The 57,671-nt window shown below is 74.3% G+C and carries 46 protein-coding genes and 1 pseudogene (1 of these 47 running past the window's edge); 23 read left to right on the forward strand and 24 right to left on the reverse strand.

Annotation, left to right across the window (positions count from 1 at the left end):
• Positions 1-9,269 (reverse strand): SDR family NAD(P)-dependent oxidoreductase (locus tag ABT093_RS20205; RefSeq protein WP_350566087.1); only part of this gene is annotated, 9,269 nt, incomplete at its 3' end.
• A gap of 334 nt (positions 9,270-9,603) precedes the next feature.
• The gene (locus ABT093_RS20210) at positions 9,604-12,372 is read right to left on the reverse strand and encodes an AAA family ATPase (protein ID WP_350566281.1); all 2,769 of its coding nucleotides are present in this window, start codon (positions 12,370-12,372) and stop codon (positions 9,604-9,606) included.
• A gap of 350 nt (positions 12,373-12,722) precedes the next feature.
• On the opposite strand from ABT093_RS20210, the pseudogene ABT093_RS20215 reads away from it, so the two are divergent.
• From ABT093_RS20215 to ABT093_RS20240, 6 genes and pseudogenes are all read left to right on the forward strand, one after another.
• Positions 12,723-12,830, forward strand: a pseudogene (locus ABT093_RS20215) (metallophosphoesterase); the annotation flags it as partial.
• A gap of 138 nt (positions 12,831-12,968) precedes the next feature.
• Entirely contained in the window at positions 12,969-14,327 is a 1,359-nt protein-coding gene (ccrA, locus tag ABT093_RS20220) for a crotonyl-CoA carboxylase/reductase (RefSeq protein ID WP_350566283.1), read from the forward strand.
• A gap of 110 nt (positions 14,328-14,437) precedes the next feature.
• Positions 14,438-15,139 carry a class I SAM-dependent methyltransferase gene (locus tag ABT093_RS20225; protein WP_350566089.1) on the forward strand — a complete coding sequence of 234 codons (702 nt, stop codon included), beginning with the start codon at positions 14,438-14,440 and terminating at the stop codon, positions 15,137-15,139.
• Between the two features lie 43 nt (positions 15,140-15,182).
• The gene (locus ABT093_RS20230) at positions 15,183-15,620 is read left to right on the forward strand and encodes a GNAT family N-acetyltransferase (RefSeq protein ID WP_350566090.1); all 438 of its coding nucleotides are present in this window, start codon (positions 15,183-15,185) and stop codon (positions 15,618-15,620) included.
• A gap of 102 nt (positions 15,621-15,722) precedes the next feature.
• Positions 15,723-16,268, forward strand: a complete 546-nt coding sequence (locus ABT093_RS20235; RefSeq protein WP_350566092.1) for a hypothetical protein — start codon at positions 15,723-15,725, stop codon at positions 16,266-16,268.
• Positions 16,269-16,384: 116 nt separating this feature from the next.
• Positions 16,385-17,809, forward strand: coding sequence for a pyridoxal phosphate-dependent aminotransferase (locus ABT093_RS20240; protein WP_350566094.1), 1,425 nt, complete (start codon positions 16,385-16,387; stop codon positions 17,807-17,809).
• Between the two features lie 73 nt (positions 17,810-17,882).
• Here the strand turns inward: ABT093_RS20240 and ABT093_RS20245 are convergent, their stop codons facing one another.
• From ABT093_RS20245 to ABT093_RS20255, 3 genes are read right to left on the reverse strand one after another with little or no spacing between them, the layout of a single operon-like run.
• Positions 17,883-18,530, reverse strand: a complete 648-nt coding sequence (locus ABT093_RS20245) for an HAD-IA family hydrolase (protein ID WP_350566096.1) — start codon at positions 18,528-18,530, stop codon at positions 17,883-17,885.
• A gap of 21 nt (positions 18,531-18,551) precedes the next feature.
• The gene (locus ABT093_RS20250) at positions 18,552-19,535 is read right to left on the reverse strand and encodes a YdcF family protein (RefSeq protein WP_350566098.1); all 984 of its coding nucleotides are present in this window, start codon (positions 19,533-19,535) and stop codon (positions 18,552-18,554) included.
• Positions 19,536-19,549: 14 nt separating this feature from the next.
• Entirely contained in the window at positions 19,550-20,374 is an 825-nt protein-coding gene (locus ABT093_RS20255; RefSeq protein WP_350566100.1) for an NAD-dependent epimerase/dehydratase family protein, read from the reverse strand.
• Between the two features lie 220 nt (positions 20,375-20,594).
• Here ABT093_RS20255 and ABT093_RS20260 point away from each other — a divergent pair, with 220 nt between their 5' ends.
• The gene (locus ABT093_RS20260) at positions 20,595-21,830 is read left to right on the forward strand and encodes an MFS transporter (protein ID WP_350566101.1); all 1,236 of its coding nucleotides are present in this window, start codon (positions 20,595-20,597) and stop codon (positions 21,828-21,830) included.
• A 132-nt stretch (positions 21,831-21,962) separates the two neighbouring features.
• Here the strand turns inward: ABT093_RS20260 and lepB are convergent, their stop codons facing one another.
• From lepB to ABT093_RS20275, 3 genes are all read right to left on the reverse strand, one after another.
• Positions 21,963-22,439, reverse strand: a complete 477-nt coding sequence (gene lepB, locus ABT093_RS20265) for a signal peptidase I (protein WP_350566103.1) — start codon at positions 22,437-22,439, stop codon at positions 21,963-21,965.
• Positions 22,440-22,507: 68 nt separating this feature from the next.
• A complete protein-coding gene (locus tag ABT093_RS20270) occupies positions 22,508-23,365 on the reverse strand; it encodes a hypothetical protein (RefSeq protein WP_350566105.1) in 858 nt (285 codons plus the stop codon).
• A gap of 120 nt (positions 23,366-23,485) precedes the next feature.
• Positions 23,486-23,902: a winged helix-turn-helix transcriptional regulator gene (locus ABT093_RS20275; protein WP_350566107.1), complete on the reverse strand. Its 417-nt coding sequence runs from the start codon at positions 23,900-23,902 to the stop codon at positions 23,486-23,488.
• A 73-nt stretch (positions 23,903-23,975) separates the two neighbouring features.
• Between ABT093_RS20275 and ABT093_RS20280 the strand changes: the two genes are divergently transcribed.
• The gene (locus ABT093_RS20280; RefSeq protein ID WP_350566109.1) at positions 23,976-24,626 is read left to right on the forward strand and encodes an NADPH-dependent F420 reductase; all 651 of its coding nucleotides are present in this window, start codon (positions 23,976-23,978) and stop codon (positions 24,624-24,626) included.
• On the opposite strand, the gene ABT093_RS20285 is transcribed toward ABT093_RS20280, so the two are convergent.
• Together ABT093_RS20285 and ABT093_RS20290 are read right to left on the reverse strand one after the other, a co-directional pair.
• Complete coding sequence (locus ABT093_RS20285) at positions 24,602-25,162, reverse strand: hypothetical protein (protein WP_350566111.1); 561 nt, start codon at positions 25,160-25,162, stop codon at positions 24,602-24,604. The genes ABT093_RS20280 and ABT093_RS20285 overlap by 25 nt on opposite strands.
• The gene (locus ABT093_RS20290; protein WP_350566113.1) at positions 25,159-25,962 is read right to left on the reverse strand and encodes a thioesterase family protein; all 804 of its coding nucleotides are present in this window, start codon (positions 25,960-25,962) and stop codon (positions 25,159-25,161) included. Before ABT093_RS20290 ends, ABT093_RS20285 begins: the two co-directional genes overlap by 4 nt.
• A gap of 191 nt (positions 25,963-26,153) precedes the next feature.
• Here ABT093_RS20290 and ABT093_RS20295 point away from each other — a divergent pair, with 191 nt between their 5' ends.
• The 4 genes from ABT093_RS20295 (at position 26,154) to ABT093_RS20310 (ending at position 29,820) form a co-directional block, all read left to right on the forward strand.
• The gene (locus ABT093_RS20295; protein ID WP_350566115.1) at positions 26,154-27,176 is read left to right on the forward strand and encodes a hypothetical protein; all 1,023 of its coding nucleotides are present in this window, start codon (positions 26,154-26,156) and stop codon (positions 27,174-27,176) included.
• A 5-nt stretch (positions 27,177-27,181) separates the two neighbouring features.
• On the forward strand, positions 27,182-27,532 hold the full coding sequence (locus tag ABT093_RS20300; RefSeq protein ID WP_350566117.1) for a paraquat-inducible protein A: 351 nt from the start codon (positions 27,182-27,184) through the stop codon (positions 27,530-27,532).
• A gap of 199 nt (positions 27,533-27,731) precedes the next feature.
• Positions 27,732-28,628, forward strand: coding sequence for an AraC family transcriptional regulator (locus ABT093_RS20305; protein WP_350566119.1), 897 nt, complete (start codon positions 27,732-27,734; stop codon positions 28,626-28,628).
• 253 nt (positions 28,629-28,881) lie between these two features.
• The gene (locus tag ABT093_RS20310) at positions 28,882-29,820 is read left to right on the forward strand and encodes an aldo/keto reductase (RefSeq protein ID WP_350566121.1); all 939 of its coding nucleotides are present in this window, start codon (positions 28,882-28,884) and stop codon (positions 29,818-29,820) included.
• A gap of 182 nt (positions 29,821-30,002) precedes the next feature.
• Here ABT093_RS20310 and ABT093_RS20315 read toward each other — a convergent pair whose 3' ends face one another.
• The 3 genes from ABT093_RS20315 to ABT093_RS20325 all read right to left on the reverse strand — a co-directional run bounded on the left by ABT093_RS20315 (position 30,003) and on the right by ABT093_RS20325 (position 32,835).
• Positions 30,003-31,214, reverse strand: a complete 1,212-nt coding sequence (locus ABT093_RS20315; RefSeq protein WP_350566285.1) for a WD40 repeat domain-containing protein — start codon at positions 31,212-31,214, stop codon at positions 30,003-30,005.
• Positions 31,215-31,280: 66 nt separating this feature from the next.
• Positions 31,281-31,709, reverse strand: coding sequence for a hypothetical protein (locus ABT093_RS20320; protein ID WP_350566123.1), 429 nt, complete (start codon positions 31,707-31,709; stop codon positions 31,281-31,283).
• Positions 31,710-31,752: 43 nt separating this feature from the next.
• A complete protein-coding gene (locus tag ABT093_RS20325) occupies positions 31,753-32,835 on the reverse strand; it encodes an endonuclease/exonuclease/phosphatase family protein (protein ID WP_350566125.1) in 1,083 nt (360 codons plus the stop codon).
• 130 nt (positions 32,836-32,965) lie between these two features.
• On the opposite strand from ABT093_RS20325, the gene ABT093_RS20330 reads away from it, so the two are divergent.
• The 7 genes from ABT093_RS20330 to ABT093_RS20360 are packed head-to-tail and all read left to right on the forward strand — an operon-like array spanning position 32,966 to position 41,629.
• Positions 32,966-33,994, forward strand: a complete 1,029-nt coding sequence (locus ABT093_RS20330) for a glycosyltransferase family 2 protein (protein WP_350566127.1) — start codon at positions 32,966-32,968, stop codon at positions 33,992-33,994.
• Positions 33,994-35,016: a lysylphosphatidylglycerol synthase domain-containing protein gene (locus tag ABT093_RS20335; RefSeq protein WP_350566129.1), complete on the forward strand. Its 1,023-nt coding sequence runs from the start codon at positions 33,994-33,996 to the stop codon at positions 35,014-35,016. Before ABT093_RS20330 ends, ABT093_RS20335 begins: the two co-directional genes overlap by 1 nt.
• Positions 35,003-36,403: an aspartate aminotransferase family protein gene (locus ABT093_RS20340; protein ID WP_350566131.1), complete on the forward strand. Its 1,401-nt coding sequence runs from the start codon at positions 35,003-35,005 to the stop codon at positions 36,401-36,403. Before ABT093_RS20335 ends, ABT093_RS20340 begins: the two co-directional genes overlap by 14 nt.
• The gene (locus ABT093_RS20345; RefSeq protein WP_350566133.1) at positions 36,397-37,458 is read left to right on the forward strand and encodes an NAD-dependent epimerase/dehydratase family protein; all 1,062 of its coding nucleotides are present in this window, start codon (positions 36,397-36,399) and stop codon (positions 37,456-37,458) included. Before ABT093_RS20340 ends, ABT093_RS20345 begins: the two co-directional genes overlap by 7 nt.
• A 13-nt stretch (positions 37,459-37,471) precedes the next feature.
• The gene (locus tag ABT093_RS20350) at positions 37,472-38,425 is read left to right on the forward strand and encodes a UbiA prenyltransferase family protein (protein WP_350566135.1); all 954 of its coding nucleotides are present in this window, start codon (positions 37,472-37,474) and stop codon (positions 38,423-38,425) included.
• Between the two features lie 42 nt (positions 38,426-38,467).
• Positions 38,468-40,672, forward strand: a complete 2,205-nt coding sequence (locus tag ABT093_RS20355) for a glycosyltransferase (protein ID WP_350566137.1) — start codon at positions 38,468-38,470, stop codon at positions 40,670-40,672.
• A 21-nt stretch (positions 40,673-40,693) separates the two neighbouring features.
• Positions 40,694-41,629 carry a class I SAM-dependent methyltransferase gene (locus ABT093_RS20360; protein WP_350566139.1) on the forward strand — a complete coding sequence of 312 codons (936 nt, stop codon included), beginning with the start codon at positions 40,694-40,696 and terminating at the stop codon, positions 41,627-41,629.
• Between the two features lie 66 nt (positions 41,630-41,695).
• Here ABT093_RS20360 and ABT093_RS20365 read toward each other — a convergent pair whose 3' ends face one another.
• From ABT093_RS20365 to bioB, 5 genes are all read right to left on the reverse strand, one after another.
• Positions 41,696-42,394, reverse strand: a complete 699-nt coding sequence (locus ABT093_RS20365; protein ID WP_350566141.1) for an AfsR/SARP family transcriptional regulator — start codon at positions 42,392-42,394, stop codon at positions 41,696-41,698.
• 270 nt (positions 42,395-42,664) lie between these two features.
• Positions 42,665-43,111, reverse strand: a complete 447-nt coding sequence (locus ABT093_RS20370; protein WP_350566143.1) for a hypothetical protein — start codon at positions 43,109-43,111, stop codon at positions 42,665-42,667.
• Positions 43,112-43,253: 142 nt separating this feature from the next.
• Positions 43,254-44,078, reverse strand: coding sequence for a dethiobiotin synthase (gene bioD / locus ABT093_RS20375; protein WP_350566145.1), 825 nt, complete (start codon positions 44,076-44,078; stop codon positions 43,254-43,256).
• 23 nt (positions 44,079-44,101) lie between these two features.
• Positions 44,102-45,406 (reverse strand): adenosylmethionine--8-amino-7-oxononanoate transaminase, encoded by a 1,305-nt coding sequence (locus tag ABT093_RS20380; RefSeq protein WP_350566147.1) that lies wholly within the window; start codon positions 45,404-45,406, stop codon positions 44,102-44,104.
• A gap of 48 nt (positions 45,407-45,454) precedes the next feature.
• Positions 45,455-46,678: a biotin synthase BioB gene (gene bioB, locus ABT093_RS20385; RefSeq protein WP_350566148.1), complete on the reverse strand. Its 1,224-nt coding sequence runs from the start codon at positions 46,676-46,678 to the stop codon at positions 45,455-45,457.
• A 306-nt stretch (positions 46,679-46,984) separates the two neighbouring features.
• On the opposite strand from bioB, the gene ABT093_RS20390 reads away from it, so the two are divergent.
• Complete coding sequence (locus tag ABT093_RS20390) at positions 46,985-47,743, forward strand: hypothetical protein (RefSeq protein ID WP_350566150.1); 759 nt, start codon at positions 46,985-46,987, stop codon at positions 47,741-47,743.
• 64 nt (positions 47,744-47,807) lie between these two features.
• On the opposite strand, the gene ABT093_RS20395 is transcribed toward ABT093_RS20390, so the two are convergent.
• Both ABT093_RS20395 and ABT093_RS20400 read right to left on the reverse strand, forming a co-directional pair.
• The gene (locus ABT093_RS20395; protein ID WP_502884266.1) at positions 47,808-50,300 is read right to left on the reverse strand and encodes a DEAD/DEAH box helicase; all 2,493 of its coding nucleotides are present in this window, start codon (positions 50,298-50,300) and stop codon (positions 47,808-47,810) included.
• Positions 50,301-50,322: 22 nt separating this feature from the next.
• Positions 50,323-50,712, reverse strand: a complete 390-nt coding sequence (locus ABT093_RS20400) for a hypothetical protein (protein WP_350566154.1) — start codon at positions 50,710-50,712, stop codon at positions 50,323-50,325.
• A gap of 200 nt (positions 50,713-50,912) precedes the next feature.
• Between ABT093_RS20400 and ABT093_RS20405 the strand changes: the two genes are divergently transcribed.
• The gene (locus ABT093_RS20405; protein WP_350566155.1) at positions 50,913-52,139 is read left to right on the forward strand and encodes an 8-amino-7-oxononanoate synthase; all 1,227 of its coding nucleotides are present in this window, start codon (positions 50,913-50,915) and stop codon (positions 52,137-52,139) included.
• Positions 52,136-52,678 carry a hypothetical protein gene (locus tag ABT093_RS20410; protein ID WP_350566157.1) on the forward strand — a complete coding sequence of 181 codons (543 nt, stop codon included), beginning with the start codon at positions 52,136-52,138 and terminating at the stop codon, positions 52,676-52,678. The genes ABT093_RS20405 and ABT093_RS20410 overlap by 4 nt, the downstream gene beginning before the upstream one ends.
• A gap of 8 nt (positions 52,679-52,686) precedes the next feature.
• On the opposite strand, the gene ABT093_RS20415 is transcribed toward ABT093_RS20410, so the two are convergent.
• From ABT093_RS20415 to ligD, 3 genes are all read right to left on the reverse strand, one after another.
• The gene (locus ABT093_RS20415; RefSeq protein ID WP_350566159.1) at positions 52,687-53,553 is read right to left on the reverse strand and encodes an aminoglycoside phosphotransferase family protein; all 867 of its coding nucleotides are present in this window, start codon (positions 53,551-53,553) and stop codon (positions 52,687-52,689) included.
• Entirely contained in the window at positions 53,550-54,185 is a 636-nt protein-coding gene (locus ABT093_RS20420) for a GNAT family N-acetyltransferase (protein WP_350566161.1), read from the reverse strand. The genes ABT093_RS20415 and ABT093_RS20420 overlap by 4 nt, the downstream gene beginning before the upstream one ends.
• A gap of 79 nt (positions 54,186-54,264) precedes the next feature.
• The gene (gene ligD, locus ABT093_RS20425; RefSeq protein ID WP_502884267.1) at positions 54,265-55,263 is read right to left on the reverse strand and encodes a non-homologous end-joining DNA ligase; all 999 of its coding nucleotides are present in this window, start codon (positions 55,261-55,263) and stop codon (positions 54,265-54,267) included.
• 77 nt (positions 55,264-55,340) lie between these two features.
• Here ligD and ABT093_RS20430 point away from each other — a divergent pair, with 77 nt between their 5' ends.
• Positions 55,341-56,402 (forward strand): ATP-dependent DNA ligase, encoded by a 1,062-nt coding sequence (locus tag ABT093_RS20430; RefSeq protein ID WP_350566164.1) that lies wholly within the window; start codon positions 55,341-55,343, stop codon positions 56,400-56,402.
• Between the two features lie 54 nt (positions 56,403-56,456).
• Here ABT093_RS20430 and ABT093_RS20435 read toward each other — a convergent pair whose 3' ends face one another.
• Positions 56,457-57,671, reverse strand: the 3' portion of a protein-coding gene (locus ABT093_RS20435) for a serine hydrolase domain-containing protein (RefSeq protein ID WP_350566166.1). The gene runs 264 nt beyond the window's last position; 1,215 of the gene's 1,479 nt are visible here — the last part of the coding sequence; its start codon lies beyond the right edge, outside the window; its stop codon occupies positions 56,457-56,459.

A 57,671-nucleotide genomic window follows, 5' to 3' on the forward strand; every position in this document is an offset into this window, starting at 1 on the left:
TGACCGATGTTGGACTTCAGCGCGCCCAGCCACAGCGGCCGGTCCTCGGGCCGCCCCTGGCCGTAGGTGGCCAGCAGCGCGCCGGCCTCGATCGGATCGCCCAGCGTCGTCCCGGTGCCGTGCGCCTCCACGGCGTCGACCTGCCCGGGCTCCAGCCCGGCGTTCGCGAGCGCGGCCCGGATCACCCGCTGCTGGGCGGGGCCGTTGGGCGCGCTGAGGCCGTTGCTCGCGCCGTCCTGGTTGATCGCGCTGCCGCGGAGCACGGCGAGCACCTGGTGCCCGTTGCGCCGCGCGTCCGACAGCCGCTCCAGCAGGACCATGCCGGCGCCCTCGGACCAGCTCGTTCCGTCGGCGGCCGCGGAGAACGCCTTGGAACGGCTGTCGCGGGCCAGCCCGCGCTGCCGGCTGAACTCGATGAACAGGCTGGGGGTGGACATCACGGTGACACCGCCGGCCAGCGCCATCGAGCACTCGCCCCGGCGCAGCGACTCCGCCGCCAGGTGCAGCGCCACCAGCGACGAGGAGCAGGCCGTGTCGACGGTGACCGCCGGGCCCTCCAGGCCCATCGCGTAGGCGATGCGCCCGGAGACCACGCTGGCGGCCTTGCCGGTCAGCAGGTAGCCCTCCAGGTCCTCCGGCAGCTGCCGCAGGTGCGAGGCGTAGTCCTGCCCGTTGGTGCCGATGAAGACACCGGTCGGCGTCCCGCGCCGGGCGGCGGGGTCGATGCCCGCGCGCTCCACGACCTCCCAGGAGGTCTCCAGCAGCAGCCGCTGCTGGGGGTCCATCGCCAGCGCCTCACGGGGCGAGATCCCGAAGAACTCCGGGTCGAAGTCGTAGGCGTCGTAGAGGAACCCGCCCTCCTTGGCGTAGGTCTTGCCGCGCTGGTCCGGGTTGGGGTCGTAGAGCTCCTCGACGTTCCAGTTCCGGTCGGTGGGGAAGGTGGAGATGACGTCGCCGCCGTCGGCCACCAGCTGCCAGAGGTCCTCCGGGCTCCGCACGCCGCCGGGCAGGCGGCAGCTCATCGCGACGATGGCGATCGGGTCGTCGTCCGCCGCCGTAGCAGCGGTGCCCGCCGCCGGCGCGTGGGCGGCGTCCGGCTCGCCGAGGGCCGCGGTGCGGATGTGCGCGGAGAGCGCCTCGGGGGTCGGGTAGTCGAACAGCAGGCTGGTCGGCAGCCGCAGCCCGGTGGCCGTGTTCAGCCGGTTGCGCAGTTCCACGGCGGTCAGCGAGTCGAAGCCGACCTCGCGGAACGCCCGGGCCGGGGAGATCGCCTCCGGGGAGCCGTGGCCGAGCACGGCCGCGGCGTGCGAGCGCACCAGGTCCAGCAGGAACCGGTCGCGCTCCGGCGCGGGCAGGGCGGCCAACCGCTGGGCCAGCGAGGAGGCGCCGGAGTCGGCGGGGCCCTGCGCCGCCCGCCGGCCGGGCGTGCGCACCAGGCCCCGGAACAGGTGGGGGACCGGCCGGGTGTCGGCCTGGGCCCGCAGCGCCGCCAGGTCCGTACGGGCCGGGACGAGCGCGGCGTCGCCGACCGCGAGCGCGGTGTCGAACAGGGCCATGCCCTCCGCGGAGGGCATGGCGGCAATGCCGGAGCGGGCCATCCGCTGCACATCGGTGTCGTCCAGGTGGACGCTCATGGTGCTGCGCTCGGCCCACAGGCCCCAGGCCAGCGACTGGCCGGCCAGGCCGGCGGCCCGGCGGCGGCGGGCCAGGGCGTCCAGGAACGCGTTGGCCGCGGCGTAGTTCGCCTGTCCGGCGCCGCCGATGGTGGCGACGACGGAGGAGTACAGCACGAAGGCGGTCAGGTCCAGCCCGGCGGTCAGCTCGTGCAGGTTCACCGCCGCGTCCACCTTGGGCCGCAGGACGGCGTCGACCCGTTCCGGGGTCAGGGCGGCGAGGACGCCGTCGTCCAGCACGCCGGCCGTGTGGACCACCGCGGTCAGCGGGTGGGCCGGGTCGAGGCCGGCCAGCAGGGCGGCGAGCGCCGCGCGGTCCGCGACGTCGCACGCGGCCACCGTCACCGAGGCGCCGGCCGCCTCCAGTTCGGCCCGCAGCTCCTCGGCGCCCGCGGCGGCGAGCCCGCGCCGGCTGGTCAGCAGCAGGTGCCGCACGCCGTACTCGGCCACGGCGTGCCGGGCCACCAGGGCGCCCAGCGTCCCGGTCCCGCCGGTGATCAGGACGGTGCCCCGCGGGTCGAAGGACGGTCGGGCGGCCGGGGCGCCGGCCGGCACCCGGGCGAGCCGGGGGACGAGCACGGCGCCCTCGCGGAGGGCGAGTTGGGGCTCGCCGGAGGCCAGCGCGGCGGGCAGCGCGCGCAGCGACTCCGGGGCCGTGTCCAGGTCGACCAGGACGAACCGGTCCGGCTCCTCGGTCTGCGCCGAGCGGATCAGCCCCCACAGCGCGGCGTGGGCGAGGTCGGGCACGTCCTCGCCGGGGGCGGCCGCGACGGCGCCCCGGGTCACGAACACCAGCCGGCAGGAGGCGAGCCGTTCGTCCGCGAGCCAGCGCTGGGCGAGCGCCAGGGCCCGGTGCGTGACCTCCCGGACGGCCTCCGCCGTCCCGGCGGCGGCGTCCTGCGGCGGGGCGCAGGCGACCAGCACCGCCTCCGGCACCTCGGTGAGGTCCGCGTCCGGGTCGAAGGCCGGCAGGGTGAGGCCGGCGCGCAGGGCGAGGCCGTCGTCGCCGAGGACCGCCCAGCGGCGGGACCCCGGGGATCCGCCGCCGCGCACCGGGCTCCAGTCCACGCGCAGCAGCGACCGGTGGAACGCGGGGCGCCCGCCCCGGAGCTCCTCCGGGCGCGTCGCGCGCAGCGCCACCTCCTCGACGGCGGCCACCGGCCGGCCGGTCGGGTCGGCGAGCGCGAGGGACATCCCGTCCGGGCCGGTGGGGGTCAGCCGCACCCGCAGGGCGGAGGCACCGGTCGCGTGCAGCGAGACGCCCTTCCAGGCGAACGCCAGGCGGCCCTCCTGCCCGGCGCCCGCGGCGCCGTCCTCGCGGCCGAGCGCGTCCGCCGCGCCCAGCGCGGCCTCCAGCAGCGCCGGGTGCAGGCCGAACAGCGCGGCCTCGCCCGCGGTGTCCTCGGTGAGGGCGACCTCCGCGTAGACCTCGTCGCCCAGCCGCCACAGGGCGGTGATCCCGTCCGCCCGCTCGCCCTCGACCGGGGCGGCCCCGGCCGGCGGCCAGGCCGCCAGGTCGAACGGCTCGGCCGCGCCGCCGCCGGCCGCCAGGAGGCCGGTGGCGTGCCGCTGCCAGGGCTGCTCCGCCCCGGCCTGCTCGGCGCGGTCCTGCTCCGTGCCGTCCTGCTCCGGCCGCGCGAACACCTCGAAGGTGCGGCGGTCGTCCTCGGCCGCGCCCAGCCGGACCTGGATCACCACCGCGCCCTGCGCGGGCAGCGCCAGCGGCGCCTCGACGACCAGTTCCTCGATCCGCTCGTACCCGACGCGGTCGCCCGCGCGGACGGCGAGTTCGACGAAGGCGCCGCCCGGCAGCACCGGGGTGCCCAGGGCCGTGTGGTGGGCGAGCCAGGGGTGCGTCCGCAGGGCCAGCCGGCCGGTGAACAGGTGGCCGTCCGCGCCGGCCAGGGCGACCGCGGCGCCGAGCAGCGGGTGGTCGGCCGGGTCCAGGCCCGCCGTCGACACGTCACCGCCCGGAGCGGGCCGGTCGAGCCAGTACAGCTCGCGCTGGAAGGCGTAGGTCGGAAGCTCCACCCGCCGCGCGCCGTGCCCGGCGAAGACGGCCTCCCAGTCCGGCTCGATCCCCTGGACCTGGGCCTGCGCGAGGGAGGTGACGAAGCGCCGCGCTCCGCCCTCGTCGCGCCGCAGCGTACCGACGGCGGCGATCTCGGTGCCGGCGTCCTCGGCGATCTCCTGCAGCGCCGTCAGCAGCACCGGGTGCGGGCTGCACTCGACGAACCCGGTGAAGCCGGCGGCCAGCAGCTCCCGCGCGGCCTGCTCGAACTCCACCGTGTCGCGGATGTTCCGGTACCAGTACCGGGTGTCCAGCCCGCGGGTGTCCAGCCGCTCGCGGGTCACGGTCGAGTAGAACGGGACGGCGGAGGCCAGCGGCGCCACCGTCCGCAGCCCCTCCAGCATGCGCTCGCGCAGGACCTCCACCTGGGCGGAGTGGCCGGCCGTGTCGACGCCGCGGATCCGGCGGGCCTGGACCCCCTCGGCCTCCAGCTCGGCCAGCAGCTCGTCGAGCGCCCCCGGGTCGCCGGAGACGGTCACGAACCTCGGGCCGTTGACGGCGGCGATCGACAGCCGGTCGGACCAGCGCCCGATCCGCTCGCGGGCCTCGTCGGCGGGCAGCGAGACGGCCATCATGCCGCCCTTCCCGCTGAGCTCCGACCACAGCAGGCTGCGCACCGCCACGATGCGGGCCGCGTCCTCCAGCGTCAGACCGCCGGCGATGTAGGCCGCCGCGATCTCGCCCTGCGAGTGGCCGACCACGGCCGCGGGCTCGACCCCGTACGACCGCCACACGGCGGCCAGCGACACCATCACCGCGAACAGCGTCGGCTGGATCACGTCGATGCGCTCCAGCGAGGGCGCGTCCGGCTCGTCGTGCAGGACGCCGAGCAGCGACCAGTCGATGAACGGCTCGAACGCCTCGGCGCACGCCCGCAACTGCCCGGCGAAGACCGGGGAGTCCTGCCACAGCTGCTGCGCCATGCCGAGCCACTGCGAGCCCTGGCCGGGGAAGACGAAGGCGACCTTGCGCCGGCCGGTGCCCGTTCCCTGCACCAGCTCGGCCGCGCTCGCGCCCTCCGCGAGGGCGTCGAGGCCCCGCAGGAAGCCCGCGCGGTCGTCCGCGACGATCGCGGCGCGGTGGCCGAACGCGGTGCGCGCGGTGGCGAGCGAGTAGCCGGTGTCGGCGAGCCCGGCGGCGGGGTGGGCCGCGAGGTGCTCGCGCAGCCGTTCGGCCTGGGCGCGCAGCGCGCGCTCCGTCCGGCCGGAGAGCGTCCACGGGAGCGGGGCGGAGGGCTCCTGCGCCGTGGGCGGGGCGTCGGCCTCCTGCGGGGCCTGCTCGATGATCGCGTGGGCGTTGGTGCCGCTGATGCCGAAGGAGGAGACGCCGGCGCGCCTCGGGCGCCCGGTCGACGGCCACGGCGTCGCCTCGGTGAGCAGTTCGACCGCGCCCGCCGACCAGTCCACGTGCGGGGACGGCTCGTCGACGTGCAGGGTCTGCGGCAGCAGGCCGTGGCGGATGGCCAGCACCATCTTGATGACCCCGGCCACCCCGGCCGCCGCCTGGGGGTGGGCGAAGTTGGACTTCAGCGAGCCGAGCCACAGCGGCTGCCCGTCCGCCCGGTCCTGGCCGTACGTCGCGAGCAGCGCCCCGGCCTCGATCGGGTCGCCGAGGGCGGTGCCCGTGCCGTGCGCCTCGACGGCGTCCACGTCCCGGGTGGACAGGCCCGCGTCGGCGAGCGCGGCCCGGATCACCCGCTGCTGCGAGGGGCCGTGCGGGGCGGTCAGGCCGTTGCTCGCGCCGTCCTGGTTGACGGCGCTGCCGCGGATCACGGCGAGCACCTGGTGGCCGTTGCGGCGGGCGTCGGACAGCCGCTCCAGCAGGATCATGCCGGCGCCCTCGCCCCAGCCGGTGCCGTCCGCCCGCGCGGAGAACGCCTTGCAGCGGCCGTCGGCGGAGAGTGCCTTCTGGCGGCTCAGCTCGACGAAGATGCCGGGGCTGGACATCACGGTGACACCGCCGGCCAGCGCCAGCGAGCACTCGCCACGGCGCAGCGACTGGACGGCCAGGTGGATGGCCGTCAGGGAGGCCGAGCACGCGGTGTCCACCGAGACGGCGGGGCCTTCGAGGCCGAGGGTGTAGGAGATCCGGCCGGAGATGACGCTGGTGGTGCTGCCGGTCAGCAGGTAGCCCTCGTGCCCCTCCGACGGCTCCTCCATCCGGGGCCCGTAGTCCTGGGGCATCGCCCCGACGAACACCCCGCAGCGGCTGCCCTGCAGCGCCGCGGGCCGGATGCCGGCGCGCTCCAGGGCCTCCCAGGAGGTCTCCAGCAGCAGCCGCTGCTGGGGGTCCATGGCCTGGGCCTCGCGGGGGCTGATGCCGAAGAAGGCGGGGTCGAACCAGCCCGCGTCGTGCAGGAAGCCGCCCTCCCGGACGTAGCTCTTGCCCTGCTTGGACGGGTCGGGGTCGTACAGGTCCGCGAGGTCCCAGCCGCGCTCGGTGGGGAAGCCCGCCACGACGTCCCGGCCGGCGGCGACCACCTCCCACAGGTCCTCGGGAGTCCGCACGCCGCCCGGGAGCCGGCAGCTCATCGAGACGATCGCGATCGGGTCGTGGTCGTGCTCGCCCTCGTCCTCGGTGGGGGCGGCGGCGGTGGGGGCGGCGGCAGGCCGGGGCGAGGCGGGGAGGTCCGCCGCGGAGGTCCGGATGTGGTGGGCCAGGGCGGCGGGCGTGGGGTGGTCGAAGAGGACCGTGCCGGGCAGCCGCAGGCCGGTGGCGGCGTTCAGCTGGTTGCGTAGTTCGACCGCGCCGATCGAGTCGAAGCCGAGGTCCTTGAACGCCCGGCCGGTGTCGATCGCGTCGGGGGCGGCGTGGCCGAGGACGAACGCGGCGTGCTTGCGGACGAGTTCCTCGGCGGCCTCCTGCTGCCCGGCCTCGTCGGGGAGGGCGGCCAGGCGGTCGCGCCAGGCCGACGGCTCCCCGGCGCCGGCGGCGTCCAGCTCGGGCACCGGGGTGTCGAGCCAGTAGCGCTCGCGCTGGAAGGCGTAGGTGGGCAGGTCGACGCGGTGGGCGCCGGGGAAGACGGCGGTCCAGTCGACGGTCAGGCCGGCGCTGTGCATCCGGCCGAGCGCGGCGACCGCGGACTCCTCCTCGGGGCGGTCCTTGCGCAGGAGGGCGATGAACTCGCCGTCGGGGACGCAGTTCTGGCCCATGGTGGTGAGGACGGCGTTGGGGCCGAACTCGATGTAGCGGGTGACGCCTCGGGCGTTCAGGGTGGTCATGCCGTCGTGGAAGCGGACGGCTTCGCGGACGTGGCGCACCCAGTAGTCGGGCGATCGGACGAGTTCGGGCGAAGCGACCTCGCCGGTGACGTTGGAGATGAGGGTGATCGTGGGCTCGTGGTAGGTGAGTCCCTGGGCGATGCGGCGGAAGTCCTCCAGCATCGGCTCCATGAGGGGTGAGTGGAAGGCGTGGCTGACCCGCAGGCGGGTGGACTTCCAGCCGCCCGCCTCCGCGATGGCCAGGACGGCGTCCTCCTCACCGGACAGGACGGTGGCGGTGGGTCCGTTGACGGCGGCGATGGACACGCGGCCCTCGTGACCGGCGAGGTGCGGCAGGACGTCGTCCTCGGAGGCGATCACCGAGACCATGGCGCCATCGTTGGGCAGGGCCTGCATGAGGCGCCCGCGGGCGGCCACGAGCGCGCAGGCGTCCTGGAGCGACCAGACGCCGGCGACGTGGGCGGCGGCGAGTTCGCCGACCGAGTGCCCGACGAGGAAGTCCGGTCGCACGCCCCAGGATTCGACCAGGCGGAACAGCGCGACCTCGATCGCGAACAGCGCCACCTGGGCGTAGCCGGTGCCCTCCAGCAGGTCGGCGTCGGAGGTGATGACCTCGTTCAGCGGCCGGTCGAGGTGCTCGTCGACCGCCGCGCACACCTCGTCGAAGGCGGCCGCGAAGACGGGGAACGCCGCGCACAACTCCCGGCCCATGCCGACACGCTGCGCACCCTGACCGGTGAACAGGAACGCGGTCGACCCGTCGGCCGCCCGGGTGCCCGCCGCGTCACCGGACGCCAACTCCTCCAGAGCGCGCAGCAGTTCCTCGCGGTCGCGCCCGACCACGGCCGCCCGGTGCTCGAACGCCGTCCGGCCGGTCGCCAGCGAGAAGCCGACGTCGACCGGCGACAGCTCCGGCGAGGCCGCCACGTGCTCGCCCAGCCGCCGGGCCTGGGCCCGCAGCGCCGCCGCGGACGCGCCCGACACCACCCACGGGACCACGGAACCGCTGCCGGCCGGCGCCGAGTGCTGCTCGGCGTCCGTCCAACTCGACAGCACCACGTGGCAGTTGCTTCCGCCCATGCCGAACGAGCTGACGCCGGCGATCAGCGGTCCGCCGTCGGGACGCCGCCACACCTCGCGCTCGGTCTGCACGCGGAGGTTCAGCGCGTCCAGCGGGATGGCGGGGCTGGGCGTCTCGAAGTGGAGGCTGGGCGGGAGTTCGCGGTGGTGGAGCGAGAGGACGGCCTTCAGCAGGCCGGTGATGCCGGCCGCGCCCTCCAGGTGGCCGACGTTGGTCTTCGCGGAGCCGACCCGCAGCGGTCCTCCGGCGGACCGGGCCGCGCCCAGGACCGCTCCGAGGGCCGCCGCCTCGACCGGGTCGCCGACCCTGGTGCCGGTGCCGTGCAGCTCCACGTACTGCACCTCGGCGGGGTCGACCCCGGCCAGCCGGTAGGCCTCGCGCAGGACCTCCTCCTGCCCGGCCCGGTCGGGCGTGGTGAGGCTGAGCCCGCCGCCGTCGTTGTTCGTCGCCGAGCCGTGGATCAGGCAGTAGACCCGGTCGCCGTCGGCGAGCGCCCGGGAGAGCGGCTTGAGGACCACGAGGGCGCCGCCCTCGCCCCGGACGTACCCGTTGGCCCGGGCGTCGAAGGTGTGGCACCGGCCGTCGGGGGAGAGGGCGCCGAACTTCGAGGCGCCGGCGAAGCTCTCGGGGGCGAGGTTGAGGTTGACCCCGCCGGCCAGCGCGACGTGCGACTCCCCGCGCCGCAGGCTGTCGCAGGCCAGGTGGACGGCGACCAGCGACGAGGACTGGCCGGTGTCCACGACCAGGCTGGGGCCGCGCAGCCCGAGGACGTAGGAGAGGCGGTTGGCGATGACGCCGCGCTGCAGTCCGGTCAGCGAGTGCTGGGTGAGGCCCGGCAGGCCCAGCCCGTGCTGGAGGGCCGCGTAGTCGTCCGCGACGGCCCCGACGAAGACGCCGGTGCGGCTGCCCGCCAGGGAGGAGGGGACGGCGCCGGCGTCCTCCAGCACCTCCCAGCCGAGCTCCAGCACGAGACGCTGCTGCGGGTCCATGGCGGCGGCCTCGCGCGGCGATATCCCGAAGAACGCCGGGTCGAACCGGTCGATCTGCTCGACGAATCCGCCCCGGCCGGTTTCCGGGGCGGCCCCGGCGATCCCGGAGCGGTCCCCGGGTATTCCGGTAATGGCGTCGACGCCGTCACGGAGCACTGCCCAGAATTCCTCCGGACCGGTGGCGCGCGGAAGGCGGCAGGCCAGTCCGACGACGGCGATCGGATCGTTGTGCATCTCGCTGTTCCCAGACATCGCGACTCGGATCGCCTCTCCACAGGAAAATCAAATGCGGAAGAAAGATGGGCAGTTGGAGCTGGTGGGAGGCTATCGCCGGGGGCGGGGGCCGACCAACCCCTAGTTCCCCGAATGCCACCCCTACCGCTATTCGCGCCGGTTAAGGGGTTCTCCGGGGGTTCCGCCGGCCGCGGTTGTGCGGGCAGCATTGAACGGCCCGAAGGCGGCGGGCAATCGGGCGGTGAACGTGCGGCCGATCAATTCGATGCCGCACCAACGGCGTTGAAGACAATGGGGCACCGCCCGAGCCGGATCGGGCGGTGCGTCGATTCCGTCAAGCGAATCCGGCCGCCATGGAGACCCGGTCCACGCCGAAGTCCATCATGAGCTGCCGCCGTCCGCGGATGTTGAGCTTCCGGTACACCCGGGTGAGGTGCTGTTCGACGGTGCTCACGGTGATGTACAGCTCGGCCGCGATCTCGCGGTTCGTGGACCCCTGCGCCGCCAGGGCGGCGACCCGGATCTCCGAATCGCTGAGCTTGGCGAGCGGGCTGGCCTCGCTGTCGTCCGCCTGCGAGCGCTCGTGCGCCTTCAGCCGGCCCGGCCGGATCGCCTCGCACAGCGCGTCGGCCCCGCACTCCTTGGCCATCTGCCAGGCCCGGTCCGTGATCGTGCCGGCCCGGCTGAACTCGCCCATCGCCCGGTGCGCCCGGCCGAGGTCGGCCAGCGCGCGGGCCAGTTCGAGCCGGTCGCCGGAGCGCTCCAGCTCCGCCACCGCCAGGGCCAGGGTCCGGGGGCGCAGCGCGGGCTCGCTGAGACCGGCGTGCAGCCGCAGCGCGGTGCCCCGGATGCGGGAGCTTCCGATCTCCTTGAGCTGGCTCCTGATCAGGCGCTCGGCCGGCTCCCGCTCGCCGATGCGCAGCCACGCCTCCGCGGCGTCCAGGTTCCAGGGCAGCAGCACGGGCTGGTCGACGTTCCACTGCTTGGCGAGCCGCTCGGCCATGAGGAACTCGCCGAGCGCGGCGTGCGCCCGGCCGGTCGCCAGGTAGTAGTGCCCCCGCGCCCGCAGGTACTTCAGGCCGTAGATGCTCCGGAAGACGCTGTCGCGGACCGGGCGGCTGAGCTGGCGGGCCGCCGCGTTGAGCCGCCCCATGGCGGTGAAGGCGAGGATCTGGGTCGCGATCGCCCCCGCGGCGAACACGTTCCCGACCTCCTCGGCGATCCCCTCCAGGGAGTCGGAGGCGTGCTCCACGGCCTTGTTCAGATCGCCCTGCCACAGCGCGATCTCGCTGCGGATCATGGCGAGTATGGTGCGCCAGCCCGGTGTCTGCCACCCCTGGGCCTCGCCGGTCAGCAGCTGCCACCAGGTCTCGATCTCGGTGGAGCCGCGGCTTCCCCCGGCCAGGGCGGACAGGGCCGTCACGGCGGGCTCGAAGGTCGCCTCGGTGAGCGCGAGCAGCTGCAGCGAGCCCTCGGCCACCAGGGCGACCGGCTCGTTGCGGACCGGGCGCGCCGGGGTGGGGCCGGGCAGCGTCACGGCCGGCGCGGCCGAGCTGTAGGCCGCACTCGTCAGCGTCGAGCCGATCAGCGCGCCGTCGAACGTCCCGGGCACCTGCGCGGCGGTGGGATCGTCCTGGTCCGCGCCGCCGAAGCGGCGCAGCGTCCGCCGCGCCTCCTCGACCCGCCCCAGCGCGAGCAGCAGCCGGGCCAGCGGGCCCGCGCAGGACGCGGGGAGCCGGTCGCTGCCCAGCAGGGTGAGCGGTTCCACCAGGTGGGTCTCCACCGCCGAGGGGTCCAGGCGCAGCAGGACGGCCGCGAGCCTGAGCCGGATCTCGGTGCGCTGCGCCGGGCCGGTACTGGCGGCGCAGGCGAGCTCCAGGTACCGCACCGCGAGCGGCACGTCGCAGGCGAGCACCTGCTCGGCCGTGTGGCGCAGGACGTCGACGGCCCACGCCTGGAGGGAGGCGGACGTCCCGGCGGCCAGCAGGTGGGCGGCGACCTCCAGGTTGTCGGCGCCGACGCGGTGCAGCACCTCGGCCGCCCGCCAGTGCAGGGCGGCGCGGGCCTGCGGCGCCATCTCGTCGCGCAGGGTCGTCTGCACCAGCGGGTGGCACAGCGTGGAGCCGTCCGTCAGCCCGACCGCGTTCAGGGCCTGGATGCCGCGGATCACGGTGCCGCGGCTGGCGTCCAGCATGAGGCTCAGCAGGTCGGGCGACGCCGCGCGGCCGAGCACCGACAGCCCCGTCACCAGGTCCTCGGCGATCGGGCCGGAGCGCCGCAGGATGCTGCGCACCGCGGAGATGAAGGCCTCACCGGCCTGGGGTTCGCCGGTGGTGGGGGCCACTGCCTGGGCGGTGGCGGTGTGGTGGTCCTCCAGCAGGGCCCGCAGGAGGAGCGGGTTGCCGCCGCTGACGGCGTGCCAGGACGCGGCGACCCGGTGCGCCTCGGCCGTCCCGAAGGTCTCGCCGAGCACCTCGGCCACGTCGTCCGGGCGCAGCGGGGGCAGGATGATCCGGCGCCGGTTCGGGTGCTGGAGGAAGAGGGTGCGCAGCGCCGGGTCGCCGCACCGCTCGTGGACGGCGGACTCCGTTAAGACCAGCAGCATCGGGCCGCCGTGCATGGTGCGGGTGGCGGCCAGCAGGTGGCGCAGCGTCGCCGAGTCGACGTGCTGGACGTCGTCCACCAGGACCACCACGGGCATGCGGGAGGTGAGGTCGTGGAGGGCCAGACAGAAGCCGTGCTGGCCGGAGGGGGCCTCGGCCTCCGCCGGACCGGCCGCGGCGGAGGGGTCGGCGGGAGCGGCGCCGACGGGGTTCCGCACGCCCAGCGCCGCCCGCAGCGGAGCGTGCGCCGCGGCCGGCAGACCGGGGTCGTGCAGCAGCTGGCGCAGGGCCGCCAGCGGGACCTCGCGCTCCCCGGGGTTCCCGGTGATGCGCAGAACCACTGCCCGACTGTGCTCCAACTGTCGTCCGAATTCCGTTAAGATTGCTGTCTTGCCAAATCCAGCTGGACCTTGGATAACGACGACACCTGCATTGCGGGAGAGGCACCGGAAGAATTCATCAGCCAGCTTGGTGAGTTGCTCGCCTCTGCCGGTCAGCATCCTCAAGACTCCGATCGAAGGTCAGACGCCACGGGCGTATCCCGTAAGACTGGCGACAGTTGGGGGGATGGTACCCGAGTGACACCGGTGGCGATCAATAGGATGACCTCGACCGGTTTCTTCGTACACAAGAGCCGGTGGCCGGGAGCTGTCGGTGTGTCGGATCCGGCCGGGCGGCGCAGGATCTCCGGGGAAGATAGGGGTGTCGGGGGGCGAGGATAGGGGTGTACATGACGGCCTCTTCCGGGATAAACCACTGCAGTGACACATTTTCAGCCAGTTGCGCGGGGCGGACGCCGGGCCGGCCGGCCGGACAACTGCCGCTCCCGCACCGTTCGTTGCATCGGCCGATGAACGGCGGTGGTCGGCCGGGTATCAGTGACCTGCACGTTGGCTATCCGGAAAACCGGGCCTTTGTCGAAGAAATGTGTCCGGAACCCGACCTGCTCTGGCTGCTTTAGGGGAGGTGGGACGGCCGAGTAGGGGGTCCTCGGGTCCTACGATGGCGGCCGGTGCGCCCCGCGATTCCGTTCGGCGAGGGCCGGGCCTTCCCCCACCGCCTCCCATCTGTCGCAGTACTCAGCCGCCTTGAGGTGATCGACGTGGAATCCATCCTGAACGCCGTCGTGTCCGGTGAAGCCACCCGGCGGGACTTCGCCGCCCTGCCCGTCCCCGAGTCCTACCGCGCCGTGACGGTCCGCAAGCAGGACGCCGAGATGTTCGCCGGCATGAACAGCCGGGACAAGGACCCGCGCAAGTCCCTGCACGTCGAGCAGGTGGCCGTGCCCGAACTCGGCCCGGGCGAGGCCCTGGTGGCCGTCATGGCCAGCTCCGTGAACTACAACTCGGTGTGGAGTTCGATCTTCGAGCCGCTGCCCACCTTCGGCTTCCTGGAGCGCTACGGCAGACATTCGCCCCTGGCCAAGCGGCACGACCTGCCCTACCACGTCATCGGCTCCGACCTGGCCGGCGTCGTGCTGCGCACCGGCGCCGGGGTCAACGCCTGGAAGCCCGGCGACGAGGTCGTCGCCCACTGCCTGTCGGTGGAACTCGAGTCCGCCGACGGCCACGGCGACACCATGCTCGACCCGGAGCAGCGGATCTGGGGCTTCGAGACCAACTTCGGCGGCCTGGCGCAGCTGGCGCTGGTGAAGTCCAACCAGCTGATGCCCAAGCCCGCCCACCTGACCTGGGAGGAGGCCGCCGCCTGCGGCCTGGTCAACTCCACCGCGTACCGCCAGCTGGTCTCGCGCAACGGCGCCGGTATGAAGCAGGGCGACAACGTGCTGATCTGGGGCGCCAGCGGCGGCCTCGGCTCCTACGCCACCCAGCTCGCCCTCGCCGGCGGGGCCAACCCGGTCTGCGTGGTCTCCAGCCCGCAGAAGGCCGAGATCTGCCGGTCGATGGGCGCCGAGGCGATCATCGACCGCAGCGCCGAGGGCTACCGGTTCTGGAAGGACGAGCACACCCAGGACCCGCGCGAGTGGAAGCGCCTGGGCAAGCGCATCCGCGAGCTGACCGGCGGCGAGGACGTCGACATCGTCTTCGAGCACCCCGGCCGGGAGACCTTCGGCGCCAGCGTCTTCGTCACCCGCAAGGGCGGCACCGTCGTCACCTGCGCCTCCACCTCCGGCTACACCCACCAGTACGACAACCGCTACTTGTGGATGTCGCTCAAGCGCATCGTCGGCTCGCACTTCGCCAACTACCGCGAGGCCTGGGAGGCCAACCGGCTGATCGCCAAGGGCAAGATCCACCCGACGCTCTCCCGCACCTACACCCTGGACGAGACCGGACAGGCCGCCTACGACGTCCACCGCAACCTCCACCAGGGCAAGGTCGGCGTGCTCTGCCTGGCCCCGGAGGAGGGCATGGGCGTGCGCGACCACGAGCTGCGCGCCCGGCACCTCGACGCGATCAACCGCTTCCGGGCCGCCGCCGAGACCACCGGCTGACCCGCCCTCACCCCGCGTGGCCGGCGCGGCCGGCACTTCGCCGGCCGCCCGGGTCCGCGCCCCCGGCGGCGGGGACGGAGCACCCGCCCGGGGGCCTTATGCTGCTGCGCATGCTGAGCGAGACACGCCCGGTGGGTTCGGGGGCGGCCATGTTGTCGGATCAGGAGTTCGTTCGGGCGCATACCGAGATCGGGCCGGTGCCGTTCGTGCCCGAGGTGCGGCTGTACATGGCGCAGGACGCCATCGCGCTGTGGGAGACCACCGAGTCCGCGCGCGGCGAGCGCGGACTGCCGCCGCCGTTCTGGGCCTTCGCGTGGGCGGGCGGCGTCGGCGTGGCCCGCTACGTGCTGGACCACCCGGAGCTGGTCGCCGGCCGGACGGTGCTGGACCTCGCGGCGGGCGGCGGGCTGGTCGGCATCGCGGCCGCGCTGTGCGGCGCCCGTTCGGTACGGGCCGCCGAGATCGACGCGTACGCCGTCGCCGCCATCGGCGTCAACGCGGCGGCCAACGGCGTGCGGGTGGCCGCGGCCGTCGAGGACCTGCTGGACGGCGACGGCGCGCCGGCGGAGGTGGTGCTCGCGGGGGACGTCTTCTACGAGCGGGCGATGGCCGCCCGCTTCCTGCCGTTCCTCCAACGCGCCCGGGCACGCGGCGCCACCGTGATCGTCGGCGACCCCGGCCGCGCCTACCTGCCGCGCGAGCGCTTCACCGCCCTGGCCGCGTACGACGTGCCGGTGGTCGCGGACCTGGAGGACGCGGCGCTGAAGACGACGACGGTGTGGGAGTTGGCGTCCGGCCCGTCCGGCCCGTGAAATTCACGGTCGCCCGGTGCGCGGTCCTGGTAGACACCCGCACATGAGCGACTTCCTCGTGCGTACCGCCGTCCCCGACGAGATACCCGCCGTGCTCGCCCTGTGGGCCCGCGCGGCCAAGGGCACCAGCATCACCGACGACGCCGACGGCGTGGCGGCGCTGCTCGCCCGCGACCCGCAGTGCCTGCTGGTCGCCGTCCGGGCGGACGATCCGGCCGTGCTGCTCGGCACGGTCATCGCCGGCTGGGACGGCTGGCGCTGTCACCTGTACCGGCTCGCCGTCGCCCCGGAGCACCGCCGGCGCGGCATCGGCACGGCCCTGCTGGCGGCCGCGGAGGAACGGTTCGCGGCGCTCGGCGGGCGGCGGGTGGACGCGATGGTGCTGGACGGGAACGCGCTCGGCCACCGCACGTGGCGGGCCGGTGGGTACGCGCCGCAACCGCAGTGGACGCGCTGGGTGAAGCCACTGGCCGGCGCCTGAGGGCGCTGCGCCGTACGGGGGGCGGCACGGTGTCGTCGGTGCGGTTCCGGCGGGGGCGGGCGGGAGGCTGGTGCTCCGGAGCCGGGAGGCGGGAGTGGGCCTGTGCGTGGTCGTGGTGGTGCCGGTGGCGCGGCGGCGGGGGGCGGCGCCGATGTCGGCGTGCTCGGCACGGCGCTCGGGGTGGTGCTGGCGTTCTCGCTGGCGGAGGGCTCGTGGCAGTGGTTCTCCACGTATCTGGGGGTGACGCTGCTCGCGGTGGTCCTGGCGTTCGGGCGGGTGCCGGCGCGGGGGACTGGCGGGTACGGGTGGAGTCTGGCGGCGTACTCGCTGGTGGTGGGCCTGTGCGTGGCGCTGGCGCTGGCGCCGGCGTTGCAGCGGTGGGACCGGCTGTTCCCGATGCCGGGCACGAGGGAGGGGTGCGTGCAGGCGGGCCGGTACGAGAGCCTGCACGCCCAGGCCGCGCTGGGAGACCTCGCCGGGCGGGACGCGGCGGCGCTGGCGTACGCGCGGGAGCAGCAGAGCCGGGTGGCGGTGGACGACTGCCTGGCCGCGACGACCACGCGGTGGCTGCCGGTGTACGCGCTCGGCACGGCGCTGGTGGTGAGCGGGGGCGCGTTGGTGCGGGGGAGGGCGCGGCGCAAGGAGTGAGCTCCTGTCCATGTCGCTGGATGGGCGTGGATGGCTGACGGGGAGTGCGGGAGCGTGGTGCGCTGAAGCCATCCGCGTGCGCACCGTCAGCGACCCTGGAAGGCAGCCACTCCGTCATGACCGTTTCGACCGGCCCGATCGAGCCCGCCGAGCTGATCGCTCGCATCCCCGACTTCGAGCAGGCCCTCGCGCTCTACCGCCGTGAGCTCGCTCCGGACGACTTCCTCGACCTGTCCGTCGCGGAGAACGTCCTCGTCTACGAGGACTCGATGCAGAAGATGGTGTTCGACGACACCCGCCTGCTGCCGGAGAAGTACATCCACTACATCAGTGCGTACGGCGACCCGAAGCTGCGCGAGAAGGTCGCGGTGCTGCTGACCAAGGCCTTCGAGGCGCCGGTGGCGCCGGGCGACCTCTTCGGCACGGGCGGCGTCGGCTCGGCGCTGGAGTGTCTCGCGTTCGCGCTCCAGGGTCCGCTGTTGCCGGGGGAGGCCGGTCCGCCGCCGCTGAAGGAGGGGGACGCGGTGCTGCTGCCGGCGCCGTACTGGCAGGGGTTCAACTGGTCGTTCGAGCAGCGGCCAAAGCTGAAGTGCGTCCCGGTGCCGCTGCCCACCGAGGGGGAGGGGCGGTTCCGGCTCACGCTGGACGCGATCAAGGAGGAGTACTACCGGTACTACCGCGTGAACGCCGAGTACCCCCGGCTGCTGGCGCTGACCAACCCGCACAACCCCTTGGGCGTCAACTACGGTCAGCCGCTCCTGGACGAGATCTACGCGTGGGTGCTCGACGAGACGGAGATGCACGTCCTCTCCGATGAGATCTACTGTCATTCGCAGGTCGACGGCGGGCGGGTGCCGTTCACGAGCGCGCTGGCGCTCGACGCGTACGACCGGGCGCCGGAGCGGATCCACGTGGTGTGGGGGTTCGCGAAGGACTTCGGGCTCTCGGGGTTCCGGACGGGCTTCCTGGTGTCGAGGTCCGGTCCGGTGCAGCGGGCGATGCTGGGGACGAAGGGCATCGAGGAGAAGAAGCACCCGATGTCGTGGTTCACTCCGGTCGACTCGCTGAAGCACTACGTGCTGCGGGCGATCCTGGACACGACGGTGAACGGGGGCGGCGCGGAGTTGTACACCGACTACGCGATGTCCCGGTACCGGGAGTTGCTGACCGCGAGCTTCGAGAAGGTCCGGGACCGGCTGGTGCAGCGGGGGATCGAGTTCGTCCACACGGAGGGCGACAACCCGGCGCAGTTCTTCTGGATCGACCTGACGGCCTACCTGGGCAAGCGCCCGCCCGAGGGCGCGGCCACCGTGACGCCGCTGCCGTTTACGCGGGACGGCGACGTGAACGAGGACGAGCTGTGGCTCTTCAACTACCTGGCCGGCCCGGCGGCCGAAGTCGCCCTGCTGCCCGGTGAGACCATGCACAGCCCCGCCCCCGGATACTTCCGGCTGTGCTTCACGGCTTATCAGCCGGAGGTTGTCTGTACGGCGATCGACCGCGTGGCGCAGGCGCTGGGCACGTTGGTGACCGTGGGATAGCGAGATGTCCCCGAGGGGCCCGGAGGAGTTCTTCCTCCGGGCCCCTCCGTCGATCGGCGAACCCCTCCGGTGGCTACCGCGAGCGCCGGACCTCCAGCAGCAACCCCTGTTCCAGCGCCGCCACATGAATGGACGTCAGATCCTCCACCGCCCCCGCGAGCGCCCCCTCGGGCAACCCGCCCAGACCGCCCCCCAGCCCGATGCAGTGCATCCCCGCCGCCAGGGCGGCCTCGACCCCCGCCCGGGCGTCCTCGATCACCACGCATCTCCCGGCCGGAGTCCCCAGCGCCGCCGCGCCCTTGAGGTACCCCTCGGGGTCCGGCTTGCCCCGCTCGAAGTCCTCGGCGGCCAACAGCACCGCCGGCTCCGGCAGTCCCGCCGCCGCCAGCCGCCCCCGGGCCACCCGCCGGGTCCCCGAGGTGACCACGCCCCAACTCCCCGGCGGCAGCGAGTCCAGGAGCTCCCGCGCCCCCGGGATCGGCCGGATGCCCTCGAAGTCGTGCTCCTCCAGCCCGGCGATGACACCCGCCTCGTAGGCCGCGTCCAGCTCCGGTGCGATCAGCGCGATCAGGTCGATGTCCCGCCGCCCGTGCGACTTGGCCACCGCGTCGTCGGCGTCCAGGCCGTGACGCACCGCCCAGTCCCGCAGGATGCGTTCGATGAGCGGCAGCGAGTCGACGAGCACGCCGTCGAGGTCGAACAGAATACGCTCGCAGAACATCTGACCCATTCCCGTCCTCACTCATCCTTCCGAGCCGGTGGTGTCGAGGCGCCACACCTCGCCGGGCCCGCCGGCGCCCTCCACCCGCCGCAGCGGCAGCAGGGACCGGTCGCGCCCGAAGAGGAGCGTCGAGGCGACCGTCTTGCCGAGCGCGCCCGCGTCGTGCCGCCGCAGCCGCGCCAACTCCCCGTCCGGCAGGTCGGGATGGACCACCTCCGCGACCCGGCAGGCGGGCATCACCAGGCTCGCGATGTACCGGACCCGGGGCGCGTGGTAGTCGGACGTCACCAGCACCACCTCCCCGAACCCGTGCCGGCGCGCCAACGCGTCGACGAACAGGACGTCGTCGTAGCTGTGGCGGGTCTCCAGGCACGCGAAGACGGGCGGCGGCCCGCCGGGCCGCGCCGCCAGCCAGGCCGCGCAGTGCCGCCAGTGCGGCTGCTCCGTGGTGTTGAACTGCGCCCCGAAGCCCCCGGTCAGCACCAGCCGCGTGCCCGGCGTCTCCAGCAGTTCCACGGCGTGAAGGGTGCGCGCCCGCGCGATGCTGCTCAGCGTGCCGTCCGCGTCGTTCGGTGCCGCCAGGACGGCCACCGCCCGCCGGCCGTTCCCCGGGGACGGGACCGCCGGCACGGCGGGAAGCCCGTCCAGCGCCCGCGCGTACTCCCGGAACAGCGGGCCGCCCGCGCACGCCCGGAGGGCCGCCAGCTCGGCCCAGTCCGCGGAGAACCCGATCTGTCCGGACATGACCAGCGAGGTGCCGGTGGCCGCACCCCCGCGGACCCGCGCCGGCGCGTCGGCGGACAGGCCGAGCCGGAGCCGGACCGCCGGTGAGTCGCCCCACCAGCAGCCCAGCAGGTCGTCGGCGCCGAAGACCAGCCCGAAGGAGGTGGTGCGCGGCCGGGCCCCGCCGCCGGTCACGGTCACCTGGACCGTGAGACGGGCCGCACGGTCGTCCGGCGGACAGAACGGCAGCGTCTTGTCCACGACTTCGAACAGCTGGTCCACGACGGCCCCCGGGCTCAGGAGTTGGCGAACTGACGGTAGTACAGGACCGTCTGCTCCAGGTCCGACTCGCGGAACTCGGGGTGCCAGCCCAGCCTGTCCCAGCCCTCGCCCTTCGCCACCAGGTCGGCGCTCCGGGTCTCGCCCTTGCGCATCGGCAGGTACGCGATGCCGGCCGTGGAGCCGGTCACCTCCAGCACCATCCGGGCGACCTCGTTCACGGTGAAGGAGACGCCGGTGCCGCCGTCGAAGACCTCGCGGTCACCGAAGCCGAGCGCCTCGACGAGCATCCGGCCGAGGTCGGCCGAGTACACCAGGTCGACGGTCTGCTCGCCGTCGCCCCAGACCGGGATCGGCTCGTTGTTCCAGGCGCGGAGGGAGAAGGTGGGGACGATCTTCTGCACCCCGTAGTGCTTCTGCCCCGCGCCGAAGGCGTTGAAGGCCCGCACGTGGCTGACCGGGACGTCGAAGTTCGCGTGCCACGCGTAGGAGAGGTTCTGCGCGCACTGCTTGGTGCTCTGGTACACGTTCTGCCAGACCTGCGGCATGGTGATGCCCACGAACCGGGCCCCGTTCTCGCGGCACGCCTCCAGCACGCGGTAGGTGCCCTTGATGTTGACGTCGATCGCGTCCTCGACCGAGGCGAACAGTTCCTCGGTGCCGAGGATGCCGGCGAGGTGGATCACGCCGTCGACGCCCGCGAGCGCGGGCCGCAGCTTGTCGTCCAGCAGGTCGACACCGGACCGGCGGTCGATGGAAACGGCCTCGTGGCCCTGTTCCCGCAGGTACTGCATGGCGTATTGACCGATGAACCCGTCGCCGCCGGTCACTGCGTAGCGCATGTCATTCCTCCGTCGCATCGGGCAAAAAGGGATGAGTGCATTTCGCAGTATCTTTTATGTCAGATCGCGGTCGAATCGGAAAGGACACGGGCTGCCCGGCCGGCTGCCCGGCGTGGATATTTCTCCGTGATGGTGGGCAGATGAGAGGATGATATGACCGATTTATGTTCCTTTGTGACGATGCCTGGCGTGACGGACATCACCTGATCGCGTCCGTTTGATGAACTGCCACAGGCGAAGCACCCGGCCCGCCAGCGCCTTTCCGCACCACCAGTCCATACTGACAGGAGGCACCGTGCCCGTAGGCATCCGAAAGGCCGAGGGATACATTCCGGCCCTTTTTCTGTTATTCCTCGTGGGTATTTCCCAGTCCAGCACCGGCCCGCTCCTGCCGCTGTTCGACAAGCGCTACTCCTCCGGCGCGGCGGGCGTCCCGTACCTGATCACCGCCTTCTTCACCGGCTGCCTGGCCGCGATGGTGATCTCCTCCGCCGTCCGGTCCGTCGGCCGCCGCACGCTCCCGCTCGCCACCGCGCTCTACGCCGCCGGCTGCGCCGGGATCTACCTCTCCGGGAGCCTCGCCGCCGGGCTGCTCGGCTGCGCGCTCGCCGGCTTCGGGGCCGGCACCGTCGTGCTCACCGTGAACAGCGCCTTCGCCCGCCAGGCCAACGGGGTGAGCCTGGTCAACCTCCTCAACGGGGTCTTCGCGCTGGGCACCGTGCTCGGCCCGCTGCTGGCCGGCGCCTCGCTCAAGTGGGGCCGGCCCTACGGCTTCCTCGTCGCGGCCCTCGGGGCCCTGCTCTGCTTCCGCGTCAGCCGGGTCACCGCCTGGGGGCCCCGGGAGGAGCCGGCGGACGGGGGCGCGCCGAAGGCGCTCGGCAGGAACGCGCTGGCCGTCTTCCTGCTGCTCTACCTGGGCTACGGCGGCCTGGAGACGGGAATCGGCGCCTGGGCCGCCAAGGACATCCAGAGCCAGGGCCACAGCGCGGCCGCCGCGGCGAGCATCGTCGCCGTCTTCTGGGGGGCCACCGCGGTGTCCAAGTTCGGCGCGGTGGCCCTGGCCCGCAGGGTGCCGACGGCCGGTCTGGTCATCACCGGACTCGCCGGGACCAGCGTCTTCCTGTTCGTCGCCTCGCTGCCGCACGGGGCGGTCGCCGGCTATCTGCTGGCCGGGCTCGCGCTGGGGCCGGTGTTCCCCAGCGGTCTGGCCTGGATCGCGCAGCGCGGCGGCGACCGCCGGTCCGTGGGGCTCGCCATCGCGGCCTCGATGAGCGGCAGCGTGCTCTTCCCGACGGCGATCGGCTGGTTCGTCGCCACCGACATCCGGGCCGTGCCCTTGGGCCTGGCCTTCATCGGGGCCTGCGCGACCCTCGCCGCCGTCGGGGCGCACCGCACCCGGCGCACGCCCCTCGCGCCGCCGCAGCGCACGGCCGTCGGCGTCGCCGCGTCCGACTGACCGCCGGCCGGCAGGGACTTCCTGCGCCGGCCCCGGCCTTCCGCGGTCTCGGGGCCGGCGCAGGAAGTCGGCCCCGCCGACTTTCCACGCGGGCGGCGTCGGCGGACGACGGCGGGGAGCCGGAAGCGGTCGTCAACGGACCACCCGCACGCGGCGCGGCGGCCACACGACGAGAAGAGCCCGGCCCGTCACCTGCCGAGCACCGATGCACCCGTAGTCACGCGAGTCGTGCGAAACCCTTCGGTTGTCGCCCAGGACGAAGATCCCGCCCGGGGGTACATCGACCCGCTTCCCGTGGCCGAGCGCGCCGTCCGCCGGGGAGCCGCCGCCGACAAGAAGGCTGTCCCCGCCTGTGGCGGCCACGCGCTTGACCATCCTGCGCCCGTCGGCACCGTCGGCACCGTCGGCACCGCCGGTGAAGACGACCACCTGGCCGCGAGCGGGACAGCGCCGCGTCAGCACCGACCTCCGGAGCACCAGGAGCCGGTCGTCGACGACCAGGGTCGGCGCCATGGACTCCGACGCTATCCGGACGAAGGAGGTCGACGACACCACGGCCATGACCGCCAGCGCCAGTCCGGCCAGGTACACGATCTCGGCGGTGTGCACGGGCTTCTCCCCTGGCCGAGCGTCAGAAGGCCCGCCCCGCCCGGCCTCGGCGGGGCGGACCCGGAAGGTCAGCGGCCGAGCGCGAGCCTGAAGTCGGGGATGGTCCGACGTTGATCTCCGATCCTGAAGACGGCCGAGGCCCGCCTCACCCGGTACGTGATGCCGCCCAGCAGGGTGTGGCCGCTCTCTCGCGTTGAGAAGGGGGCCGGCAGAAGGCCTTCGTCGAATCCCTCGGGGGTGACGATGTCCAGCTCGACGTACGAGGAGGGTTCGGAGATGAACCGGGTCAGCTCCAGGGGGAACCAGGCGGTGTCGGTCCTGAACGAGTAGTGGACGCTGCCGCCGGGCGCGAAGTTGACGAACTCCGACGAGTCCGCCCGCGCGCTGTGGAAGTACGAGCGGAGGAACAGGTCCTGGCGTCCGCCGTTGAAGACGATCACGGCCCGCTGGAGCACCAGGCTGCAGGCCACGAACGATCCCGGATCGGAGACGCTCGGATGGTCCACCAGCGCCATGAAGATGGTGTTGCCGCTCTTGAGGTAGTCGTCGAAGACGCTCAGGGGTTCGGGCTCCATCTCGATCCCGTAGCGCCCCTGCCAGCGCACCAGCTCGTCGGGAGTCCACGCGGTGCAGGCGTTGAACACGTCGGACGTGCGAAGGCCCCGCAGATACTTCTCCGGGTAGTCCGAGGGAATTCCCGGCCCGGTGGCCCGCTCCACCCGCTCGAAGACATCGCCGTCCGTCAGCGTCACCCGCGCTTCCCTCGGGGCGGGTCCCGCCCACGTGACGACGAGCCCGCCGTCGAAGTACATGGGCGCGTCGCCGCACTTGAGATCGGCGTAGGCGGGTCGTGCGAGGCGGACCAGGACGCCTGTCAGGACGCCTGTCAGAACGACCGCCACGCACGTCATGGCAAGAATGAACATGAAACTCTCCCGTCGGTCACGACTGGAGGCAAGGGGGGATGGCGATCCCGGGAGCCCTTGAGATCGCCATCAAGCCTAGTCGCCGCACACCTGGTTCGCATCCGCACGGTCAGCGTTCGGTCACGGGGTGGAGCCCCCGGGGCGCGTGGTGGCGATCGGGCGGCGGGCCTCCGAGCGCGTCTGCGGCCGGGCCTCGGCGCGTTCCTGGGCGGCCATCACCTCGTCGCCGTGCTCGAAGGCCCAGGCGCCGACGGCGTCGATGGGCGCGAGGAAGGTGCGGCCGAGCGCGGTGAGCCGGTACTCGACGCGCGGCGGGGCGCCGGGCAGGGCGTGGCGCTCGACCAGACCGTTGAACCGGAGCCGGTGCAGGGTCTCGGTGAGGACCTTGGAGCTGATGCCGCCGATCCTCTCCCGCAGCTCGACCGGGCGCAGCGGCCCGTCGCGCAGGGCCCACAGGACCACGGCGTTCCAGGTGTTGGCGAGCAGGTCGAAGGCGAGGCGGGCGCGGCAGTCGGCGAGGAAGCTGTCGGTGGTCACGTACCGAATGGTGCCTGACGGGTTCTCTAGCGTCGGCGGGGACGGCTTCGGACGACCCGCGGAGGACTGCGTGATGAGGATCGGTGTACTGGGTACGGGCAACATGGCGGACGCGCTCGCCACGCACTGGGCCCGGGCCGGGCACGAGGTGACGGTCGGCGGGCGGGACGCCGCCGCGGCCGAGCGGCTCGCCCGCCGGATCGGCGGCGGCGCGCGGGCCGCCGGGCTGCGGGAGGCCGCCGCGTTCGGCGAGGTGGTGCTGGCCGCGCTGCCCTTCGCGGCGGGCGCGCAGGTGGCGGGGGAGCTGCGCGCGGAACTGGAGGGCACGGTGCTGCTCGACTGCTCCAACCCCGTCGGCCCCGGCTTCCGGCTGCTGACGGACGGCGGGCCCCCGGCCGCGCGGCGGCTGGCCGCGGCCGCCCCCGGCGCCGAGGTGGTCAAGGCGTTCAACCTCTGCCACGAGGACGTGTGGCGGATGCGCCCGCCCGTCTTCGACGGCAGGCCGCTGGCCGTCCCGGTCTGCGGCGACGACCCGGCGGCGCTCGACCGGGCGCACGAGCTGGTGCGGGACACCGGCTGCCGGCCGGTCGCCGCCGGCGGGCTGGACCGCGCGGGCCTGCTGGAGGCGACCGCCGCGCTGTTCATCGGCCTGTGGGTCGGCGAGGGCGAGGACGCGCAGGCCATCGCCCCGCCCCTGGCCTACGCGTCCGGCCCGGCGGCCTGACCCGGCGGCCCGACACCGGAGGGCGGCGGGCCGGACTGCCGCACGCGGTCCGCGCGCCGGCGCCGGCACTCGGCGAGCGCCGGCGCCACGCCGCCGTGGGTGTCGCCGTTCGCCGTGTCCAGGAGTTCGCCGCCGGCCACCAGCGCCGCCCAGTACGCCGTCGGCCGGCCGCCGCCGGCGCGCACGGCGGCGCGCAGGTGCTCCGCGATCGCCCGCTCCCGCGCGTCGAGCCGCCTCGGGAGGTCGAACACGCCGATCGTGCCGAGGAGTTCGCCGTACACCTGCTCCTCGCCGGGCCGGAGCCCGCCCCGCACCTGCTCCGGGGCGGCGTGCAGCCGACGGCGCAACTCCGGCTCGGGGATCCCGAGCGCCCGGCCGACGGCCGACGCGGCGTCCCACCACCGGAGCGTGCCCTCGGCCAGTTGACCGCAGACCAGGGCCGGCGTCGCGCCCGACCGCAGGCGCTCCCGTGCCTCCGCGACGAGCGACCCGGTCGTCCAGCTGGCCCCGCCGCCGGCGGTGGGACCTCCGGTCATGCGCCCGGCTGCGGGCGGACGGTGAGGATCTGTTCGGCCTGGCCGACCGGGCCGTCCACGTCGTGCAGCACCGTGCTGGTGAGGCCCTGGCCGGTCGGGCCGAAGGTGACGGTGGTGTCCAGGCCCGTCCAGGGACCGCGCGGGCGGCGGTGCAGGTGGATGGTCAGGTCGACGTTGGGGAACATCCACGCCGTCGGGTCCTGCTGCGGGGCGATGCCGTTGGCGGTGTCCACCAGGGCGACGAAGGACGCCGACGGGCTGCTCGGCTCGCCCGCGACCAGGTCGACGCGCGAGGAGATCCAGGCCGTCGCGCGGCCCCGGCGCACCGGCGGCACCCGGCGCACGTCGATGGAGGAGATGTAGCCGCCGCTCCACGCGTCGGCCATCGTCCAGGCGGGGAGCGACCCGGGCGCGGGCAGCGGCTCGCGCGGGCTGTCGGCGACGACCGAGGTGTCCAGGGTGGCCAGCAGCCAGGCGCGGGCCCGTACGACGGCGCGGCCGCCGATCGTCACGGTCGCTTCGAGGAGTTCGATGGTGCGCCCGGGGCGGACGGTCCGCACGGTGATCTCGCACTCGTCCAGCGCGATCCGGCCCAGGATGTCGTAGCTGATCCGGGCGAGTGCCAGGCCCCGGGGGCGCTCGGCGAGGTACCGGTCGATCGCGTGCACCACCAGGCCGGCCAGCGGACTGAAGTGCTGCTCGTCGGCGCTCCACGCCCCGCCCGCGTACGCGGTGGGCTTGAACGTGTGCTCGCCCGTCCGCTCGTAGTAGCTCTCGCGCGCGTTCGTGCTGGTGGTCACGGGATCCGTCTCCTCGACCGGGGCAGGTGCATCGGTCACGAATCGTAGGCGGGAGCGGCCGCGGCGGTCGCCGTGATCTACCGCACACCGGTCCAACCGGGGGCGAACGGGACGACGGGCCCTGTCGGCCGGGACACCGGGACGGGGACCGTGAGGAGGGAACGATCCGAACCGGGGAAGCGGGGCGCACGATGGCGGAGTACCGGAACGACCACGGCGCGGACGTCGATCCGCACGACCTCGACCAGGTGGCGTTCCGCTCCGCCGCGCGACGGCGGGCACGCGACGCGCTGCTCGCCGTCAACGCCGACATGCGGCGCAACTACGCCTCCCTCAAGGCCGGGCTGACCACCCACCTCACCCCGGTGATCGTCGTGCAGAACGACTCCCGGGGAGGCCGCTACACCCTCGTCGACGGCGGGGAGCGGGAATCGCTGCACCCCGTCGACGAGGTGTTCGAGCTGGCGAAGTCGGTCGCCCACGTGCCGCTCGGCACCTTCACGATCCTCGCCCCGTACCTCAAGGGCCCCGAGGGGCGCGAATGGGTGCGGCCGCTCCAGGACTTCGCGGCCACCCTGACCGTCGCCCGCCGGCAGCTCGACGGCGCCGGTCTGCCGCCCGGGCCCGCGGCGTCCTCGCGGCGGATCCTCGACGCGGCGCTGCGCTTCGTCGCGACCGCCGTGGAGCGCCCGATGTCCGGCGCCGAGCTGACGAGGGCCTTCACCGGCTTCACCGGCGGCGTGTACGGCGACATCCGCGCCACCATGGACCACGCCGCCAAGGCCCAGACCGCCGGGGTGGAGACGGTGATGCGGCGCTGGCGCCGCCGGGTGGGGGAGCAGCGGTGGAAGGGCCTCTACGTGGTGGTCCTCTCGCTGTGGACGACCTCGGTGCTCAACCAGAACAGCATCATCATCCGGCGGTTCATGGACCCGGCCGCCGTGGCCACGCACCTCATCGACCTGCCGACCGCCGAGACGCCCGCCGACCCCGTCCTCACCGCCCTCGACAACCTCGCCCGGATCGTGCAGGACAACGTCGCCGCCGAGCTGGTGTTCCCCGTCGACCAGGAGATCGCCGACGCGCTCAAGGGGCAGGAGGACCTGCTCTCCGACACCATCCAGGAGCAACTGGCGTGCCCCTACCAGGACAAGCGGGCGGCGGCGGTGGACGGATACCGGCTCGTGCCGCCCGCCGGCCGTGCCGTACGGTGAGCCGCATGGCCCACGCGAAGACCTCCTACGTCTGCCTGCCCTGCCGGGCCTCGTACAAGCAGCCCTACGGCCGGCCGACCGAGGAGCGGCGCTGCCCGCGCTGCGCCGGGACGCTGCGCCACGTGGGCTCCGCCTTCGCCGCCCCGCCCCGCCGCGACACCGCCGCCTGGCGCACCCTCGCGCTGCTGCTCAACGCGGGCATCGGCTTCCACAAGTCCTGCTGCGGCGGCCCGGGTTACCGCCCCCGCACCCGCCACGAGGTGCGCGAGCGCACCGTGTTCGCCCGCCGCTCCGGCGAGCCGCTGGGGCGGGCCCTGCTCCACCGCGAGATCCCCTGGGAGCGCACGGCCGCCTGAGGGGGAGGGGTGGTCGGCATCCCCGCCCGGTGGCGGCCCCGCCCCCCGCGCGGGGCCGGCACCGAGTGGGGGGTGCCCGTCCAGGATGGGGGCGCGGGAGTGGCGGGCGCTTGTACGAAAGCGAACCGCGGGGCGAGCAGGGCGAGCGGGTCGAGCGGGTCGAGCGGAGGATCCGGGGTTCGGGATGACGGGAGGGGCCGTGGGCTCGGAGGACGACCGGGGCGAGAACGTCGAGCGGCGGCCGCCGGAGTGGATGCGCGGCGACGTCGTCCGGTGCCGCGGGTACCGGACGGCCGGCGTCCAGCGCCCGAGGGTCACCCTGCCCAGCGCGGCCGTGACCCTGCTGGTGGGCTGGGGCGAACCGCTGTACGTCCGGCAGGGGTTGGGCGACGCGGAACGCGAGGGGACGCGGCACGCGATGATCGCGGGCCTGCAGACGGCCCCGGTGGTGGCGGGCTACCGGGGCTCGGGCCACGCCGTGGAGGTGGAGTTCACGGCCGTCGGGGCGTTCCGCTTCTTCGGCCTGCCGCTGCACCTGCTCGCCAACGCCGCCGCCCACCCGGACGAGGCGATGGGCCCCGGCTGGACGGCGCGGTTCACCGAACGGCTGGCCGAGGCGCCGGACTGGTCCGCCCGCTGGGCCGTCGTCGACGCCGTCCTCGGGCCGCGGCTCGCGGACGCGCCGCCCGCCACGGACCTCGCCGTCGAGGCCTGGCAGCGCCTGCGCGACGCGCACGGCGGCCTGACCGCGCGGGAACTCGCCGCCGCGACGGGCCGGGGCGAGCGCCGGCTGCAGCACGTGTTCCGGGACCACGTCGGCGTCCCGCCCAAGACGCTGTCCCGGATCCTGCGCTTCCAGCGCGCGCTCACGCTGTCCGGTCTCGGCGACCTCACCCTCGCCGACGTGGCGGCGAGGAGCGGCTACCACGACCAGGCCCACATGAACCGGGACTTCCGTGCCCTGTCCGGCCGCACGCCCGGCGAACTGCGCGGGATCGCCGGGCGGTTGTCCGCTCCCGGCCCCGGGCGGGCCGCCGCGGCGCGGGAGGCCGGCTGCTTCAGCGACTTCTTCGAGCCCGACATCGCGGACTGGTAGCCGTCCCGCCGTCCCGCCGTCCTGCCGTCCTGCCGTCCTGCCGTCAAGTCGGCCGGGGCTGCGCGAAGCCCTTGGCGAGCAGTCGGACGAGATCGCCGCCACCGGGCCGGCTGGACCTCGGCCCCGGGGGACCGCCCACCGTGCTGCCACGGCCGGGCGCCGGCGTTCAGGGCCGGGCGATCCGGGACGCTGTTGCGGGTGATCGCGAATGGGTCTTGAATGGTCCAGACCACAACGGGAGGGATGCAAACCCATGACAGTTCCTCAGCGCACCGTCGTCCTGGGGACGTTGGGCTTCGGCACGATCGTCGACGAGAAGACCTCGTTCCGGATCCTGGACCACTTCGTCGAGAACGGCGGAACGGTCCTGGACACCGCGAACAACTACGCGTTCTGGCTGGACGGCGCGACCGGCGACGAGAGCGAAGCCGTCATCGGCCGCTGGCTGGCCAGCCGCAAGGCGCGCGACCGGGTCGTCATCAGTACCAAGGTGGGCGCCCGGCCCACGGTGCCCGGCGCGGGCTTGGAGGCGGCGGAGGGGCTGTCCGAGAAGGCGGTCCGGGCCGGTATCGAGGGCAGCCTGCGGCGCCTGGGCACCGACCACGTCGACGTGTACTGGACGCACATCGAGGACCGCTCGGTGCCGCTCGCCGAGACCGTGGAGACGCTGGCCGACCTGGTGACCTCGGGCAAGGCGGGCGCGGTCGGCGCCAGCAACCACGCGGTGTGGCGGGTCGAGCGGGCCCGCGCGCTCGCCGGGGACGGTCCGCGCTACGCGCACCTGCAGTACCGCTACTCCTACCTCCAGCCGCGCTTCGACGTGCCGCTGCTCTCCTCCGCCCATGTGCACGTGACCTCCGAACTCCTCGACTACGTCCGCTCCGAGGGCGACCTGCGGCTGTGGGTGTACAGCCCGATCCTCTCCGGCGGCCTCACCCGCGAGGACGTCGAGATCGGCGCCGCCTACGACCACCCCGGCACCCCCAGGCGCCTCGCCGCCCTGCGCGCGGTCGCCGAGGAGACCGGCGCCACCGTCAACCAGGTGGCGCTCAGCTGGCTGCTCGACCACGAGGCGCGGATCCTGCCGCTGGTCGGCGTGAGCAAGGTCGCCCAACTCGACGAGGCGCTCGGCGCCCTCGGCGTGACGCTGACGCCGGAGCAGCGCGAGCGGCTCGACGAGGCCGCGCTGTAGCCCTCGCCCCGCCCGCTCCGCCCGCCCTGAGGGACCGGCCCGCCACCGGCCCGCCGCCGGTCCGGTCCGGTCCCTCAGGCCACCGGGTAGCGTGGGGGCGTCGGGCAGGCAGGTGAGGAGTTCGTGCACGCCGGCACTCAACCACGCGCCACCGACAGCCGCTCGCGCCGGGCCGGTCCGGGTCAGCGGTCGCAGGGGCGCCGGTAGGGCGTGTCGCCGAACAGCTCGCTCCACGTCTCGCGGGTGAGGACGCCGTCGCTGGTCGCGCAGATGCGGGAGATCGCGGCGCCGATGTCGAGGTCCCAGAGGCGGACGGTCCCGTCGGAGCCCGCCACCGCCAGGAGGTCCCCGGTGGGTGAGAAGGCGATGGAGGCGACGGCGCCACTCGGGCCGGTGAGCACGCGGCCGTGTGCCACCGGGCTTCCCGTGGCGGGATCCAGGGAGCTGAGGCGGACGGTGCCGTCGCCGCTGCCGGCCGCCACGGTACCGCCGTCCGGGCTGAACGCGGCTGCCGTGAGGAAGCCGGTCGCGACGGGGAACGGCGGCCGGCGGACGTGGTCGAACCGGGTCCCCGGGTCCCAGATCCTCGTCGTGCTCTCCCAGCCGCCCGCCACCAGCGCGTGCCCGTCGGGGCGGAACGAGAGCCCGGCGACGGGCCCGGGAGGACCGGTCACCGCGGGGCCCGGCGCGGAGGTCGGCCCGTCGGCGCCCACGCCGATCAGGTGGCGTTCGACGCCCATCAGGAGGCCGACCGCGAGGGTCGTGCCGTCGCGGTCGAAGGCCAGCGAGCTCACCGGGTTGCGGGGGGCGGACGGTGCCCGCACGACGTGCGGAGGGCGGCCGCGGTCGACGAGGTCCCACAGGTGGACGGCGCCCGACTCGTGAGCGCTGGCCAGCAGGTGACCGTCGGGCCGGTACGCGAGCGCGACGACGGCGTCGTCGCCGGGCGGCGGAGCGCCGAGGGCGGTGGGCGCGCCGGGGCGGCCCGGGTCGGTGACCTCCACCAGCCGGACCGCGCCCCCGGTCCCGCCGGTCGTCCGGACACCGATCGCGAGGGAGTGCCCGTCGGGGCTGAACGCGAGCGATCGGATCGGCGCCGGGGCCTCGGACCGAACGGACCCGACGGCGACGGGGCGGCCCGGATCGGTGAGACTCCACAGCCGCACCGCGGTGTCCCCGTCGGTGGTCGCGAGCAGCCGGCCGTCCGGGCTGAACGCGACGGGCCCCCCGCCGACGAGCAGGGTCGGCGGAAGGCTCCACAGGGTGACGGTCCCGATGGAGTCGGCCACCGCCAGGGCGCCGTCGGCGACGGCGGGGAGCACGCCGGCCGCGAGCAGCGAGGACTTGCCGGCGCCGGACGGCCCGAGCACGATCGGCGGGCCGCCCTCGCGCAGCCTCCCGTCGAGCCGCCGGAGACGGTGACCTCCAGGTGCCGGGCCGGCTCCTGCGGCTCGGTCACCTCACTCGGCGGCCGGGTGGTGGACGGTGAGGTCGCGGCCGGCCAGGTAGGCGCTGCCGCCGCCGGTGACGTGGGCGGTCATCGTCACCGGCCCGGAAGGGCGCTCGCCGCCGGACGCCCGCAGGCCGTCCACCAGCGCCCGCAGTTCGTCGGCGAGTTCCGGGTGGGTGACGAGCAGCCGGGCGAGCCTCGCCTGCCACTCCTCGACCAGCAGGACCCGCAGGCCGGCGGCGTCGGCGCCGGACTCCTCGGCGGCGAGCAGCTGCTCGCGGGCCTCCTCCAGGTCCTCGGCGACCCGCTCCGGGCGGGCGCGCCGCCACAGGGCCAGGACGCCGGACTTCACGGCCGGCCAGGTGTCGGTGGAGATGGCGCCCACCAGCTGGGTCGCGCCGGTCGTGGCCAGGGTGGTCAGTTCCGAACTGAGGTCCATGGCCCCACGATAGGGGACCGGGACATGGCGCGGCGTCAGAGTGTCACGATCGCAACGAGATCCGCAGGTCCTGGCCCCGGTGGTCGGACATCCCCAGGTCGTCGACGAAGGCGTAGTGCCGCACCGCCACCGCGTGGTTGGTGAACGCCCAGTCCAGGCGCCACCAGTCGGCGCCGAGGACGCCGCCCCAGCTGCCGGGGTAGAGGTCGCCGCTCGCCGAGCGGGCGTCGTCGAAGCGGGCGCGCAGCGGGTCGAGGTCGGCCATGGCGGGGCTGGTGTTGAAGTCACCGGCGATCAGCAGCGGGTTCGGGTTGGCCGCGGCGTCGCGCTCCAGGGCGGTGAACTGCTCGCGGCGGGCGGCGTCGGCCTCCCGGACCACCCGGTAGAACCCGCCGCCGAACACCGACTCCCGGGTGTCCACCTGGACCGGGACGTGCACGTTGTAGAAGGACACCGTGCGCCCGTGCACGTCGAGGTCGGTGCGCAGCACCTTGCGCCTGGTGAAGGTCTCCTCCCACGGCGCGTCCGGTGCCACCGCCGGGCCGACCGGCGGCGTGGCGAGCACCGGGAAGCGGGAGAGGGTGACCAGCTCTCCGGTGACCACCACCTGGTGGCCGGGGAACTCCCGCCGGATGCGGTCGAGTTCACGGACCTCGGTGTGGGTCTCGCGCACCCACGCCAGGTACTCCTGGAGCAGGTAGACGTCGGCGTCGCGGGCGCGCAGGAAGCGGTAGAACGCCTCCGGGTCGTCGGTGGTGTCCCAGTACTCGGTGTTCCAGGAGAACACCGACAGCGCGGGACCGGCCCCGGCGGGCGCCGAACCCGGCAGCAGCGCCGACCAGTTGAGGCCCGTGCGGGGCAGCCCCGCGAGCAGCAGCGCCACCACCGCCGGCACCAGCCACCGCCGCACCGGCGCCGCCGGGGCCGTGCACGCCACCGCGAGCAGCGCCACCGGGACGGCGAGGAACAGCAGCGGCGGCGCCAGCCCGGGTATCAGCCAGAACCACCACCGGCCGCCCGCCAGGAAGTCGAGCAGCAGGAACACCGCCCACAGCCCGACGGCACCGGCCAGCAGGCGCGGACCGGTCGAACGCCACGGGCGCGGGGAAACGGAATCCGGGTCCATGCGGCGGAGCGTAGCAGGCGAACGGAACACCGGAATTCCGGTATCCGCCCCCCGGACATTCCCCATTCCGCGGACCCCGCCGATACGGGGACGATACCCGCCCGATACGGGGCCCGCCTGAACTGGCCCCATGACGTTTTCCGTATCGGTCGTCATCCCGGCCCACAACGCGGCCCGCACCCTCGCGGCCTGCCTGGACTCGGTGTACGCCCAGACCCATCCTCCGCACCAGGTGATCGTGGTGGACGACGGCTCCACCGACGCCACCGCCCGCATCGCCGAGAACCACCCGCGGCCCGCGCAGGGCCCGCCGTGCACGCTGATCCGCCGGTGGCCCAACCGCGGGGTCTCCGCCGCGCGGAACGCCGGAATTGCCGCGGCCAGTGGCGACGTCGTCTTCTTCCTGGATTCCGACGAGGCGCTGACACCCGATTCGGTGGCGAATGCGCTGGAAATCCTCGCGGAGGACCCGGAATGCGGCTGCGTACACGGAGTGATCGCCCCTGAGCCGCTGTTCGACGACGGCCCGGTGGAGCGCTACCGCGTCCTGCACGCGCACTGGTGGCGGGCGCGCGGCGCCGGCGTCGTGGAGACCGCGTTCTTCGCCCAGGCGGCCGTCCGGCGCGAGGTGTTCGAGCGGATCGGCGGCTTCGACGAGAGCCTGCGCGACTCCGAGGACCTCGAACTCAGCGACCGGCTCGCCCCGCACTACCGGATCGTGCTCACCGACCGGGTGGTCGCGCACCACGACGAGGTCGACCGGCTCGGCCCGCTGCTCGCCGAGACGTACCGGCGGGCGCTGGTGCTCGTCCCGGCGCTGGTCGCGGCGCGGCGCGGCGGACGGCGCAACCTCACCGCCAACAGCCCCGCCTCGGTCGCCGCCGCCGCGTTCACCCTGGCCGCCCTGCCGCTGGCCCGCCGCCGCCCGCTGCTGCCCGCCGCCGGGCTGGCCGCCTTCTGCGCCGCCAACGCCGGGCTGCTGCGCTTCGCCGCCCGGCAGCACGGGCCCGCCTTCGTGCCGTACACGGCCGGGGTGCACTTCCTGGTCATCGGCTCGCTGCTGACCGGCGCGGGCGTCGGCGCCCTGCGGATGCTGCTGCCCCGGAACCCGGCCGCGGCGAAGGAGCGGACGGCGTCACCGGCGGGGGAGCGGCCCTGATGGCGCGGCGGCTGCGCGCCCTCCTCACCCCCGCCATCGTCCTCGCCGCCCTGGTCGGCGTCGGCCTGCTGCTGCGCCACGAAGGCCCCGTCGCCGCCCGCGCGCTCGCCCGCGCCGACGCCGTCCCGCTGCTGCTCGCCGCGCTCGCCGCCAACGTCGCCGGCCTGGTGCTCGCCGTGCACGCCTGGCGGGTGCTCGTCCCCGCCCCGCCCGGCAGCGCCCCCGGCACCCCGGGCCCGATCCGCGGCCTGACCGCCGCCCGGATCTACTTCCTCGGCCAGCTGTCCAAGTACCTGCCCGGCCGGGTCTGGGGCGTGGTCACCCACGTCACCCACGGCCGCGAGGCCGGCGTGCCCGCCGCCGCGATGACCTCCGCCTACCTGCTCAGCCTCGCCCTCACCGTCCTCACCGGCGCCGGCGTCAGCCTGCTCGCCGCACCCGCCGCGCTGCCCGGACAGTGGTTCTGGCTCTGCCTGCCCGCCGCCGGCTTCCTCGCCTGCGCCGCCCGCCCCGCCCTGGCCACCCGCCCGGTCGCCGCCCTCGCCCGGCTCGCCCGCCGGCCGATCGAACCGCCGCCGGACGCCGCCGTCCGCCGGGCGATCGCGCTGGCCGTCGCCTCCTGGCTGGTCTCCGGACTGCACCTGTGGTTCCTCGCGGTCGCCCTCGGCGCGCCCGCCGCCGCCTCCGCCGGACCGGGCATCGGCGCGTTCGCGCTCGCCACCGTCGTCAGCAGCCTGGCCGTGGTCGTCCCCGACGGCTGGGGCGTGCGCGAACTCACCATCGCCGCCGCGCTGGCCACCGTCCTGCCCGGCGGCACCGCCGCGACCGCCGCCGTCGCCAGCCGCGTCGTGTGCGTGGTCGCCGAACTCGGCAGCTCGGCCGCCGTCCTCGCCTGGTCCCGGCTGCGCACCGCGCGCCGCACCCCCGCCGACGGCACGCCGCCCGCCACCCCGCCCGCCGACCGCACCCCACCCGCCCCCGCCACCCCCGCCCCGATGGGAGACACCCGTGTACACCCTTGACGACGCCGAACGCTTCGAGGTCGGCGAGGTGCACGACCTGTACCGCCGATACGTGAACAAGAGCCAGGTCTCGCTGATGACCTCCTTCGGCTTCGGCCGCGAACTCGTCGCCCACGCCGAGGGCGCCCACCTCACCCTCACCGACGGCCGGCGGATCCTCGACGTCACCGGCGGCGTCGGCGTGCTCAACCACGGCCACAACCACCCCCGCATCCTCGCCGCCCGCGAACGCTTCGCCCGCGAGCACCGGATGGAGGTCCACAAGACCTACTTCTCGCCCTACCTCGCCGCACTCGCCCACAACCTCGCCGAGGTGCTGCCCGGCGACCTGTCGATGTCCTTCCTCCCCAACTCCGGCGCCGAGGCCGTCGAGGGCGCCGTCAAGCTCGCCTACAAGTACCACCAGGGCAAGCGCGGCACCGTGCTGCGCGCCGACCGCGCCTTCCACGGCAAACTCCTCGGCTCCGGCGGCCTCACCGGGCAGGCCCAGTTCGCCTTCCCGACCATCCCCGGCATCGACACCTTCACCTACAACGACCTCGCCTCGGTGCGCCGCGCCGTCGCCGCCCACCCCGGCGACGTCTACGCGATCCTCATCGAACCGTTCAGCGCCTCCACCATCGAGGCCTGCTCCGAGGAGTTCCTGCGCGGGCTGCGCGAGCTGTGCGACCGCGAGAAGATCGTGCTGATCTTCGACGAGATCTACACCGGCTGGGGCAAGACCGGCACCCTCTTCCACTTCATGCGCTACCCCGGCCTGCTGCCCGACGTCCTCACCACCTCCAAGTCCTTCGGCGGCGGCAAGTCCTCCATCTCCGCGTTCATCGCCCGCGAACCCGTCTTCCGAAAGGCCTACGACAACCTCGGCGACGCCCTGCTGCAGTCCACCTCCACCACCTACTACGGCTTCGGCGAGGAGTGCGCCACCGCCCTGGAAGCCGTCAACATCGCCGTCGAGGACGACTACCCGGCCCGCGCCCGCGCCATCGGCGCCGTCCTCGAACCCGGCCTGCGCCGCCTCGCCAAGGAACACCCCGACACCGTCTCCCGGGTCGACGGCGCCGGCGCCCTGTGGGGCGTGTTCATCGACGGCGGACCTCGCATCCTCGACCTGGTCGCCAAACTCGCCCCCGGCGGCATGGCCCGCGACCCCCGGTTCAAGACCAAGCTCGTCACCTGCGCCGTCATCAACGCCCTCTACCAGGACCACGGCATCTTCGCCTACTACACCCTCAACGGCCGCAACCCGCTCATCATCGGCCCCTCCCTGGTCACCGACCCCGCCGACGTCGAACGCACCGTCGACGCCCTCGGCGCCGTCCTCGACCAGAGCCTCGGCCGCCTCGTCACCCGCTTCGTCAAGCAGAAGGTGGGCTCGCAGTGGTGACCCCCGGCCCTCCCCGCGCCCGCACCGTCGCCGTCACCGGCGCCGCCGGCATGCTCGGCTCCCGCCTCGCCGAACGCCTCACCGCCGACGGCCACCGGGTGCGCGGCATCGACCTGCGCCCCGGCCCCGGCGTCGAGGTCGTCGGCGACATCCGCGACCGCGCCGCCCTCGACCGCGCCCTGCACGGCGCCGACGCCCTCGTGCACGCCGCCGCGGCCCTGCCCAGCTACCCCGACGAGCAGATCCGCTCGATCATCGTCGACGGCACCCGCGCCGTCCTCGCCGCCGCCCGCGCCGCCGGCACCCCGCGCGTCGTGCACATCTCCTCCACCGCCGTCTACGGCCTGCCCCGGCGCGTCCCCACCCCCGAGACCCACCCCCGCGAACCCGTCGACACCTACAGCCGCGCCAAGGCCGCCGCCGAGGAGATCGCCGAACGCCACCGCGCCGAGGGCCTGTGCGTGCCGATCCTGCGCCCCAAGACCTTCGTCGGCCCCGGCCGGATGGGCCTGTTCGCGATGCTCTTCGAATGGGCCGAGGAGGGCCGCAACTTCCCCGTCCTCGGCCGCGGCGACGTCCGCACCCAGATGTTCGCCATCGACGACCTCGTCGACGCCGTCGTCACCGTCCTGCACGCCCCCGACGACGTCGCCAACGACACCTACAACCTCGCCGCCGCCGAGTTCGGCACCCTGCGCGAGGACTTCCAGGCCGTCCTGGACGCCGCCGGCCACGGCAAACGCGTCGTCGGCCTGCCCGCCCGCCCCGCCCTCGCCGTCCTCGACACCCTGCAGCGCGCCCGCCTGTCACCCGTCTACGGCCGCCTGCTCCACAAACTCACCGCCGACTCCTACGTCTCCATCGACAAGGCCCGCGACCGGCTCGGCTTCGCCCCCCGGCTCTCCAACCAGGACGCCATCCTGCGCACCTACCACTGGTGGCGATCCGCCCGCCACGAAACGCCGGCCGGCCGCGCCGCCGGCCCCAACGCCGGGCGCACCAGCCGCGACCCGTGGAGCCAGGGACTGCTGTCCGCCGTGAAGATCTTCTTCTGAGGAGCGCTCCGCCATGACCTCCCTGAGCGAACAGAGCTCGCAGTACGACAAGAGCTCACCGCACGCGCAGAGCACGGCGGGCGAACCACCCGAACCCGCCCGACGCCCCGCCGGCCCCTCCCGCCTGCCCGCCCCGCTGGCGCTGCTGCGCCCCGGACAGTGGCCCAAGAACGTCCTCGTCGTCCCGCTGCCCCTGCTCGGCGCCGACCCCGCCTGGGACATGGCCGCCCGGACCGCCCTCGCCATGGCCGCCTTCGTCCTCGCCTCCTCCCTCGTCTACGTCGTCAACGACCTCGCCGACATCGAACGCGACCGCCGCCACCCCGTCAAACGCCACCGCCCGCTCGCCGCCGGCCGCATCACCCCGCGCGCCGCCGTCGCCCTCGCCGGCCTGCTCGCCGCCCTGCTCGTCCCGCTGCTCGCCGCCTGCGGGCCCGGCGTCGCCGCCCCCGTCCTGCTCTACCTCGCCGTCAACGCCGCCTACAGCTGGAAACTCAAACACCTGCCGCTGCTCGACGTCTTCGTCGTCGCCACCGGCTTCGTACTGCGCCTGCTCGGCGGCTACGGCGCCAGCGGCCGCCCGCTCGCCGCCTGGCTCCTGCTCACCGTCCTCACCCTCTGCCTGGTCCTCATCGTCGGCAAACGCCGCCACGAACTCGGCGTCGCCGGCAGCGGCCACCGCCCCGCCCTGGTCGGCTACTCCGCGCACTTCCTGGACCTCGTCCTCGTCCTCTGCTCCGGCCTCACCGTCGTCGGCTACCTGCTCTACCTGCGCACCGAGTCCGGCTACGAGACCGGCGCCCTGCTCACCGCCCCCTGCGCCCTGTTCGCGCTCTTCCGCTACCTGCAGATCGTCGTCGTCCACGCAGAGGGCGGCAACCCCGTGCGCACCCTGCTGCGCGACCGCGCCATGCTCGCCACCGCCGCGCTCTGGGCCGCCCTCCTGCTCACCTTCCAGCTCACCTGACGCCCCCCGGCGTCGACCCACCCGCCGTCCGAACGAGGAGCCATGCCCGCCACACCGCTCGTCTCGGTGGTCGTACCGATGTACAACGACAGCCGCACCGTCGACCTCTGTCTGCAGTCCGTCCTCGCCCAGAGCCACCCCGCGACCGAGGTGATCGTCGTCGACGACGCCAGCACCGACGACTCCGCCGAACGCGCCGCCGCCCACCCCGTCACCCTGGTCCGCGCCGAACGCAACGGCGGACCGGGCGCCAGCCGCAACCTCGGCGTGCGGCACGCCACCGGCGACATCGTCCTCTTCCTCGACGCCGACCTCGCCGTGCACCCCGACGCCGTCGCCGAAACCGTCGCCCTGTTCACCGAACACCCCGAGTACGGCGCCGTGTTCGGCGTCCCCGACAAGGAACCCCTGTTCCCCGAAGGACCCGTCGGCCAGTACCGCATCCTCCAGTACCACTACTGGCGCAAGAGCGCCGAAGGCCTGGTCAGCGGCGGCTTCTACGCCCTCGGCGCGGTGCGCCGCGACGCCTTCCTGGAGGCCGGCTGGTTCAACCCGGCGCTGCGCCAGACCGAGGAGATCGACCACGCCGAACGGCTCGCCGCCCGCCACCCCATGCTGCTCACCTCGCGCATCCGCGGACGGCTCTCCGACGAGAACCGGATGCGGCCGCTGCTGCGCAAGGCCTTCGTCCGCAGCCGCCTGCGGGTGCCGTTCTACCTCGACCGGGGCCGCGCCATGCAGGGCATGGAGACCCCGGGCCGGGCCGCCGCCTCGCTGCTCGCCGCGCTCACCCTGCTCAGCCTGCCGCTGATCGCCTGGCAGCCGCTCGCCGCGCTCGCCACCGCCCTGCTGCTGGCCGCCTTCGTGCTCGCCGACCTCGGCCAGTACCGGTTCGTCCGCCGCGAGCGCGGCTACCGCTTCCTCGCCTTCTTCACCCTCTGCCACCTGCTGATGAACGCCGTGGTCACGGCCGGGCTCGCCGCCGGGCTCGCCCAGTTCGCGGTCAGCCGCCGCTTCCGCCGGATGTACCGGCGGGACGGAGCGGACGACGGCGACGAGACGGCGGAAGCGGCGGAAACGGCGGCGCGCGAACCGGCGCCGGAACCGGAACCGGAACCCACCCGCGCCCGGCGCGTCGCCCGCCGGCTGCGCACCTGGTACGGCCGCACCCTGGTCGGCCTCACCGGCCTGTGGCTGCTCTACGCCTTCGTCCGCTGGTCGGTCAGCGGCCGCTGGCACTGGGCGATCCTGCTGGACGCCGTCCCCCCGCTGTTCCTGGTCGGCATCCCGCTGTTCCTGCTGCTCGCCGCCACCGCCGCCTGCGGCCCCCGCCGCACCTGGGCCCTCGGCCTCGCCCTGCCCCCGCTGCTGCTCGCCCTCACCACCGGCTCCGGCATCAACTGGCCCGCCCTGTGGCACGGCGAGCGCCCCGTGCCGCCCGGCGCCCTGCACGTGGTCTCCTTCAACACCCAGTACTGGGCCGCCTCCACCGGCGTCGACAAGCTCTACGACCTGATCCACCGTCAGGACGCCGACGTCTACCTCTTCCAGGAGCACGTCGTCTGGCAGCCCGGCCTCGGCGAGGACGGCTACCGCCGGCTCGACGACGACGCCCGCCTGGCCGCCGAGTTCCCCGGCTACCACATCGCCCGCACCGGCGAACTGCTCACCGTCTCCCGCTACCCGATCACCTCCCAGCGCTCCGTCGGCCCCGGCGCCGCCCTCGGACCCGACCCCTCCTTCAGCCGGATCTTCGCCCGGGACAAGGTCATGCGCACCGACCTCCAGGTCGGCGCCACCCTGCTCAGCGTCTACAACGTGCACGTCACCGTGCCGCTCGCCCCCGACCTCGACCCCTTCTCCGGCTTCGACTTCGACTCCTACTTCAAGCGCAAGTTCGCCTGGCGCCAGGAGGAGATCCGCGGCCTGGAGGCCGACCTCAGGAACAACCCCAACCGGACCCTGATCGCCGGCGACTTCAACGCCAGCCCCGCGATGCGCGACCTGGACGGTGTGCGCTCGCTGGCCGACGATGCGATTCGCGCCAACAACGACCTCCTGCCGCTGAGTTGGAAGTTCTCCGCACCCGCCGGATTCGACTGGGACAGCGCCGTCAACCGCCCCTACCCGTTCTGGCGGCTGGACTGGAGCTTCACCCGCGGCCCCGTCACGGTCCACCGCTACGACTTCCGCCCCGCCGAGGGCATCTCCGAACACCGGCTGCAGGACCTCTGGCTCTCGCTCTGAACACCCCCCGAAAGGACCCCCATGCTGCTCAAGGACCTGCGCACCGCCGTCCGCACCGCCTCCGGCGTCGAACTGATGGAACGCGTGCCGGCGCTGCGCCGCCCGATGGACTGGCTCGGCGAGCGGCCCGTGCTGCACGGCCTCACCCTGTGGGCCTTCGGCCTGCGCAAGCCGCTGTTCTGGGACCACGTGGTCACCCCCGAGCCGCGCGCCGAACTCGCCGAGGTGCGCGCCCTGCTGGAGCAGAACCGCGAGCGCTACGCCGAACGCCTCACCGGCTTCCTGGAGTTCGAGGAGCTGCTGCGCGGCATCCCGCTGCGCGGCACCGCCGCCGGCTCCACCCCGTACTGGAACAACGGCTGGCTGCCGCCGCTGGACGCGCTCTCGCTCTACGGCTTCCTCGCGGCCGAGCGCCCGGCCCGCTACCTGGAGATCGGTTCCGGCAACTCCACCAAGTTCGCCCGCCGGGCCGTCGAGGACCTCGGGCTGAGCACCCGGATCACCTCGATCGACCCGGCCCCGCGCGCCACCGTCGACCGGCTCTGCGACGAGGTCGTCCGCACCCCGCTGCAACACGCCGACCTGGCCGTCTTCCGCGAGCTGGAGCCGGGCGACCTCGTCTTCTTCGACGGCTCGCACCGGCTCCACATGGGCTCGGACGTCGCGGTGTTCTTCTTCGAGGTGCTGCCGGTGCTCAAGCCCGGGGTGCTGGTGCACGTGCACGACATCATGCTCCCGGCGGACTACCCGCAGTCCTGGCGCTGGCGGCACTACTCCGAGCAGTACCTGCTGGCCGCGCTGCTGACGGCCGCGCCCGGGCGGTTCGACGTCGAGCTGCCGGACGCCTTCGTGCACGCCGACCCGCAGCTGCGGCGGATCGCCGAGCCGCTGTGGCGCCGGCTCGGGGTCACCGAGCACTACGAGCCCGGGTCGTTCTGGTGGCGGCACGCGGGCTGAGCCGCGGCCCTGGGCCGCTCCTCACCGGTGGCGGTCGGGCGGTCGGGCGCCCGGCCGGTCGGGCGGTCAGGCGGTCGGGCAGGCGCCGTTGAGGATGCCCTGCTCCAGCGCCCGCAGTTCCTGGCCCGGTTCGAGGCCCAGCTCCTCGACCAGGTGGGCGCGCAGCGTGCGGTAGACGCCGAGCGCCTCCACCGTCCGCCCGGAGCGGTGCAGGGCGTGCATCAGCAGCCCGTGCAGGTGCTCGCGGAACGGGTGCGCGGAGACCAGCTGGACGAGTTCGCCGACCAGGTCCTCGTGCCGGCCGAGGGCCAGCTCCAGCCGCACCCGCTCCTCGACGGCGCGCAGCCGGTTCTCCTCCAGACGGCGGGCCGAGGACTCCAGCGCGGGGCAGTCCAGGCCCGTCATGGCCGGCCCGGTCCACCGGGCGAGGGCCTGGCGCAGGACGGCGACGGCCTCCGCGAGGGCGCCGGAGGCGGCCCGCAGCCGGGCGCGGGCGACCTCCTCGCCGAACAGCGCGGCGTCCAGCTCGTCGGGTCCGACCCGCAGCCGGTAGCCGTTGGGATGGGTCTCGATGACGGGCGGCGCGCCCGCGTCGGCCAGCGCGCGGCGCAGCTGCGAGACGCAGATCCGGATCTGCGTCCGGGCGCTCGCGGGCGGCGCCGCGCCCCACAGGTTGTCCACCAACCGGTCGAGCGGGACCACCCAGTTGGGGGTCAGGGCGAGGGTCGCCAGCACGAGCTGCGGCCGCCGGCCGCCGAGCGGCACGGCTCTTCCCCCGACCTCGACTTGGAGTGGTCCCAGGACATGCACCAGCACAACACAGCCCCCGTTCGTCGCTCTCACCTGCGCCGAAATGGCGCCGAGGGAAGCGGAGTCGACTCCGCCGCCGGGCGCCGCCTGGCAGCATGGTATAGACCTTTTGGGGGTGTCAAGGGCATCTCAAGAGTGCCGGCTGGCCGGATCCGGCGCCTGGATCCGGCTCGCCGGAACCGGGCCGACCGGCCCGCGCCGCCCACCTGACCGCCTGAGGGACCGTCAGGGACTGCTGCTCAGCGCGTAGGTGCGGAAGGTGGCCAGCAGCGGCAGCACGTCGGTCTTGCTCGGCTCCTCGGTGACGGCCCGCATGGCGTCGATCACCGCGTGGGCGATCACCTTCACCACGGCGAGGTCGTCCCCAGCCGTCTCGCCCCAGGCGCACAGCGTCCGGGTGAGCAGGGCGCTCATCCGGGCGCCGATGTTGGAGCTCACCGCGTCGGTGAGCTCGGCCAGCTCCTCGTCGGTCATGCTGGAGCGCAGGCCGAAGGCCAGCGCCATCAGCGTGTCCACGGCGTGCTCGCCGTAGAGCGCGACCAGCGCGGCGAGCGGTCGCTCGGCCGGTCCGCGCGCGGCCAGCGCGGCCAGGGCCTCGTCGTCGTCCTTCCACGCCGCTTCGAGCGCGGCGAGGGCCCGCAGGGCCTCGTCCACCATCAGGCCATCCGTCATGCGGAGAACCGTATGCACCCCTACCGCGCGGCGGGCCGGGTCGGGCGAGGATCTCACCCGTTCGAGCGACAAACGCGCTCTTCCGCCGTGCGGGCGCCGATGGCTGCTTCGGCGGGGTCCGCACGGTGCGCGGGCCGGGGCGTCAGCCGGCCGCGGGCCCGCCCCCGAAAGCGGCGGGGAGGGCGGCCGGGAAGGCGGCGGCGAAGGCGGCGGCGTCCCAGTGGCCGTGCAGGGCGGGCGCGAGCGCGGCGGTGGCGAGCGCGGGGAAGTCCGCGGCCCGCGCGGCGTGTTCGGGCAGCGCGCCGAGCAGCGGGGCGCCCGCGGCGCGCGGCAGGTCGGCCAGGTTGCAGCGCTCGGCGAGGCCGGGGGAGCCGGGCCAGGCGCCGACCACCACGCCGAGCAGCGGCAGCGCGCGCGCGGTCAGCGCCTCGGCGGTCAGCGCCGTGGTGTTCAGCGTGCCGAGACCGGCCGAGGCCACCAGCAGCACCTCGGCGGGCAGGCCGAGTTCGCGCACCGCGCGGGCCTGGTCGGCGAGCGTGCGGCCCTGCTCGTCGTAGCGGACCAGCAGTCCGCCGGCGCCCTCGACCAGCACCAGGTCGTGCCGCTCGGCGAGCCCGGCGACCTCCTTCGCCACGTCCTCCGCCGCCAGGCAGGGCAGCCCGGACCGGCGGGCCGCCGTGTCGGGCGCCAACGGCTCGGGGTAGCGGGTAAGTTCACGCAGCGTCAGCTGTCCGGGGCGGGAGGCGGCGGGCCCGGCCAGCCGGTCCGCCTCCTGGACGTCCCCCGGCTCGTCGGGCGCGACGCCGGTCTGCCCGGGCTTGAGCACCGCGACCCGCAGCCCGGCGCGCAGCGCGCTCGCCGCGAGGGCCGCCGTGGCGACGGTCTTGCCGACCTCGGTACCGGTGCCGGTCACGAAGACGACCCGGCCGGCCGCTCCCGCCGCGTTCACGCCGTTCACGCTGTTCATCCCGTTCCTGTGGTCCGTCCCGCTCATCCCGCCACCGCCGCCGCCGTCACGGCCGCGGCGATCCGCGCCACGTCCCCGTCGCCGGTCACGTACGGCGGCATCGTGTAGACGAGGTCGCGGAAGGGGCGCAGCCAGACGCCCTCGCGCGCGGCGGCCGAGGTCGCGGCGGCCATGTCCACCGGGTGGTCCAGCTGGACGACGCCGATCGCGCCCTGCACCCGGACGTCCTTGACGCCGGGCAGCGCGGCCGCGTCCGCCAGGCCCGCGCGCAGCCCGGTCTCGATCCGCTTGACCTCGGTGGGCCAGTCCTGCCCGAGCAGCAGGCCGATCGAGGCGTTGGCGACCGCCGCCGCCAGCGGGTTGCCCATGAACGTCGGCCCGTGGGCGAGCACGGGCATCTCGCCGCGGCTGATGCCGTCGGCGACCTCCGCCGTGCAGAGCGTCGCCGCCAGGGTGAGGTAGCCGCCGGTCAGCGCCTTGCCCAGGCACATCACGTCCGGGGCGACGCCCGCGTGATCGGCGGCGAACAGCGCGCCGCTGCGGCCGAAGCCGGTGGCGATCTCGTCGAAGACGAGCAGCACCCCGTGCAGGTCGCACAGTTCGCGCAGCATCCGCAGGTAGGCGGGGGAGTGGAAGCGCATCCCGCCGGCGCCCTGCACCACCGGTTCGACGATCACCGCCGCCAGATCGTCGGCGTGACGCTCCATCAACTCGCCGAAGGCGCGGGCGTATTCCTCGTCGAGCGGGGCGTCGAAACCGGCCGGCGGCTCGGGGGCGAACAGCTGATCGGGCAGCACCCCGCCCCACAGGTGGTGCATGCCGCCCTGCGGGTCGCACACCGACATCGGGTGGAAGGTGTCGCCGTGGTAGCCGCCGCGCCAGGTCAGCAGCCGGCGCTTGCGCGGGCGGCCCACCGACTGCCAGTACTGCAGGCACATCTTCATCGCGACCTCGACGGACACCGAGCCCGAGTCGGCCAGGAAGACGTGCCGCAGCGGCTCCGGGGTGATCTCCACCAGGGTGGTGGCGAGCCGCACGGCGGGCTCGTGGGTGAGCCCGCCGAACATCACGTGACTCATCCGGCCGAGCTGCCCGCGCACCGCCTCGTCCAGCACCGGGTGCCCGTACCCGTGGATCGCCGCCCACCAGGACGACATGCCGTCCACGAGTTCGCGGTGCCCGCCCGCGGCCGGGGCCGCGAGCCTGAGCCGCACGCCGGAGGCGGACTCCACCACGTACGGGGTGGAGGTGCCGGGCATGGGCCCGTACGGGTGCCAGACGTGCGCCCGGTCGAGGGCGAGCAGGGTGTCCGTGGACAGCTGGGTCATGGGGAGGGGCTTTCCGGGCTGTTCGTCAGGGGCTCGGGCAACGGGGGCTCAGGCGTTGGGCGCCAGCTCGGTGCCGGCGCCGCGGCGGCGCACCCGTACCAGGTCGGTGCGCGCCTCCTCGTCCGTTCCGGGGGCGTCGGCGGCGGTGTCGCCGTGGGCGTGTCCGCCGCACGGGCCGCAGCCACCGCCGCCCGGGCCGCACGCCCCGGCCGCCGGGGCCGTGCCGCAGCCGCCCGCGGCCGCCGCCCCGGCGTGCGCCGCGACGTCCGCGCGGTGCCGCGGCAGGGTGCCCTCGCCCATGCCCTCGATCTCGAACCCGGCGTCCCGGATCATGTCGAGGTCGGCCTGCCCGGCCTGGCCCTCGCTGGTCAGGTAGTCGCCCAGGAAGATGGAGTTGGCGATGTGCAGGCCCAGCGGCTGCAGGCTGCGCAGGTGCACCTCGCGCCCGCCGGCGATCCGCACCTCGGTGTCCGGGTTGACGAACCGCACCATCGCCAGGATCCGCAGGCAGCGCTGCGGGCTGAGGTTCCACTCCTTGGCCAGCGGGGTGCCCTCGAACGGGATGAGGAAGTTCACCGGCACCGAGTCCGAACCCAGCTCGCGCAGCGCGAACACCACGTCCACGAGGTCCTCGTCGCTCTCGCCCATGCCCGCGATCAGGCCCGAGCAGGCCGACAGACCCGCGCCGTGCGCCTTCTGCACGGTGTCCACCCGGTCCGCGTAGGTGTGGGTGGTGGCGATGTCGCCGTAGGTCCCCTCGGAGGTGTTGAGGTTGTGGTTGTAGGCGTCGACGCCGGCCGCCTTCAGCCGCTCCGCCTGGTTGTCGGAGAGCAGGCCCAGGCAGGCGCAGACCTCCACCGCCGGGTCGGCCTCCTTGATGGCCGCCACGGTGTCCGTCACCCGGTCGATGTCACGGTCCGTCGGACCGCGGCCGCTCGCCACCAGGCAGACCCGCTTGGCGCCGCCCGACACGCCCGCCTTCGCCGCCTCGGCGGCCTGGCCCGGCTTGAGCCAGGTGTACTTCAGGATCTCGGCCTTGGAGCCCAGGCGCTGCGAACAGTACGAGCAGTCCTCCGGGCACAGCCCGCTCTTCAGGTTCACCAGGTAGTTGAGCTTCACCCGGCGGCCGAACCACCGCCGGCGCACCCGCCCGGCGGCCGCGACCACGTCGAGCAGCTCGTCGTCGGTGGTGGCGAGGACGGCGAGCGCCTCCTCGCGGGTGGGGGTCTCCCCACGCAGGCCCTTGGCGGTGAGGGTATCGAGCAGATCCATGGGGCTGATCCTGCCCGCTGCCCCTTGAGGGACGCCAGAGGAAACCCACCAGAAGATCCCGGGGAAGCTGTGCGAGTTGTCACAGTGTCGCAGCTCACGGTAGTGGCGCAGGTCACGTCGCCCGCGGCGGTGCCCCCGCGGCCCCGCCGGGCCCGCGCCCCCGTGATCTTCACCACCCGTGACCTGCATAGAATCTGCCGCATGACCACGCAGGGGGAGCGCGCCCCGTCACCGGCACAGCAACCGGCCGGGCCGCCGGCAGAGCACACGTCCCAGCAGCCGTCCGGGGGGCACCGGGCCAGACGCGTGACCGCCCGACGGGTCGTCGGCTGGGTCGCCGTCGTCGGTGTGGTGGCGGCCGGCGGCTGGATCGTCACCCGCCCGACGCCCGGCGACTACATACCCGGGCTGGGCCCCTCCAGCAAGGAGGCGTCCAAGACCCCGCCGATCGTCGGTGACCCGCCGCCGCGCACAGTCGCCGACCCCGAGGCCCTCGACGTCGACGCGTACTTCCCCGCCCAGCGGGTCGTCGAGTCCGGCGGCTACAAGGGCAAGCGCTCCGGCGTGCGGCGCGGCGAGAACTGCACCGAGGTGCTCCAGGACCGCACCCTGGAACTGCTGCGCGAGGCCGGCTGCAAGGGCTACCTGGCCGTCAGCTTCACCGCCCAGGAGAAGCCGGTGCTCAGCAGCGTCACCCTGCTGCGCTTCGCCGACGCCCCGGCCGCCGCCCGGGCCGCCGAGGCGCTGCGGGCCAAGCCCGGCTCGGTCGCCTTCATCCTGCCCGACGCCTCCGCGGCCCCCGCGCTGCCGGCCTCCGCGGCCCGCCCCGCCACCGAGCCGCGGGTCGAACTCGTCGGCCACTACGTGACGGTGACCAGCTCGCGGTCCGCCGACGCGCACACCGGCGCCGCCGGCGCCACCGGTACCGCCTCGCCGAGCCCGTCCGGTTCCCCGGCGAGCCCGCTGCCGGTGCCCTCGGTGAGCGCCGCCAACCTCGACCAACTGCTCGACGAGGCCACCCGGGCCGTCTCCTACACCGCCGGCCTGCCGTTCGTCTGGATGTGACGGCCCGCGTCCGGCGGACCCGCTGTGAGGGCGGGTCCGCCGGACGCTTTCGCCCGAAGCTCCGTCAGCCGTCCAGCCGGTCCACGGCGGTGACCCGCAGGACGGCGCGGCCCCCCTCGTCCGAGCCGTACAGGTCGACCTCGGCGCTGATGCCCCAGTCGTGGTCGCCCTCCGGGTCGTCGAAGATCTGCCGGACCCGCCAGGCGGAGTCCTCCTCCTCGATGAGCAGCATCTTCGGGCCGCGCGCGTCGGGACCGGTGCCCAGGTCGTCGTACTCCTCCCAGTACCCGTCCATGGCGTCCGCCCAGCGGTCCGCGTCCCAGCCGTACTCGCCGTCCAGCGCGCCGAGCTCCTCGTAGTGCTCCAGCGCGCACAGCTCCACCCGGCGGAACAGCTCGTTGCGCACCAGCACCCGGAAGGCCCGCGCGTTCGCCGTCACCGGCGCCGGCTTGTCGTCCAGCACCACCTCGGCGGCCTGCGGCTCGGTCGGGTTGGCCAGCTGCTCCCACTCGTCCAGCAGGCTGGAGTCGACCTGGCGCACCAGCTCGCCGAGCCAGGCGATGACGTCCTTCAGGTCGTCGGTCTTCACGTCCTCGGGGACGGTCTGCTCCAGCGCCTTGTACGCGCCCGCCAGGTAGCGCAGCACGATGCCCTCGGTGCGGGCCAGCTCGTAGTGGCCGACGTAGTCCGTGAAGGTCATCGCCCGCTCGTACAGGTCGCGCACCACCGACTTCGGCTGCAGCTGGTGGTCGCCGATCCACGGGTGCGCCCGGCGGTACACCTCGTAGGCGTGGGTGAGCAGCTCCTCCAGCGGCTTCGGGTAGGTGATCTCCTGGAGCCGCTCCATGCGCTCCTCGTACTCGATGCCGTCGCGCTTCATCTCGCCGACGGCCTCGCCGCGCGCCTTGTTCTGCTGCGCGGCGAGGATCTGGCGCGGGTCGTCCAGGGTCGCCTCGACCACCGACACCACGTCCATCGCGTACGACGGCGAGGTGGGGTCCAGCAGCTCGAAGGCGGCCAGCGCGAAGGTGGACAGCGGCTGGTTGAGCGCGAAGTTCTCCTGGAGGTCCAGGGTCAGGCGCACGATGCGGCCCTCGGGGTCCGGCTCCGGCAGCCGCTCCACCACGCCGCCCTCCAGCAGCGAGCGGTAGATGGCGATCGCGGTGCGGATGTGCCGGCGCTGCGCGGGGCGCTCCTCGTGGTTGTCGGTGAGCAGCTTGCGCATCGCCTCGAAGGCGTTGCCGGGCCGGCCGATCACCGACAGCAGCATCGCGTGGCTCACCTTGAACCGGGAGACCAGCGGCTCCGGGTCGGCGGCGATCAGCTTCTCGAAGGTCTCCTCGGACCAGCCGACGAAGCCCTCCGGCGCCTTCTTGCGGACGATCTTGCGCTTCTTCTTCGGGTCGTCGCCCGCCTTGGCGACGGCCTTCTCGTTCTCGATGACGTGCTCGGGAGCCTGCGCCACCACCTGGCCGACCGTGTCGAACCCGGCCCGCCCGGCCCGCCCGGCGATCTGGTGGAACTCGCGGGCGCGCAGGATCCGCACCCGCTGGCCGTCGTACTTCGACAGGGCGGTGAACAGCACCGTGCGGATCGGCACGTTGACGCCCACGCCCAGCGTGTCCGTCCCGCAGATCACCTTCAACAGGCCCGCCTGGGCGAGCCGTTCGACCAGCCGCCGGTACTTCGGCAGCATGCCCGCGTGGTGCACGCCGATCCCGTGGCGCACGTAACGCGACAGGTTGCGGCCGAACTTGGTGGTGAACCGGAAGTTGCCGATCAGCTCGGCGATGGCGTCCTTCTCCGCCTTCGAGCACATGTTGATGCTCATCAGCGACTGCGCCCGCTCCACCGCCTCCTTCTGCGTGAAGTGGACCACGTACACCGGCGCCTGGCCGGTCTGCAGCAGCTCCTCCAGCGTGTCGTGCATGGTGGTGCGCCGGTACTCGTAGAACAGCGGCACCGGGCGCGTCGCGTTGCGCACCACGGTGGTCGGCCGCCCGGTGCGCCGGGTCAGGTCCTCCTCGAAGCGCCGCACGTCGCCCAGCGTCGCCGACATCAGCAGGAACTGCGCCTGCGGCAGCTCCAGCAGCGGGATCTGCCACGCCCAGCCGCGGTCCGGCTCCGCGTAGAAGTGGAACTCGTCCATGACCACCTGGCCGATGTCCGCCCGGGTGCCGTCGCGCAGCGCGATCTGCGCCAGCACCTCCGCCGTGCAGCAGATGATCGGCGCGGTCGGGTTCACCGAGGCGTCGCCGGTCATCATGCCGACCTGCTCGGTCCCGAAGATCTTCACCAGGTCGAAGAACTTCTCCGACACCAGCGCCTTGATCGGCGCGGTGTAGAAGGTGCGCTGCCCCTCCGCGAGCGCCGCGAAGTGCGCGCCCGCCGCGACCAGGCTCTTGCCCGAGCCGGTGGGCGTCGCCAGGATCACGTTGTTGCCCGACACCAGCTCGATCAGCGCCTCCTCCTGCGCCGGGTACAGCGAGATCCCGCGCTCTTCCGTCCAGGCGGCGAACGTCTCGTACAGCGCGTCGGGCGTGGCGGGCTTCGGCATCAGATCAAGGAGGGTCACCCGGCTATCTTGCCTGCTCGCCGTCACCCCCGGCAAAGCTACCCCGCCACCACGGGCGCCCGCTCGGCGATCCGCACGTCGGGGCACCCCTGCTGGCGGACGATCTCGGCGGCGGTGCGGCGGTGCGGCGGGCGATGCCGGCGAAGAGCTGTGTGCGCTCCCGCTCGGGCAGGCCGCTATCGCCGCCGCCAGAAACGTAGATCTGCCGGTAGACCCTCCCCGGCCCCGTCGGCCGGCCGTTGTCACACCGCAGCAATAGCAGCAGGGAGCTGAAGGGCTGGAGCCAGCCGTCGACCCCTGCCCCGAAGTCGAGCACCGTGTTCTGCCCGGTGCCGGCCAGCTCGGTCTCGTGATTCCGTGTGGCGCGGTAGTAGCCCTCCTCGATCTGATCCACCCCGATCTCCACTACGTGATGCGGTTCCCCCGAGCGCGAACGATCGGCCGTCTTTACGGGAATCGGAAGACGGCGACCTGGAAAATGAACAAGGAATGAATTCAATGCAGAATGAGAGCTTCTTCAAGGGGTCTCCTCGTTCGGCGGTGTGCCCCGGCGCACATTGCCCGGGCCGGGCGGGGCGTGCCAGAGTGCCGGGCATGGTCAACCGCACCGCGTTCGAGGCGCCCGAGGCCGGCGACATCGCCGCCGCCGATCCCGCCACCGATCCCGCAGCCGTCTTCGACTGGCTCGACGAGAGCGCCGGGCAGCGGGCCCGCGCCGGGCTCACCCGCACGCTGCGCGGCCGGCCCGCCGACGACCCCGTCCTCGACCTCGCGGGCAACGACTACCTGGGCCTCACCCGCCACCCCGCCGTCACCCGCGCCGCCGCCGACGCCGCGCTGCGCTGGGGCGCCGGCGCCACCGGCTCGCGGCTGGTCACCGGCACCACCGCGCTGCACACCGAACTGGAGGAGGAACTCGCCGCCTTCTGCGGCGCCGAGGCCGCGCTCGTGTTCTCCTCCGGCTACACCGCCAACCTCGCCGCGCTCACCGCGCTCACCGACCCCGACACCCTGATCGTCTCCGACGCCTACAACCACGCCTCGCTCATCGACGGCTGCCGGCTGGCCCGCGCCGACGTCCACCGCGCCCCGCACAGCGACCCGGGCGCCGTCGCCGGCATCCTCGCCGAACGCACCCACCGCCGCGCCCTGGTGGTCAGCGACTCCGTCTTCTCGGTCGACGGCAACGCCGCCCCGCTCGCCGAACTCGCCGCCGCCGCCCGGAGGTTCGGCGCCGCCCTGCTCGTCGACGACGCCCACGGCCTCGGCGTCCTCGGCCCCGGCGGAAGCGGCGCCACCGCCGCCGCCGGACTCGCCGGCGCGCCCGACGTCGTCACCACCATCACCCTCTCCAAGTCCCTCGGCTCCCAGGGCGGCGCCGTCCTCGGCCCCCGGCGCGTCATCCGCCACCTCACCGAGACCGCCCGCACCTTCATCTTCGACACCGGCCTCGCCCCCGCCGCCGCCGGCGCCGCCCTCGGCGCGCTGCGCCTGCTGCGCGCCGAACCCCACCGCGCCGAGCGCGCCCGCGAGGTCGCCCGCGCCCTCGCCGCCCGCCTCACCGCCGCCGGCCTGCCCGCCTCCGCCCCCGACGCCGCCGTCGTCTCGGTACGCTCCCCCGGCCCCGAGGCCACCGTCGCCTGGGCCGCCGACTGCCGCCGGGCCGGCCTCGCCGTCGGCTGCTTCCGCCCCCCGTCCGTCCCCGACGGCGTCTCGCGCCTGCGGCTGACCGCCCGGGGTGATCTGACGGACGATCAGATCTCTGACGCGGTGAGGATCATCGCCGCCACCGCCCCGGCGGACGCGCCCGACCGGCCGTGACCGGAACCGCCGGGCGGCTCCGCGCGGCGGCCGCCGCGCTGCTCCCGCTCGCGGCGGTGCTCGCGCTCCTGGCCGTCGGCGGCCGGGGCGCGGCCCACGCCGGCCAGGGGCTCGCCTATGCCACCGGACTCACCGGGACCCGCGGCGTCCTGGTCGCCGAGCGGTGCCTGCGGGTCAACGCCGACCGGCCCGCGCTCGGCCCGACCGGCGACTGCCGCGGCACCTTCGTTCCCGACGACGGCGGCCCGGCGAACGAGCACGCCCGGACCGACTGGCGGATCGACACCCACCGGCCCGTCCCGGTCTCCTGCGCCGCCGACGGCGCATGCCGCCTCGCCGGCACCGGAGGAGTGCTGTACTGGCTGAGCCTCCTCCTGCTCGCCCTCGCGGCCTTCCCCGTCGCCGGGTTCGTCGCCGTCCAGGGACTGCTGCGCCACCGGGACCGCTCGCAGCGCAGGCGGGTGGCCCTCGGCGTGGCCACGGCCGCCCTGCTGGCCTGCGCGCTCGCCACCTTCGCGGGCGCCCTGGCCGCGCGGTAGGGCGGATCTCAGAGACCCGCCAGCTCCCGCAGGAACAGGGTCCCCGCGTCCCGGCGGCCGGCGGCCAGCCGCGGGGCGGCGATCACCACCGCCGTCGCCCGGCACCAGGCCAGCACCCGGTCGGCGTCCGCGCCCGGGACCAGCGCCGCCAGCCCGCCGATCCGCGCCGCCAGCGCCGCCCCGTCGGTCACACCGTCCAGCGCCCAGTCGACCAGGTCGAAATCCGGGTCGCCCAGGCACGCGCGCGGGTCGATCGCCACCGGACCGTCCGGCCCGAGCAGCACGTTCGCCGGGTGCAGATCGCCGTGCACCAGCGCCACCGGGGCGCCGTCCCCGGTCAGCTCCCGGGCCAGCGCCCGCGCACCGGCCGTCGGCACCCCCGGGGCGCGGCGGCCGGTCAGCTCGAACAGGAACTCCAGCCGCTCCGCCAGCGGCGGCAGCGCCACCCCCGCCACCGGCACCGAACGCAGCGCACCCAGCAGCCCCGCCACCTCCCGCGGCCGCCACCCGCGCTCGCGCAGCGACGCCCCCGGCGCGACGTCCGCGAGCAGCAGCGCACCCGCCCCGGCGTCCGCCTCCAGCAGCCGCACCACCGACGGCACGCCCCGCCACGCGCCCAGCGCCACCGCCTCCTGCCGGGCCACCTCCGCGTCCGGCGTCAGCTTCAGCCACACCACCGCGCCGTCGGCGAGCCGCTCGCAGCGGAACACCCGCGACGTGCCGCCCCCGCCGGCCGCCCGCACCGCCAGGCCCCAGCGGTCGGCCAGCGCGGCCACCTGCCCCGGCACCTGCGCGCACCACGCCCGAGCCCCCGGCCCGAACCGGACCACCAGCCGCTCCCGCACCTCCTCGGGCACGGCCGCCGACGCGTTCACGAGACCACCAGCAGCGTCTCCGCCCCCACCGGCCGGTAGCCCGCCGCCTGGAAGGCCCGCACGCTCGTCGCGTTCCCCGGCGCCTGCTGCGACCACAGCCGCTCGCCCTCCGGCAGCAGATGCCGGGCCGCCAGCGCCAGCGCCCGCCCCAGCCCGCGCCCGCGCGCCGCCTCGTCCACCTCCACCGCGCACTCCCAGCGCCCCGCCACCCCGCGGCCCAGCACCAGCACCCCGCGCCCGCCGTCCGCCTCGAACACCCGCACGTCCTCGCGGTAGCGCAGCGCCCGCACCACCCGCGGGTGCTCCCGGTCCTCGACCGCCCGCACCGCCAGCGCCGGCGCCCCCGGCAGCCGGTCCGCCACCGTCAAGAGGTCGATGTTGCCGTTCACCCGCCCCGTCCGCGCCGCGAACGCGCCCAGGAACGGCGGACACAGCGGCGCCGCCAGCGGATCGCCGTCCACCGCCGCCAGCTCCGCACGCACCCACGCCGGATCCTCGTCCGTGAACACCACCGCGTGCGCGGAGAACGCCACCACCCCCGCCTCGCGCGGCGACGGCTGCGCCACCACCGTCACCGACCCGTCCGCCGGCGGGAACACCCCGCCCGCCGCGTCCGCCAGGATCTCCCGCAACCCCCGTGCACCCACTGCCCCGACCGCCCCTCCGTGATCTTCGTGGCCGCCCAGCCTACGGGATCACTCCATGCCCGGCTCAGGACTTCCTGCGCGCCCGGCTCGGCTGCACCCGGGTCGGCTCGCCCGCCGCCTTCGGATGGTCCGGCGGATACGGCAGCTCCCCGTGCGCCCCCTCCGCGACCTGCCGCTCGTACAGCTCCAGCAGCCCCTCCAGCCCGAACCGCTCCTCCTCCATCCCCGCGTGCACATCACCCAGCTCCGCGAACCGGACCGGCAGCGTCCGCAGGTCGAAGTCCTCCGGCAGCACGTCGTCCAGCTCCTCCCAGCGCAACGGCGCCGACGCCGTCGCCCGCGGCCGCGCCCGCAGCGAGTACGCCGAGGCGATCGTCCGGTCCCGCGCCATCTGGTTGTAGTCGACGAAGATCCGCTCCCCGCGCTCCTCCTTCCACCACGCCGTCGTCACCCGCCCCGGCAGCCGCCGCTCCAGCTCCCGGCCCAGCGCGATCACCGCGTGCCGCCCGTCCGTGAACGACCACCGCGCCACCAGCGGCACGTACACGTGCAGCCCCCGCCCGCCCGACGTCTTCGGCCACCCCCGCAACCCCTGCTCCTCCAGCACCGCCCGCAGCTCGTGCGCCACCCGCACCGCGTCCCCGAAGTCCGTCCCCGGCTGCGGATCCAGATCGATCCGCAGCTCGTCCACGTGATCGGTGTCGGAACGCCGCACCGGCCACGGGTGGAAGGTCAGACACCCCAGGTTCGCCGCCCACAGCACCGCCGCCGGCTCCGTCGGACAGATCTCGTCCGCCGAGCGGCCGGACGGGAAGGCGATCCGCGCCGTCGGCAGCCACTCCGGCAGGCCCTTCGGCGCCCGCTTCTGGTAGAAGAACTCGCCCTCCACCCCGTCCGGGAACCGCTGCAGCGTCGTCGGCCGGTCCCGCAACCCGCGCAGCACCCCCTGCGCCACCGCCAGGTAGTACTCCGCGACGTCCAGCTTCGTGAACCCGCGCTCCGGGTAGTACACCTTGTCCGGGTTCGACAACCGCACGCTGCGCCCGGCGACATCCAGTTCCACGGCAGAGCCCATGCCCCCACGCTAAGGGCGCCCCGCCCGCCGCGCGCCCCGGAGCGTTCGGCGCGACGATCGGTCCCATGGACCTGCCCGTCATGCCACCCCTCGCCCCGATGCTCGCCAAGTCCGTCGCGAAGATCCCGCCCGGCATGCAGTACGAGGCCAAATGGGACGGCTTCCGCACCATCGTCTTCCGCGACGGCGACGAGGTCGAACTCGGCAGCCGCACCGGCAAACCCCTTACCCGCTACTTCCCCGAACTCGTCGAGGCCCTGCGCCGCGAGACCCCTGACCGCTGCGTCCTCGACGGCGAGATCGTCATCGCCCGCGACGGCCGGCTGCGCTTCGAGGAACTCCTCGAACGCATCCACCCCGCCGCCAGCCGCGTCGCCCTCCTCGCCGAACGCACCCCCGCCTCCTACGTCGCCTTCGACCTGCTCGCCCTCGGCGACGAACCCCTCCTCGACCAGCCCCTCGACGCCCGCCGCCGCGCCCTGGAAACCGCCCTCGCCGGCGCCGCCGACCCCGTCTTCACCGCCCCCACCACCACCGACCGCGACCTCGCGCAGTCCTGGTTCGCCCAGTACGAGGGCGCCGGCCTCGACGGCATCGTCGCCAAACCCCTCGACCAGCCCTACCGCCCCGGCGAACGCGCCATGTACAAGATCAAGCACGAACGCACCGCCGACTGCGTCGTCGCCGGCTACCGCGAACACAAGAGCGGCCCCGTCGTCGGCTCCCTCCTGCTCGGCCTGCACGACACCGAAGGACGCCTCCAGCACGTCGGCGTCTGCGCCGCCTTCTCCATGGCCCGCCGCCGCGAACTCGCCGAGGAACTCGCCCCGCTGCGCACCACCGACCTCGCCGCCCACCCCTGGGGCGCCTGGGCCGACGAGGCCGCCCACGCCGACGCCCGGCTGCCCGGCGCCACCAGCCGCTGGACCGGCGGCAAGGACCTCTCCTGGGTGCCGCTGCGCCCCGAACGCGTCGTCGAGGTCGCCTACGACCACATGGAGGGCACCCGCTTCCGGCACACCGCCCAGTTCCGCCGCTGGCGGCCCGACCGCACGCCCGGGAGCTGCACCTACGCGCAGCTGGAGGAGCCGGTCTCCTACGACCTGGCCCGGGTGCTCGGCACCTGACGCCGCGCCGGGCCGCCGGCCGCCCCGGCGCGGCCGAGCGCCCCGACGCGTGCCTCAGGCCTCCGACCGCTCGGCCGCCTCCTCCGCCGCCTGCTCCGCCGCCTGACCCGGCGACTGACCCGGCGGCGTCTGCGCCGGCGAGGCCGGCGGCTCGTCCCCCTCCGCCGGCGCGGCCGGCAGGTCGTAGACGTTCCCCGGAGAGACCACCTCCGTGATCGCCTTCGCGAACAGCGTCGACGGCGCCGAACCCCGGTACTCCACATCCGTGTTCAGCAGCACCACCAACGACGCCCGCGCCGACGGCAGGTACACCACCACCGACTGGTAACCCGGCAGCGAACCGTTGTGCCCGATCCACCCGTGGTTGTTGAACACCCCCAGCCCGTACCAGCTGCCCGGCACCTGCGAGGGCTGCTGCGCCAGGCGCTGCGCCTGCGTCTCCGGCTTCAGCAACGACCCGGTGGCCAGCGCCTTCGCCCACTTCTTCATGTCCCCCTGGTCCGAGATCGCCGCCCCCGCCGCCCAGCCCCAGGACGGGTTCCAGTCCGTGGCGTCCTGGATCGTCCCGTCCGCCGTCTGGTTGGTGTAGCCGCGCGCGTGCGGCTGCGGGAACGCGTTGTCCGTCGGGAACACCGTGCGGCCCAGATCCGCCGGCTCGAACACCTCCTTCTTCAGGAACTCCCCGAGCGTGCGCCCGGAGACCTTCTCGATCACCTGACCCAGCAGCACCGTGTTGGTGTTGGAGTACTCGAACTCCGCGCCCGGCGCGAAGTTCACCGGATGCCGGAACGCGTAGCCGACCAGCTGGTCCGGCGTGAACGCGCGCTGCGGATCCGCCTGCAGCGCCCGCACGAAGTCCTCGTCCTGGGTGTACGAGAACAGGCCGCTGCGCATGCTCGCCAGCTGCCGCAGCGTGATCAGCTCACCGTTCGGCACGCCCGTCAGGTACTTGCCGACCGGATCGTCCAGCCCCACCTTGCCCTGGTCCACCAGCCGGAGCACACCGGTGACCGTGAACGTCTTCGTCTCGCTGCCGATCCGCATGTTGAGGCCGGTCACCATCGCCGTGCCCGGCACCCGCTCGGACACCCCGAACGCCTTCAGGTACTCGCCCTGCGGCGTCGACACGTTGACGATCACGCCCGGCACCGAGGCCTGCGTCAGCACCCGGCCCACCGCGGCGTCCAGCCGCGCCGTCACGTCCGGCGTCAGCGGCAGCGCCGTCGGGTCCGCCGGGCCGGCCGGGGGAGTGGACGTCGTCGGCGACGG

The sequence above is a fragment of the Kitasatospora sp. NPDC002551 genome (assembly GCF_040296005.1).
GTDB lineage: Bacteria > Actinomycetota > Actinomycetes > Streptomycetales > Streptomycetaceae > Kitasatospora.

Coding starts and splice junctions, on each gene's coding strand:
- ABT093_RS20270 (WP_350566105.1), bottom strand. CDS start 23,365: ATGTTCATTCTTGCCATGACGTGCGTGGCGGTCGTTCTGACAGGCGTC.
- ABT093_RS20350 (WP_350566135.1), top strand. CDS start 37,472: ATGACCTCCCTGAGCGAACAGAGCTCGCAGTACGACAAGAGCTCACCG.
- ABT093_RS20300 (WP_350566117.1), top strand. CDS start 27,182: ATGGCCCACGCGAAGACCTCCTACGTCTGCCTGCCCTGCCGGGCCTCG.
- ABT093_RS20320 (WP_350566123.1), bottom strand. CDS start 31,709: ATGGACCTCAGTTCGGAACTGACCACCCTGGCCACGACCGGCGCGACC.
- ABT093_RS20325 (WP_350566125.1), bottom strand. CDS start 32,835: ATGGACCCGGATTCCGTTTCCCCGCGCCCGTGGCGTTCGACCGGTCCG.
- ABT093_RS20430 (WP_350566164.1), top strand. CDS start 55,341: ATGGACCTGCCCGTCATGCCACCCCTCGCCCCGATGCTCGCCAAGTCC.
- ABT093_RS20335 (WP_350566129.1), top strand. CDS start 33,994: ATGGCGCGGCGGCTGCGCGCCCTCCTCACCCCCGCCATCGTCCTCGCC.
- bioB (WP_350566148.1), bottom strand. CDS start 46,678: ATGGATCTGCTCGATACCCTCACCGCCAAGGGCCTGCGTGGGGAGACC.
- ABT093_RS20280 (WP_350566109.1), top strand. CDS start 23,976: ATGAGGATCGGTGTACTGGGTACGGGCAACATGGCGGACGCGCTCGCC.
- ABT093_RS20225 (WP_350566089.1), top strand. CDS start 14,438: ATGCTGAGCGAGACACGCCCGGTGGGTTCGGGGGCGGCCATGTTGTCG.
- ABT093_RS20395 (WP_502884266.1), bottom strand. CDS start 50,300: ATGCCGAAGCCCGCCACGCCCGACGCGCTGTACGAGACGTTCGCCGCC.
- ABT093_RS20405 (WP_350566155.1), top strand. CDS start 50,913: ATGGTCAACCGCACCGCGTTCGAGGCGCCCGAGGCCGGCGACATCGCC.
- ABT093_RS20260 (WP_350566101.1), top strand. CDS start 20,595: ATGAACTGCCACAGGCGAAGCACCCGGCCCGCCAGCGCCTTTCCGCAC.
- ABT093_RS20210 (WP_350566281.1), bottom strand. CDS start 12,372: ATGCTGACCGGCAGAGGCGAGCAACTCACCAAGCTGGCTGATGAATTC.
- ABT093_RS20245 (WP_350566096.1), bottom strand. CDS start 18,530: ATGTTCTGCGAGCGTATTCTGTTCGACCTCGACGGCGTGCTCGTCGAC.
- ABT093_RS20355 (WP_350566137.1), top strand. CDS start 38,468: ATGCCCGCCACACCGCTCGTCTCGGTGGTCGTACCGATGTACAACGAC.
- ABT093_RS20370 (WP_350566143.1), bottom strand. CDS start 43,111: ATGACGGATGGCCTGATGGTGGACGAGGCCCTGCGGGCCCTCGCCGCG.
- ABT093_RS20330 (WP_350566127.1), top strand. CDS start 32,966: ATGACGTTTTCCGTATCGGTCGTCATCCCGGCCCACAACGCGGCCCGC.
- ABT093_RS20295 (WP_350566115.1), top strand. CDS start 26,154: ATGGCGGAGTACCGGAACGACCACGGCGCGGACGTCGATCCGCACGAC.
- ABT093_RS20380 (WP_350566147.1), bottom strand. CDS start 45,406: ATGACCCAGCTGTCCACGGACACCCTGCTCGCCCTCGACCGGGCGCAC.
- ABT093_RS20230 (WP_350566090.1), top strand. CDS start 15,183: ATGAGCGACTTCCTCGTGCGTACCGCCGTCCCCGACGAGATACCCGCC.
- bioD (WP_350566145.1), bottom strand. CDS start 44,078: ATGAACAGCGTGAACGGCGTGAACGCGGCGGGAGCGGCCGGCCGGGTC.
- ABT093_RS20285 (WP_350566111.1), bottom strand. CDS start 25,162: ATGACCGGAGGTCCCACCGCCGGCGGCGGGGCCAGCTGGACGACCGGG.
- ABT093_RS20240 (WP_350566094.1), top strand. CDS start 16,385: ATGACCGTTTCGACCGGCCCGATCGAGCCCGCCGAGCTGATCGCTCGC.
- ABT093_RS20255 (WP_350566100.1), bottom strand. CDS start 20,374: ATGCGCTACGCAGTGACCGGCGGCGACGGGTTCATCGGTCAATACGCC.
- ABT093_RS20360 (WP_350566139.1), top strand. CDS start 40,694: ATGCTGCTCAAGGACCTGCGCACCGCCGTCCGCACCGCCTCCGGCGTC.
- ABT093_RS20310 (WP_350566121.1), top strand. CDS start 28,882: ATGACAGTTCCTCAGCGCACCGTCGTCCTGGGGACGTTGGGCTTCGGC.